General features: G+C 61.8%; 54 protein-coding genes and 1 tRNA gene (2 of these 55 only partly in view). 32 read left to right on the forward strand and 23 right to left on the reverse strand.

Annotated features, from left to right (window positions below; translation table 11 throughout):
* Window positions 1-1184, forward strand: partial view of a TonB-dependent siderophore receptor gene (locus J2887_RS00990; protein ID WP_227173486.1) — the 3' portion only. The gene continues 1030 nt to the left of window position 1, outside the view; only the last 1184 of its 2214 coding nucleotides appear in the window; the start codon falls outside the window, past its left edge; the stop codon is at window positions 1182-1184.
* Window positions 1185-1246: 62 nt separating this feature from the next.
* On the opposite strand, the gene glyA is transcribed toward J2887_RS00990, so the two are convergent.
* Both glyA and metE read right to left on the reverse strand, forming a co-directional pair.
* Complete coding sequence (glyA, locus tag J2887_RS00995; RefSeq protein ID WP_227173488.1) at window positions 1247-2494, reverse strand: serine hydroxymethyltransferase; 1248 nt, start codon at window positions 2492-2494, stop codon at window positions 1247-1249.
* A gap of 73 nt (window positions 2495-2567) precedes the next feature.
* Window positions 2568-4847: a 5-methyltetrahydropteroyltriglutamate--homocysteine S-methyltransferase gene (gene metE, locus J2887_RS01000; RefSeq protein ID WP_227173489.1), complete on the reverse strand. Its 2280-nt coding sequence runs from the start codon at window positions 4845-4847 to the stop codon at window positions 2568-2570.
* Between the two features lie 111 nt (window positions 4848-4958).
* Here metE and J2887_RS01005 point away from each other — a divergent pair, with 111 nt between their 5' ends.
* The 3 genes from J2887_RS01005 (at window position 4959) to ykgO (ending at window position 6914) form a co-directional block, all read left to right on the forward strand.
* Window positions 4959-5867, forward strand: a complete 909-nt coding sequence (locus tag J2887_RS01005; protein WP_227173491.1) for a LysR family transcriptional regulator — start codon at window positions 4959-4961, stop codon at window positions 5865-5867.
* A gap of 652 nt (window positions 5868-6519) precedes the next feature.
* Window positions 6520-6771 carry a type B 50S ribosomal protein L31 gene (locus J2887_RS01010; protein ID WP_227173493.1) on the forward strand — a complete coding sequence of 84 codons (252 nt, stop codon included), beginning with the start codon at window positions 6520-6522 and terminating at the stop codon, window positions 6769-6771.
* Window positions 6771-6914: a type B 50S ribosomal protein L36 gene (ykgO, locus tag J2887_RS01015; protein ID WP_227173495.1), complete on the forward strand. Its 144-nt coding sequence runs from the start codon at window positions 6771-6773 to the stop codon at window positions 6912-6914. Before J2887_RS01010 ends, ykgO begins: the two co-directional genes overlap by 1 nt.
* A gap of 65 nt (window positions 6915-6979) precedes the next feature.
* On the opposite strand, the gene J2887_RS01020 is transcribed toward ykgO, so the two are convergent.
* Window positions 6980-7474 (reverse strand): Lrp/AsnC ligand binding domain-containing protein, encoded by a 495-nt coding sequence (locus tag J2887_RS01020; RefSeq protein WP_227173497.1) that lies wholly within the window; start codon window positions 7472-7474, stop codon window positions 6980-6982.
* 241 nt (window positions 7475-7715) lie between these two features.
* Here J2887_RS01020 and J2887_RS01025 point away from each other — a divergent pair, with 241 nt between their 5' ends.
* The 3 genes from J2887_RS01025 to alr all read left to right on the forward strand — a co-directional run bounded on the left by J2887_RS01025 (window position 7716) and on the right by alr (window position 10878).
* Window positions 7716-8072, forward strand: coding sequence for a RidA family protein (locus J2887_RS01025; RefSeq protein WP_227173498.1), 357 nt, complete (start codon window positions 7716-7718; stop codon window positions 8070-8072).
* 367 nt (window positions 8073-8439) lie between these two features.
* Window positions 8440-9699: a D-amino acid dehydrogenase gene (locus J2887_RS01030; protein WP_227173500.1), complete on the forward strand. Its 1260-nt coding sequence runs from the start codon at window positions 8440-8442 to the stop codon at window positions 9697-9699.
* A gap of 72 nt (window positions 9700-9771) precedes the next feature.
* Complete coding sequence (gene alr / locus J2887_RS01035; RefSeq protein WP_227173502.1) at window positions 9772-10878, forward strand: alanine racemase; 1107 nt, start codon at window positions 9772-9774, stop codon at window positions 10876-10878.
* Between the two features lie 15 nt (window positions 10879-10893).
* On the opposite strand, the gene hisI is transcribed toward alr, so the two are convergent.
* The 7 genes from hisI to J2887_RS01070 form a co-directional block, all read right to left on the reverse strand.
* Window positions 10894-11409: a phosphoribosyl-AMP cyclohydrolase gene (gene hisI / locus J2887_RS01040; RefSeq protein WP_227173504.1), complete on the reverse strand. Its 516-nt coding sequence runs from the start codon at window positions 11407-11409 to the stop codon at window positions 10894-10896.
* 25 nt (window positions 11410-11434) lie between these two features.
* Entirely contained in the window at window positions 11435-12811 is a 1377-nt protein-coding gene (locus tag J2887_RS01045; protein ID WP_227173506.1) for a dihydroorotase, read from the reverse strand.
* Between the two features lie 22 nt (window positions 12812-12833).
* Window positions 12834-13394, reverse strand: a complete 561-nt coding sequence (locus J2887_RS01050) for a hypothetical protein (RefSeq protein WP_227173508.1) — start codon at window positions 13392-13394, stop codon at window positions 12834-12836.
* Window positions 13395-13420: 26 nt separating this feature from the next.
* Window positions 13421-13624, reverse strand: a complete 204-nt coding sequence (locus J2887_RS01055; RefSeq protein WP_227173509.1) for a hypothetical protein — start codon at window positions 13622-13624, stop codon at window positions 13421-13423.
* 94 nt (window positions 13625-13718) lie between these two features.
* On the reverse strand, window positions 13719-14105 hold the full coding sequence (locus tag J2887_RS01060; protein WP_267461608.1) for a DALR domain-containing protein: 387 nt from the start codon (window positions 14103-14105) through the stop codon (window positions 13719-13721).
* A gap of 40 nt (window positions 14106-14145) precedes the next feature.
* Entirely contained in the window at window positions 14146-15060 is a 915-nt protein-coding gene (gene folE2 / locus J2887_RS01065) for a GTP cyclohydrolase FolE2 (RefSeq protein ID WP_227173512.1), read from the reverse strand.
* A 228-nt stretch (window positions 15061-15288) separates the two neighbouring features.
* Window positions 15289-15657 carry a hypothetical protein gene (locus tag J2887_RS01070; protein WP_227173513.1) on the reverse strand — a complete coding sequence of 123 codons (369 nt, stop codon included), beginning with the start codon at window positions 15655-15657 and terminating at the stop codon, window positions 15289-15291.
* Between the two features lie 187 nt (window positions 15658-15844).
* Here J2887_RS01070 and J2887_RS01075 point away from each other — a divergent pair, with 187 nt between their 5' ends.
* From J2887_RS01075 to J2887_RS01090, 4 genes are all read left to right on the forward strand, one after another.
* On the forward strand, window positions 15845-17410 hold the full coding sequence (locus J2887_RS01075) for an MmgE/PrpD family protein (RefSeq protein ID WP_227173515.1): 1566 nt from the start codon (window positions 15845-15847) through the stop codon (window positions 17408-17410).
* 209 nt (window positions 17411-17619) lie between these two features.
* Window positions 17620-18177 carry a sigma-70 family RNA polymerase sigma factor gene (locus J2887_RS01080; RefSeq protein ID WP_227173516.1) on the forward strand — a complete coding sequence of 186 codons (558 nt, stop codon included), beginning with the start codon at window positions 17620-17622 and terminating at the stop codon, window positions 18175-18177.
* The gene (locus J2887_RS01085; protein WP_227173518.1) at window positions 18174-19076 is read left to right on the forward strand and encodes a FecR family protein; all 903 of its coding nucleotides are present in this window, start codon (window positions 18174-18176) and stop codon (window positions 19074-19076) included. Before J2887_RS01080 ends, J2887_RS01085 begins: the two co-directional genes overlap by 4 nt.
* Window positions 19077-19165: 89 nt before the next feature.
* Window positions 19166-21361 carry a TonB-dependent receptor gene (locus J2887_RS01090; RefSeq protein ID WP_227173520.1) on the forward strand — a complete coding sequence of 732 codons (2196 nt, stop codon included), beginning with the start codon at window positions 19166-19168 and terminating at the stop codon, window positions 21359-21361.
* A gap of 285 nt (window positions 21362-21646) precedes the next feature.
* Here the strand turns inward: J2887_RS01090 and J2887_RS01095 are convergent.
* Window positions 21647-21723: transfer RNA gene (locus tag J2887_RS01095), tRNA-Arg, on the reverse strand.
* Between the two features lie 262 nt (window positions 21724-21985).
* A complete protein-coding gene (locus J2887_RS01100) occupies window positions 21986-22528 on the reverse strand; it encodes a YaeQ family protein (protein ID WP_227173522.1) in 543 nt (180 codons plus the stop codon).
* Between the two features lie 278 nt (window positions 22529-22806).
* On the opposite strand from J2887_RS01100, the gene J2887_RS01105 reads away from it, so the two are divergent.
* The 10 genes from J2887_RS01105 to J2887_RS01150 all read left to right on the forward strand — a co-directional run bounded on the left by J2887_RS01105 (window position 22807) and on the right by J2887_RS01150 (window position 33401).
* The gene (locus J2887_RS01105; RefSeq protein ID WP_227173523.1) at window positions 22807-24369 is read left to right on the forward strand and encodes an ABC transporter substrate-binding protein; all 1563 of its coding nucleotides are present in this window, start codon (window positions 22807-22809) and stop codon (window positions 24367-24369) included.
* Between the two features lie 67 nt (window positions 24370-24436).
* Window positions 24437-25486 (forward strand): ABC transporter permease, encoded by a 1050-nt coding sequence (locus tag J2887_RS01110; RefSeq protein ID WP_227173525.1) that lies wholly within the window; start codon window positions 24437-24439, stop codon window positions 25484-25486.
* Window positions 25483-26415: an ABC transporter permease gene (locus J2887_RS01115; RefSeq protein ID WP_227173527.1), complete on the forward strand. Its 933-nt coding sequence runs from the start codon at window positions 25483-25485 to the stop codon at window positions 26413-26415. The genes J2887_RS01110 and J2887_RS01115 overlap by 4 nt, the downstream gene beginning before the upstream one ends.
* A gap of 2 nt (window positions 26416-26417) precedes the next feature.
* A complete protein-coding gene (locus tag J2887_RS01120; RefSeq protein WP_227173529.1) occupies window positions 26418-27416 on the forward strand; it encodes an ABC transporter ATP-binding protein in 999 nt (332 codons plus the stop codon).
* On the forward strand, window positions 27413-28432 hold the full coding sequence (locus tag J2887_RS01125; RefSeq protein WP_227173531.1) for an ABC transporter ATP-binding protein: 1020 nt from the start codon (window positions 27413-27415) through the stop codon (window positions 28430-28432). Before J2887_RS01120 ends, J2887_RS01125 begins: the two co-directional genes overlap by 4 nt.
* Before the next feature lie 99 nt (window positions 28433-28531).
* Entirely contained in the window at window positions 28532-29482 is a 951-nt protein-coding gene (locus J2887_RS01130) for a LysR family transcriptional regulator (RefSeq protein ID WP_227173533.1), read from the forward strand.
* Complete coding sequence (pepQ, locus tag J2887_RS01135) at window positions 29439-30731, forward strand: Xaa-Pro dipeptidase (protein WP_227173535.1); 1293 nt, start codon at window positions 29439-29441, stop codon at window positions 30729-30731. The genes J2887_RS01130 and pepQ overlap by 44 nt, the downstream gene beginning before the upstream one ends.
* Before the next feature lie 204 nt (window positions 30732-30935).
* Window positions 30936-31142, forward strand: coding sequence for a bacterioferritin-associated ferredoxin (locus J2887_RS01140; RefSeq protein ID WP_227173537.1), 207 nt, complete (start codon window positions 30936-30938; stop codon window positions 31140-31142).
* A gap of 173 nt (window positions 31143-31315) precedes the next feature.
* Window positions 31316-31792 (forward strand): bacterioferritin, encoded by a 477-nt coding sequence (bfr, locus tag J2887_RS01145; RefSeq protein ID WP_227173538.1) that lies wholly within the window; start codon window positions 31316-31318, stop codon window positions 31790-31792.
* 241 nt (window positions 31793-32033) lie between these two features.
* Window positions 32034-33401 carry a phosphomannomutase gene (locus tag J2887_RS01150; RefSeq protein WP_227173540.1) on the forward strand — a complete coding sequence of 456 codons (1368 nt, stop codon included), beginning with the start codon at window positions 32034-32036 and terminating at the stop codon, window positions 33399-33401.
* A gap of 73 nt (window positions 33402-33474) precedes the next feature.
* Here the strand turns inward: J2887_RS01150 and J2887_RS01155 are convergent, their stop codons facing one another.
* Window positions 33475-33831 carry a hypothetical protein gene (locus tag J2887_RS01155; protein ID WP_227173542.1) on the reverse strand — a complete coding sequence of 119 codons (357 nt, stop codon included), beginning with the start codon at window positions 33829-33831 and terminating at the stop codon, window positions 33475-33477.
* 104 nt (window positions 33832-33935) lie between these two features.
* Here J2887_RS01155 and J2887_RS01160 point away from each other — a divergent pair, with 104 nt between their 5' ends.
* Window positions 33936-34364, forward strand: coding sequence for a c-type cytochrome (locus tag J2887_RS01160; RefSeq protein ID WP_227173544.1), 429 nt, complete (start codon window positions 33936-33938; stop codon window positions 34362-34364).
* A 120-nt stretch (window positions 34365-34484) separates the two neighbouring features.
* On the opposite strand, the gene rep is transcribed toward J2887_RS01160, so the two are convergent.
* Window positions 34485-36503, reverse strand: coding sequence for a DNA helicase Rep (rep, locus tag J2887_RS01165; RefSeq protein ID WP_227173546.1), 2019 nt, complete (start codon window positions 36501-36503; stop codon window positions 34485-34487).
* A gap of 166 nt (window positions 36504-36669) precedes the next feature.
* Here rep and J2887_RS01170 point away from each other — a divergent pair, with 166 nt between their 5' ends.
* From J2887_RS01170 to rmf, 4 genes are all read left to right on the forward strand, one after another.
* Complete coding sequence (locus J2887_RS01170; protein WP_227173547.1) at window positions 36670-38406, forward strand: GGDEF domain-containing response regulator; 1737 nt, start codon at window positions 36670-36672, stop codon at window positions 38404-38406.
* Between the two features lie 47 nt (window positions 38407-38453).
* Window positions 38454-40784, forward strand: a complete 2331-nt coding sequence (locus tag J2887_RS01175; protein WP_227173548.1) for a Tex family protein — start codon at window positions 38454-38456, stop codon at window positions 40782-40784.
* Between the two features lie 73 nt (window positions 40785-40857).
* Window positions 40858-42414, forward strand: coding sequence for a glutamate--cysteine ligase (gene gshA / locus J2887_RS01180; protein WP_227173550.1), 1557 nt, complete (start codon window positions 40858-40860; stop codon window positions 42412-42414).
* A 203-nt stretch (window positions 42415-42617) separates the two neighbouring features.
* Window positions 42618-42836 (forward strand): ribosome modulation factor, encoded by a 219-nt coding sequence (gene rmf / locus J2887_RS01185; protein WP_227173552.1) that lies wholly within the window; start codon window positions 42618-42620, stop codon window positions 42834-42836.
* Between the two features lie 45 nt (window positions 42837-42881).
* Here the strand turns inward: rmf and J2887_RS01190 are convergent, their stop codons facing one another.
* Entirely contained in the window at window positions 42882-43313 is a 432-nt protein-coding gene (locus J2887_RS01190; protein WP_227173554.1) for a flagellar basal body-associated FliL family protein, read from the reverse strand.
* Between the two features lie 192 nt (window positions 43314-43505).
* Here J2887_RS01190 and J2887_RS01195 point away from each other — a divergent pair, with 192 nt between their 5' ends.
* Together J2887_RS01195 and rsd are read left to right on the forward strand one after the other, a co-directional pair.
* Entirely contained in the window at window positions 43506-44003 is a 498-nt protein-coding gene (locus J2887_RS01195; protein ID WP_227173556.1) for a disulfide bond formation protein B, read from the forward strand.
* 169 nt (window positions 44004-44172) lie between these two features.
* Window positions 44173-44658: a sigma D regulator gene (gene rsd, locus J2887_RS01200; RefSeq protein WP_227173558.1), complete on the forward strand. Its 486-nt coding sequence runs from the start codon at window positions 44173-44175 to the stop codon at window positions 44656-44658.
* 63 nt (window positions 44659-44721) lie between these two features.
* On the opposite strand, the gene J2887_RS01205 is transcribed toward rsd, so the two are convergent.
* The 3 genes from J2887_RS01205 to J2887_RS01215 all read right to left on the reverse strand — a co-directional run bounded on the left by J2887_RS01205 (window position 44722) and on the right by J2887_RS01215 (window position 46483).
* Window positions 44722-45432, reverse strand: coding sequence for an FKBP-type peptidyl-prolyl cis-trans isomerase (locus tag J2887_RS01205; RefSeq protein WP_227173560.1), 711 nt, complete (start codon window positions 45430-45432; stop codon window positions 44722-44724).
* 161 nt (window positions 45433-45593) lie between these two features.
* Window positions 45594-45968 carry a DUF4124 domain-containing protein gene (locus J2887_RS01210; RefSeq protein WP_227173561.1) on the reverse strand — a complete coding sequence of 125 codons (375 nt, stop codon included), beginning with the start codon at window positions 45966-45968 and terminating at the stop codon, window positions 45594-45596.
* Window positions 45965-46483 carry a TIGR02444 family protein gene (locus tag J2887_RS01215; RefSeq protein WP_227173563.1) on the reverse strand — a complete coding sequence of 173 codons (519 nt, stop codon included), beginning with the start codon at window positions 46481-46483 and terminating at the stop codon, window positions 45965-45967. Before J2887_RS01215 ends, J2887_RS01210 begins: the two co-directional genes overlap by 4 nt.
* A 94-nt stretch (window positions 46484-46577) precedes the next feature.
* Here J2887_RS01215 and J2887_RS01220 point away from each other — a divergent pair, with 94 nt between their 5' ends.
* Window positions 46578-48515, forward strand: a complete 1938-nt coding sequence (locus tag J2887_RS01220) for an ATP-binding cassette domain-containing protein (protein WP_227173564.1) — start codon at window positions 46578-46580, stop codon at window positions 48513-48515.
* A gap of 21 nt (window positions 48516-48536) precedes the next feature.
* Here the strand turns inward: J2887_RS01220 and ppx are convergent, their stop codons facing one another.
* Window positions 48537-50042, reverse strand: a complete 1506-nt coding sequence (gene ppx / locus J2887_RS01225) for an exopolyphosphatase (RefSeq protein ID WP_227176022.1) — start codon at window positions 50040-50042, stop codon at window positions 48537-48539.
* A gap of 370 nt (window positions 50043-50412) precedes the next feature.
* Here ppx and trxA point away from each other — a divergent pair, with 370 nt between their 5' ends.
* Both trxA and mobA read left to right on the forward strand, forming a co-directional pair.
* Window positions 50413-50739 (forward strand): thioredoxin TrxA, encoded by a 327-nt coding sequence (gene trxA, locus J2887_RS01230; RefSeq protein WP_227173566.1) that lies wholly within the window; start codon window positions 50413-50415, stop codon window positions 50737-50739.
* 87 nt (window positions 50740-50826) lie between these two features.
* On the forward strand, window positions 50827-51399 hold the full coding sequence (gene mobA, locus J2887_RS01235; protein ID WP_227173568.1) for a molybdenum cofactor guanylyltransferase MobA: 573 nt from the start codon (window positions 50827-50829) through the stop codon (window positions 51397-51399).
* On the opposite strand, the gene J2887_RS01240 is transcribed toward mobA, so the two are convergent.
* From J2887_RS01240 to moaB, 4 genes are read right to left on the reverse strand one after another with little or no spacing between them, the layout of a single operon-like run.
* The gene (locus J2887_RS01240) at window positions 51396-51872 is read right to left on the reverse strand and encodes a molybdenum cofactor biosynthesis protein MoaE (RefSeq protein ID WP_227173570.1); all 477 of its coding nucleotides are present in this window, start codon (window positions 51870-51872) and stop codon (window positions 51396-51398) included. The genes mobA and J2887_RS01240 overlap by 4 nt on opposite strands.
* A 3-nt stretch (window positions 51873-51875) precedes the next feature.
* Complete coding sequence (moaD, locus tag J2887_RS01245) at window positions 51876-52136, reverse strand: molybdopterin converting factor subunit 1 (RefSeq protein WP_227173571.1); 261 nt, start codon at window positions 52134-52136, stop codon at window positions 51876-51878.
* Between the two features lie 4 nt (window positions 52137-52140).
* Window positions 52141-53355, reverse strand: coding sequence for a gephyrin-like molybdotransferase Glp (gene glp / locus J2887_RS01250; protein ID WP_227173573.1), 1215 nt, complete (start codon window positions 53353-53355; stop codon window positions 52141-52143).
* Window positions 53355-53927, reverse strand: a complete 573-nt coding sequence (gene moaB / locus J2887_RS01255; RefSeq protein ID WP_227173575.1) for a molybdenum cofactor biosynthesis protein B — start codon at window positions 53925-53927, stop codon at window positions 53355-53357. The genes glp and moaB overlap by 1 nt, the downstream gene beginning before the upstream one ends.
* Window positions 53928-54274: 347 nt before the next feature.
* Between moaB and rho the strand changes: the two genes are divergently transcribed.
* Window positions 54275-55411, forward strand: partial view of a transcription termination factor Rho gene (gene rho, locus J2887_RS01260; protein ID WP_227173577.1) — the 5' portion only. It continues 126 nt past the right edge of the window; the window shows 1137 of its 1263 coding nt (coding positions 1-1137); the start codon lies at window positions 54275-54277; the stop codon falls past the right edge of the window.

Genomic DNA, 55411 nt, shown 5'->3' on the forward strand with positions numbered 1-55411 from the left:
CCGACGGTGACCAGAAACTGCTGTACCTGGGCGGCGCACCGGACCGGCACACCGGCCTGGGGCTGCGGGCGTCACCCTCGCGCTACGACACCGAGCGGGTGCAGGATACCCTGACCCTGGCGGTGAACGGTCCGTTCGAGTTCGGCGGTCAGCAACACGAGGTGGCGCTGGGCTACATCTACAGCAACATGGATTTTGAGGCTGTGAACTACGCCCGTACCGGTACCGATCCCGGTGATTTCAATCGCTGGGATGGCAGCTACCCCGAGCCGGCCTGGGGCGCGACCAGCGTCAGCGATGCCCGTGAAACCACCGAGCACAGCGTCTACGCGGTGACCCGGCTGTCGCTGTCTGACCGGCTCACCGCCATCCTCGGCGGCCGCTTCGCGAGCTATGACATTGAAGGCATGAACTGGCTGGGGCCGTTCGAGTACAAGCACAGCGACGTGGTGACCCCCTACGGCGGTCTGGTGTTCGACATCAACCGGGACATCTCGGCTTACGCCAGCTACGCCGACATCTTCAACCCCCAGGATGCCACCGACATTAATGGCGATGCCCTCGATCCGAAGAGTGGCGAAACCTACGAGTTGGGGGTGAAAGGCGCGTTCTTTGATGACCGTCTTAACGCCTCGCTGGCGCTGTTCCGGATTGAGCAGGACAATGTGGCGGCGGAAGCCGGCACGCGGGAGAACGACCAGGGCATGCAGGTGCCCTATTACCGCAGCCAGGACGGTGTGGAGAGCGATGGCTACGAGATCGATCTGGCCGGTCAACTGGCACCGGGCTGGGAGGTCAGCGCCGGCCTGTCGGTGTTCTCCGCCCGCGATCAGCAGGGTCAGGAAGCCAATACCGAGTTTCCCCGCCGCTCCTTCAAGCTGTTCACCCGCTACCAGTTCCAGGACGCCCTGGCGCCGCTCACTGTCGGCGGTGGCCTGACCTGGTTCAGCGAGGGCTACAAGGAAACCACCAACCCGGTAACCTCCGAGTCCGAGCGACTGTCCCAGGGCACCTACCGGCTGATCAGCCTGATGGCCCGTTACCAGTTCGCGGCCAACCTGACGGCGCAGGTCAACGTCGACAACCTGATGGACGAGAAGTACTACAGCCAGACCGGCTTCTACAACCAGCACTCCTTTGGCGAGCCGCGCAATGTGACAGCGACGCTGAAGTACCGCTTCTGAAAACGGTTCTGCTGAATCGGGCACCTGCACGCGGCGTTTGCGGCGAGCCGGTGCCCGCCCGCTTATCGGTAGACGGGAAAGTCCCGGGTCAGGGCGGCAACACGGTCCCGGACCCGGGCCACGACCTCGGCGTCTTGTGGCCGGTCCAGCAGGTCGGCGATCAGCTCGCCCACTTGCCGGCTTTCCGCCTCCCCGAACCCCCGGCTGGTGATTGCCGGAGAGCCCAGGCGGATGCCTGACGTCACAAACGGTTTCTCGGGATCATTGGGAATGGCGTTCTTGTTGACGGTGATGTGAGCCTCGCCGAGCAGGCGCTCCGCCTCCTTCCCGGTAATCTGCTTGGCCCGCAGATCCACCAGCATGACGTGACTCTCGGTGTGACCGGAGACGACCCGCAAGCCGCGTTGGACCAGCGTATCAGCCAGCACTGCCGCGTTGCGGAGGACCTGTTGCTGGTACTGTTTGAAATCCTCGGTCATGGCTTCCCTGAACGCCACCGCCTTACCGGCAATCACGTGCATCAGCGGACCACCCTGAATGCCGGGGAAGATGGCGGAGTTGATCTTTTTCTCGAACTCCTCGCGCATCAGGATCACCCCGCCCCGTGGCCCACGCAGACTCTTGTGGGTGGTGGTGGTGACAAAGTCGGCGTGGGGGACCGGGTTGGGATAGACGCCTGCGGCCACCAGGCCGGCGTAGTGGGCCATGTCCACCATATAGTAGGCGCCGACCTCCCTGGCAATGCGGGCGATGCGCTCGAAGTCGATGTGCAGGGCGAAGGCGGAGGCTCCGGCGATGATCAGCTTCGGCTTGCTCTCCCGCGCCTTGCGCTCCAGTTCCTCGTAGTCGATGTCTTCATCGGCGTTGAGGCCGTAGCTCACCACATTGAACCATTTGCCGCTCATGTTCAGCGCCATGCCGTGGGTCAGGTGACCGCCTTCGGCCAGGTTCATTCCCATGATGGTGTCGCCCGGTTCCAGCACGGCGAAGAACACCCCCTGGTTGGCCTGGGAGCCGGAGTTGGGCTGGACATTGGCCGCCTCCGCACCGAACAGGGCTTTTGCCCGGTCAATCGCAAGCTGTTCCACCACGTCCACATGCTCGCAGCCGCCATAGTAGCGCTTGCCCGGATAGCCTTCCGCGTATTTGTTGGTGAGCTGGGAGCCCTGGGCGGCCATCACCGCCGGTGACGTGTAGTTCTCCGACGCGATCAGCTCGATGTGATCTTCCTGGCGCTGGTTTTCTTTTTCGATGGCCCCGAACAGCTCGGGGTCGAGACGATCCAGGCGGTAGTGTTCCCGGTCAAACATAGTCAATCCTCAGAAAAGAATCCCGGCGCAGGGCCGGGATCAAAGCGTGACAGCAAATCTGGTCAACCGGCGATCAGTTCGCCTGTTCGCGCAGGGCCGTGGCGGCGGCAACCATGTGTTCAAGGGCCGGGGTTACCTCCTGCCACTGACGGGTTTTCAGGCCGCAGTCGGGATTTACCCACAGGCGTTCGGCGGGAATCCGCTCGGCGGCCTTGGTCATCAGTTTGACGATCTGCTCCACCGTGGGAATGTTCGGGGAGTGGATATCGTAGACGCCCGGGCCGATTTCATTCGGGTATTCGAACTCCTCGAACACGTCCAGCAACTCCATGTCGGAACGCGAGGTCTCGATGGTGATCACATCCGCGTCCATATGGGCGATGGCCTCGATGATGTCATTGAACTCGGAATAGCACATGTGGGTGTGGATCTGGGTTTCGTCACTGACGCCGTTGGCGGTGATCCGGAACGATTCCACCGCCCAGTCGAGGTAGCCCTGCCATTCGGACTGGCGCAGTGGCAGGCCTTCACGCAGGGCCGCTTCGTCGATCTGGATGATGTTGACCCCGGCGGCCTCCAGGTCCTGGACTTCCTGCCGCACCGCCAGCGCCAACTGCAGGCAGGACTCGCTGCGGGGCTGGTCGTCACGCACGAAGGACCAGTTAAGGATGGTCACCGGACCGGTCAGCATGCCCTTCATGGGCTTGTCGGTGAGGGACTGGGCGTACTTGATCCAGTCGACAGTCATGGCTTTGGGGAGACTGATATCACCAAACAGGATCGGCGGCTTGACGCAGCGTGAACCGTAGGACTGTACCCAGCCAAACTGGCTGAACACATAGCCTTCGAGCTGCTCGCCGAAGTACTCGACCATGTCGTTGCGCTCGGCTTCGCCGTGAACCAGTACGTCCAGGCCCAGCTTTTCCTGCTCACGCACCGCATGCTCGATCTCGGCCTTCATCTGTGCGGTGTAATGGTCGACGCTGATCTCCTGCTTCTTGAACGCCAGACGGGCCTTGCGGATGTCCGGGGTTTGCGGGAAGGAGCCGATGGTGGTGGTCGGGTACAGCGGCAGCTTGAGATGGGTGCGTTGCCTGTCGGCACGCTCGCCGTAGGGGCTCTTGCGCTGGCCCAGTTCGGCGGTGATGTTTTTGACCGCCGCCTTCACGGCCGGGTTATGCACCCGCTCGGAGTTATTGCGGCTCTCAATGGCCGCCTGGTTGGCTGCCAGTTCATCGGCGACGGCGGCGTAACCCTCGTTGAGGGCGCGGGTCAGTACCGTCAGTTCCGCCAGTTTCTGTTTGGCGAAAGCGAGCCAGCTGCGGATGTCGTCATCCAGCCTGGCCTCGCTGTCCAGGTCCACCGGCACATGCAGCAGGGAACAGGACGGGGCCAGCCACAGCCGGTCACCCAGCTTCTCGGCAATCGGCGTCAGCCATTCCAGCGCGGCGTTGAGGTCGGTCTTCCAGATGTTGCGACCATCGATGGCGCCAACGGACAGCACCTTGTGGGATGGCAGCCAATCAACCACTTTCTCGATCTCCTGGCGACCACGGACCGCATCCACGTGCAAACCCGCCACCGGCAGGTTGCAGGCCAGCTGCAGATGATCCTGCAGGGTGCCGAAGTAGGTCGCCAGCAGCAGTTTCGGCTGGGTGGCTTTGAGGGTGTGGTAGGCCGACTCCAGCGCGTGTTTCCAGTCGGCATCCAGCTCGGTCACCAGTGCCGGCTCATCGATCTGTACCCACTCGGCGCCCGCTGCCGCCAGTTTCTCCAGCAGCTCGCTGTAGACCGGCAACAGCTTCGGCAGCAGGTCCAGGCGGTTGGAGCCGTCCTTTTCCTTACTCAGCCACAGGTAGGTCACCGGGCCGATAATCACCGGTTTGGCATTAACGCCGGCGGCCTGGGCTTCCGCCAGTTGGCTCAGCAGGCGTTCCGCATTGAGAGTGAAGGTGGTCTCTGCGGTGACTTCCGGCACGATGTAGTGGTAGTTGGTATCGAACCACTTGGTCATCTCGCCGGCGTGGACGCAGTTGCAACCGCTGTCGTTGGCGGAGCGCCCGCGGGCAACCCGGAAGTAATTGTCCAGCTCGCTGCCTTCAAGGCCCTCAACCCGGGAGGGCAGGTTGCCCAGGGTAAAGCTCATGTCCAGCACCTGGTCGTAGAGCGAGAAATCACCCACCGGCACCAGGTCCAGTGCCGCCTGGGTTTGCCAGTTGCTGGCGCGCAGCTCTTTTGCCAGGGCAAGCAGCTCCGCCTCGGAACTCTGACCTTTCCAGAATGCCTCCTGGGCAAATTTCAGTTCGCGCTTTGCGCCGATGCGCGGAAAGCCCAAATTATGAACCAACGCCATGATCGTCACCTTTTCCATGAATAGTTTGATAGGCGAGAAGCGTAGCGAGGTTTATAAATGAGGAAAAATGGTTTATTTTCACTATTCCATTAATTCTATTCATGGATGATTATGCTCGAACGCAATCACCTCAGGGTCATTCAGGCCGTCGATCATCATGGGTCGGTAACGGCCGCGGCCAAACAGCTGCATCTCACCCAGTCGGCGCTGAGCCATACCATGCGCAAACTGGAGCTCAGCGCCGGTACCGCCATTTGGCTGCGGGAAGGGCGGCGTTTGCGCTTGACCCAGGCGGGGGAATTTCTGCTGGATGTGGCCAACCGTCTGCTGCCGCAGCTTGAGCATGCCGAGGCCAAACTCAGGCAGTTTGCCGAAGGTGAGCGCGGAACCCTGCGTATCGGCATGGAATGCCACCCCTGCTATCAGTGGCTGCTGAAGATCGTCTCGCCGTTTCTGGTGGCCTGGCCGGACGTGGATGTGGATGTGAAGCAGAAATTCCAGTTCGGTGGTCTGGGCGCCTTGCAGGATTTCGAGATTGATCTGCTGGTCACGCCGGACCCCTTCTACCGGCCCGGGCTGGTGTTTGAGCCGGTGTTCGATTACGAACAGGTGCTGGTGGTGCCGGCCGATCATGTGCTGGCGACCCGGGAGCATGTCACCGCGCAGGATCTGCGCACCGAAACCCTGCTCACCTATCCGGTGGCGCTTGATCGGCTCGATGTCTACACCCGTTTTCTGAACCCCGCTGCCGTCGCCCCCAGGAGTCATAAGTCCATTGAGACAACGGACATCATGTTACAGATGGTGGCCGGTGGCCGGGGCGTGGCGGCACTGCCCCGTTGGCTGGCGGAGGAGTACTGCCAGAAGCTGCCGCTGGTTGCCCTGCGCATGGGACCGCAGGGGGTCGATAAACAGATCTTCCTGGGGTCCCGCGAAAGCGACGGTGACACCGAATACCTGCAGGCCTTTATCCGCCTGGCTCGCAGTTTTGATCTGACCGACGCCAACGGCCCTGTCTGAGTTTGATAACGCCCGGTGACAGGCACTCATGCTGCGCTTGTCAGTATTCTGGGTGTGATTGGCAGTCAGAAGCTTGGGATGTCTGCTGTCTTGTGCCCTTTTTGTAGGACTCGTTGATGGCGAATGCCATGGTTAGGGCAAATACAAAAACGGTCAGAGTATCCAGATGCCTGCTCTCAAGAAATTCGTGCGAGAGAAAGTTGGCCAAAAAGAGCAGCAAGAAGGATATCGCGATGTACTTTATGAAAATCAGCAGCGTTGTTCGGTTCTCAGTGGTCATACTCTGCGTGCTCGGGGAGAGTGGCTGAACGTTGCCCCAACGTTAGTGTCCGGAGCGGTTAATTCGACGCAGCAGGTCAGCGAATTAACCGCTCGGGACACTAGCAAATGGTTGCTCTGACTGCCTACCTGTCAGTTCCTACAGTGGCATCAGCGCTATTGAGCGTTTGGTAAGCATCAATCGGCAGTTCGAACGTCGCCTTCACCTTTTCCTGACTGCTCTTTTGAGGAGAGCCTGCCGGTGCGTTCGCGATCAGCAGGCCCGGGAGCCCCCAGACGGCAACCAGCAATCGCAATTGGTAATCATTATTGATTGTGTTTGTGTAATGTTATAACGTTGTTTTTCAGCGAGCATGCAGATGAGGACTGTTCAATGAAACCGAATATTCACCCCAAATACCGCGACGTCCTGTTCCACGACACGTCGTCGGATACCTACATCGTGATTGGCTCGACGCTGCAAACCGAGCGCACGGCGGAGTACCAAGGAAAAACCTACCCCTATATGACGATCGACGTCTCCAGCGCATCGCACCCGTTCTATACCGGGAAACAGAGGGAAGCTCAGTCCGAGGGCCGTATTGCCCGGTTCAGGAACCGCTACAAGCGCAGGGAGATGCAATAATGCAAGTACTCAGTTCATTGAAAAGTGCCAAACTACGGCACCCGGACTGCCAGGTTGTTAAGCGTAGGGGGCGCCTGTACGTGATCTGCAAGTCCACCCCCCGCTTTAAAGCTGTTCAGGGAAAAACCCGGAAGAAACGCTGACAGTTTTCATGCCAATGCTGATACGCCGCTCCGGGCCGTTTGCCAACCGGTCGCCGCCAGGCGTTTCAGTACGCATCAATCGGCAGTTCGAACGTTTCCTTCACCTCTTCCATGACGATATAGCTTTTCGAGTTCTTGACCCCGGGCAGCTTGAGCAGCATGTCGCCCAGCAGGGCGCGGTATTCGGAGATGTCGGTGATCCTGGCCTTGATCAGGTAGTCGGCATCACCGGACACCAGGTGGCACTCCAGCATGAACGGCAGGCTCTCGACCGCCTCGTTGAACTTCTCGAAGGCGTCGCGGGACTGGTAGGACAGCGAGATCTCGACGAACACCAGCATGGAGTACCCCATTAGCTGCGGGTTCAGGCGGGCGTAGTAGCCTTCGATGTAGCCGTCGTTCTCAAGCCGTCGAACCCTCTCCACGCAGGGGGTGGCGCTGAGTCCGACCCGCTCCGCCAGTTCCACGTAGCTCAGGCGGCCATGCTTCTGCAGTTCCAGCAGGATTTTCCGATCCAGGCGGTCCAGGCCTTTCTTGCGGCGACCTTCCGATATCGGCATAACGTCATCCTCGGTAGTGAGTGGCTAGTGACTGCAGGGGACGCTGGCAGACAGTGATTACCACTAAATTTGTATTGGATTGCAGCTTTTATCGCTGAATACGTCCGTAATAAAACAAACAGCCATGGCGTGGGCAAGCTAGAATTGGGGCCAGAAGATCGATCCGTGCCATCACGGCGCACTGATCCATCCACCGCTGATCCATCCACCGCTGACCCATCCACCAAAGAAAGAGAGCGACATGTCAGAGATTCAACGCGTGCATTCCACCGACAGAATGAGCCGCATCGTCAAACACAACGGTACGGTCTATCTGTGCGGGCAAACCGCCGGCGACGCATCCTGGGACATCGAGAAACAGACCGAAGAATGCCTGAAGAAGGTGAAGGGCCTGCTGGAAGAGGCCGGCAGCGGGATGGACCGGATGCTCTCCGTCACCATCTATATCCGCGACATGAAGGACTTTGCCGCCATGAACTCGGTGTGGGATGCATGGGTTCGTGAGCTGCCCAAGCCCGCCCGTGCCTGTGTCGAGGCCCGCATGGCGCGTCCGGAAATCCTTGTCGAACTGACGGTGGTTGCCGCTGCCAACGACTGAGCCGGTGCCGGACCGCGACGTCACCCGCCGTCGCGGTCCGGGCCCCTGAATCTCCTGCGACTTCCTTTCTACCTTTCTCTCTTTCTTCCTGTCTTCCACCCCGTCCTGACCGGTTCTGTCCTGCCAAAGGTTGCCTACCGTCGAACGAAGCCTCACGCCTGCCTGGGCGATACGGCCGTGACTGGAGACGGCTGGCTATTGGTCATTATCTGGCAAAGTGGTTAAAGCTTTCTTTTTTTAATTTCTCAGGATTTATCCCTGTTTTTTGTCAAATAAAGCAGATTTTTGCTGGTCGATTTTCATTACCATCAGCTGATAACGAGGTTTGATGTTGCAGTGCCCGCTGGGGCGGAAGGAGAGAGCAGCTATGAAGATCGTTGTATTGGGCGGCGGCGTCGCCGGAGTCTCGACGGCCTGGTACCTGGCCCGGTCCGGGCATGAGGTGTCGGTGATTGAACGACGCTCGGAGGTGGCGGATGAGACCAGCTATGGCAACGCGGGCATGCTTTCCTACGGCTACACCAGTCCCTGGGCCGCACCGGGCGTGCCTTTCAAGGCGATCAAATGGGCGATGCAGGACATGGCGCCGATTCTGATCAGCTCGTCATCGTTCAACCTGCGGACCGCCCGCTGGATGACCAAGATGCTCGGCCAGTGCACCGAGCAGGCTTACCGCATCAACAAGGAGCGAATGCTGCGGATTTCCCAATACAGTCGCACCTGCCTGAACGAACTGATCCGTGAGCTGCCGCTGGCGTTCGATCATCGTGCCAAAGGCACCATCGAGCTGTTCCGCGACCAGGCGAAGATGGACGCCATTGGCGCGGACCTTGAGTCGCTGAAACAGTGCGGTGTCCGCCATGAGGTAATTGGCCCGGCGGACTGCATTCAGCATGAGCCGGCACTTGCCAATGTGCGGGAGAAGTTCGTGGGCGGGCTGCGCTTTCCGGAAGACGAGACCGGGGACTGCAACCGTTTTACCGCCGCCCTCGCTGAGCAGTGCCGGGCCATCGGCGTCGAAGTTGTGTTGGACACCACGGTCGAACGGCTCAACCGGGATTCGAACCGCATTGCCAGTGTTCATACCTCCCGTGGGGAGGTTACCGCCGACGCCTTTGTGGTGGCGCTCGGCAGCTATTCCTCCGCACTGCTGAATCCGGTGGGGTTCGATCTGCCGATCTATCCGATCAAGGGCTACTCCCTGACCCTGCCCATTGTTGATCCTGCCAGGGCGCCCCAGTCCACGGTAATGGATGAGTCGTTCAAAGTAGCGGTTACCCGTTTCGATGACCGCATCCGGGTGGGGGGAACGGCGGAAATAGCCGGGTTTGACCTGAGTCTGGACCAGAAGCGCCGGAAGCCGACGGAGTTTGTGATTCAGGATCTGTTCCCGGGCGCCGGTGACCTCAGCAGGGCCGAGTTCTGGTGTGGCCTGCGACCGATGACGCCGGACAGTGTGCCGGTGGTGGGGGCGACGCCGATCGCCAATCTGTTCACCAACACCGGCCATGGCACCCTGGGCTGGACCATGTCCCAGGGCTCCGCGCGGCTGCTGTGTGACGTGGTGAACGGGCGGCAGACCGAGATCGATACTGACGGCCTGTCCATTCACCGGTATGTGAACTGAGGCTTGTAGCGCGGAATCTCCCAATACCCTGACCGATTGGTCAGGCTCCCGGAACAACAAAAGGTGTATCCCATGGCCAGGCCCGTAACGGCGAACATTGACCTCGGCAGCATTCGGCACAACTTCCAGTGTGCGACGTCGTTACGTCCTCAGGGGCGGACCCTGGCGGTGGTCAAGGCGGATGCCTATGGCCATGGGGTGGCGGAGGTGACCGGTGCGCTGGCAGATCTGACCACCGCGTTTGCCACCGCCTCGATCGAAGAGGCGCTGGCGATCCGGGCCACCGGACTGCCGCATCCGGTGTTGCTGCTGGAGGGCTTTTTCGACGCCGAGGAATTGCCGGAGATCTCCCGCCAGGGCTTCTGGAGCGCCATCCACCACGAATGGCAGCTGCAACAGCTGGAGCGGGCGGTGCTACCCGCGCCGATTTCGGTCTGGCTGAAAGTGGACACCGGCATGCATCGCCTCGGGTTTACCCCGGCGCAGGCGCTGGATGCCTTTCGCCGCCTGCAGGCGCTGCCTCAAGTGAACCACATTGTGGTGATGAGCCACCTGGCCAACGCCGACGTACCCGACTCGCCAGGCATCTCCGTGGCCGCGCAGCTCGCCAGGCTGCCGCGTGAGTTTACCGAAGCGGGCGTCGAGCTGAGCCTGGCCAATTCCGCCGGTGTGTTGGCTCATGAGCTGGCGTGCCGGCACTGGCAGCGGCCCGGCATCCTGCTGTACGGCGCTTCGCCGCTGGCGCAGCAGAATCCCCACAGCCGGCAACTGCAGCCGGCAATGACACTGACAAGCCGGATCATTGCCACCCGTTGGGTGGAGCCGGGGGAGCAGGTGGGTTACGGCGGCCGCTTCATCGCCAGCCGCCGCTGCCGGGTTGGCACCGTGGCCATCGGCTATGCGGATGGCTACCCGCGCCAGGCGGTCGAGGGCACGCCAGTGCTGGTGGGTGGCCAGCGCACCGGCATTGTGGGGCGGGTCTCCATGGACATGCTGACGGTGGATCTGACCGACCTTGCCGATTTCACTAAAGCCGATGTGGGGACCGAGGTGGAGCTGTGGGGCAAGAACCTGCTGGCCACGGAAGTAGCCAGCGGCTGCGATACCATTCCCTATCACCTGTTTACCGGGGTGACGGCGCGGGTGCCGCGGGTTTACACCGGGAACCGATGCCCATAGGCGGCCGCTTCCGCCTCAAAGCTTGGTGGGGTTGGGAGCATCACCATACACCGCAACAGGGTCGAAGCGTTTCTCACGTTCAACGAATACCAGCTTGTCTCCGTGTGTTCTGTCTCCTGCAACCGGCACTTTCCGGTAGAAACAGGAGTGGTAACCAACATGACAGCTGGCACCCGAACCCGCCACGCTGACTTTCAGCCACACCGCATCCTGATCGTCGTCAATCCGCATTTCAACAACCCGCTGTACCAGACCGCTGGTTGCACCTTTGTGCCAGAGCACTTCTCGGCTGCGGCTCCAGTAGTGGGCCTCGCCGGTAGCAATGGTTTTCTGCAGAGCCTCTTCATTCATGTATCCCAGCATAAGCACTTCGCCAGTGTCGGCTTCAGTTGTTACGCAGGTAATGAGGCCATTGGCGTCGAACCTGGGGGCCAGTTCCGCCCCTTCCTCGACCTGTTCGATGGAGCGTCTGGTCGCAAACGTTACCGTATCCGGTGTCGGTGCCTGAGCGGCAGTTGGGGCGGTCTTCATGGTGGCGTCTCTCAAAATGGTGTTGTTAACAGGGAGCGGAAGGCCCTTCCGGGGTTTCAAGAAATTCAATGGCCTGACCTGACGGGCTGCCGACAAGTTGTTCATCGCGCACAACCGCCTGGCCGCGGACGACGGTATGGATGGGCCAGCCTGTGATGGTTTTGCCATGGTAAGGTGTCCAGCCACTGCGACTGGCAATCCAGCGGTTCTCAATCGTTCGTTGTGCGGCCAGATCGATCAGCGTCAGATCGGCATCGTACCCAACCGCGATGCGTCCTTTACCCTCGATCCCGAATACGCGCGCCGGACCGGCACTGGTCAGATCGACCAGTCGCCGCAGGCTGAGGCGACCGGCATGAACGTGATCCAGCATCACCGGTAACAGGGTCTGGACGCCCGTCATGCCGCTGGGGGATTGCGGATAGGGTTGCGCCTTTTCCGCCAGGGTGTGAGGCGCATGATCACTGCCAATCACATCCACGATGCCCTCGCGAATCGCCTGCCATAACGCCTCCTGGTGGCGCTGTTGCCGAACCGGTGGGTTCATCTGCGCCAGGCTTCCGAGGCGCTGGTAGCACTCGGGTGCGGTCAGGGTCAGGTGGTGCGGTGTCACTTCCACCGTTACCCGGCGTTTGTGCCGTGCCAGGTATCGCAATTCCTCGGCGGTGGAGATATGCAGAACATGCAGGCGACGCCCTGCCTCCTCGGCCATGGCGACGATGCGTTTCGTCGCCAGCAGCGCAGAGTCGACGTCTCGCCATTGCGGGTGCTGGCAGACATCGCCGCTGGCTTCGACAATCGATTTGCGCTGCCGCAGCCGGGCCTCGTCTTCGGCATGCACAGCCAGACGCCGGCGTCCGTGTCGCAGAATGCGGCGCAACACCGTGTCGTCGTCCGCCAGCAGGTCGCCAAACGAACTGCCCATGAACACTTTGACACCGGCACACCCGGGCAGGGCCTCCAGTCGCTCAAGCTGGCCGGCGTTGACTCCGGAACCGCCGATGTAGAATGCGTAATCACACCAGCTCCGATCCTTGGCTGCGTCCAGCTTGGCCTGCAGATCCGCCTGTCCCAGCGTCAGCGGGTTGGTATTCGGCATCTCGAAAACTGCGGTGACACCGCCCAGTACCGCCCCCCGGGTTCCGGCTTCAAGATCTTCCTTGTAGGTCAGGCCCGGCTCGCGGAAATGGACCTGGCTGTCAATCACGCCCGGCAAAATGTGCAGCCCCTGTGCCTCAATCGTCGACCTGGCGGTCCATCGGTGCCGCAGTGATCCAATGGCCACAATGCGGCCGTCGCGGCTGGCGATGTCTGCCGTTTCGGCGCCATTGGGCGTTATGACCGTGCCGCCGACAACCAGAAGGTCGGCGTGCTGTTGCAGGGGCTGTGTCGCTGTGCTCATGGTGACGGTTCCCGGTCCCGACTCAGAATTCGTTCTGGATAAGCTTGTAACCACGCACCAGGTCGTTATTGGTTCGTGCGACATCTTCGGAAAACTCGCTGGCGGACACGGAAACCTGGGGCAGGGAGGTTAGATCGGTGCTTTTGCCGATCTGCGTCGTGGAACGGACATAGAACCCCGGGGGCAGGTGGCAGCCATCCACCACGGCGTTATGACGCACCACACAGCGGTCCTCCACCGTACAGTTGAAGAGCACGCTGTTGAATCCGATAAAGACGCCGTTGCCGACCGTGCAGGGGCCATGCACGATGGCCCGGTGGGCGATGGAGGTGTGTTGCCCGATGGTCACTCTGGCGCCGGACTTGGAATGAATGACCACGCCATCCTGGATGTTGGAGTGTGCTCCGATCACAATCGGGTCGATGTGCCCATTGCCATCCATTTCATCCGCACGTATCACGGCATAGGGCCCAATAAAGACATTGGCCTCAACGATGACCAATCCACACAGGATAGCGGTGGGATCGACGAAGGCATCGGGGTGAACCTGAGGCAGGTCGCCGCGAGGGTTCTTGCGAATCATCCGGGGTTTCCTTGATCGTGTGATTTTCAGAGTTCACGTCTGGCGCGCTCGAACCAGTCGAGCGTCCTCGCACGCTGTTCATCGCCATACAGCTGGACGAACTTGGCCGTCATGTGATCCGTTGGCGTATTCAGCGCCCTGATTCGCGCTTCGATAAAGGGGCGTGTGAGTGGCTGGTCACAGATCACCGTGATGCAGTGTCGCCATTCTTCGTAACTTTGAGGAATCATCAGGCGTTCTCCTTATGGGTGGGCTGCGATGGCATTTGTCACGTCTCGGCGTTGCCCGCGCCGACTATGGCCACATCCTGACGCTCAGGACGGTTCATCCCTGCAGATCCCCGGCCCGATGCCAACGCGCGCCTTCGGGGGTGTCTTCAATCAGCACGCCGTTCTGGTCCAGCATCGTTCTCAGCGCATCTGCACGGGCGAAGTCACGCTGATCACGGGCCTCCTGCCGCTGGCGGAGCATCGTTTCAATACGCTCGGGAGACAGTTGGTCGGCGTCGGGTTCGGCGTGTTTTCCACGTAACTCACGGACCGCCTGGTGTGCGGGGCGCTGCAGCAAACCGAGCATGGCTGCCGACGACCGGAATGTGCGCGCCGCCGCTTGTGCCAGCTCATCCGTTTTGGCGGCTTCCAGCCGATGGCAAAGTTCATGCAGCCGTTTCAGGGCCCGGGAAACGTTCAGGTCATCCCGCAGGGCGGCCACAACCTCTGGGTCGGGCAGAGCTGGACCCTGTCCGTTGCCATCAGCGGCTCCCCTGATACTCAGCACTGGCGGCGGCAACGGCGTCATGAGAGTGCAGGCTTTCCAGGTGGCGAACGTGGGTGCGGAGGTTGTCGTAACGGCCGGACAGTGCGCTCTGGATGCGCCGTGCGGCATCCTCCACATACATCAGGTTCTGGCCATTGAGCGAGGCAAAGGCCTGCTCATCCACTCTTTTGACTGCGGTCTGGACCGGCGTAGCCAGGATGGCCTCGATCTGATCAATGAGTGCCATCAAGCCGAAGTCCCGGGCCGAAGCGGGAATGTTCACGCTCACGCAGGCTTCGCTGCGCTGGCTGTGGGGCGTGGCAAGCGTGGCATGCTGTTCCAGCCATACCGCCACATCCTCACTCTTGAGCCCGGTGTCTTCAGGAAAGGCGCTTCTGAAACCATCGGCGATCAGCTGCCGGGACAAGGCCGCCGAGCAGGGGCAGGTTGAGGAGTACTCCACCTGAACGGATGCGCTCAGTGAAAACGAACCCCGTTCCAGCGTTGCTTCAAGCTGAACCGGATACGCTTTCCAGCCCGCCAGATCCGATGAACGCAGTGCCGGGCGTCGGCTCAGGAGACTGAATTCCAGGACTACCCGCGCGCCATCGGTATGGCAGTCCTGATGGCTATCAATCATCCGTTCCAGCAGCGTCCTGAGATCTCCGGGAGCCACGGTCTCCAGACGCGATGCTTCATCAAGCATGCTATAGATGCGTGACATGTGGATGCCTTTTACGGTCACCCCAGGCAAGTTGACCAGCGCGTCCACAACGGCGTGAACCGGTCCCGGGCAGCCAGGTTCAGACAGCTGCAGGGGCAGATCAATCCGGCTCATCCCGACCCACTCCAGCGGGGTGCGGATTGCTGACGTTTCGTTGCTGGCAACATCGGGCAGGTCTTTGTTCATGCTAAAGCTGTTGCGATCTCGTGGAGGTAAATGGCTGTTCAGTGTCCGCGGGGCAGAGCGGAAGAGGGCCGCAGGTGACGCTGCTTGCTGCCGAGTCTCGACCGCCCTGTGCTGATCTGATGTCAGGCTAGAAGTGTTATGTTATAACATTGTATTGTGTTTGGAAACCCACCGTCCTTTATTGGCGCTCCCTTAGTCGGTCAGCGAATCCGCCGGGCCAGACAGCCGTTACTCCAGAATCGTCAGTCCGCCTTGGCTGATCGTTACGCTGGCGGTTGCAATCTCGCGTTCCACGTTGCTGGCTTCCCGCAGGCACTGAGCACGGAACAGCTCCGCTTTCTCGGGATTTTTCGCTTCCTGGTTCAGGCGACGACGCAACCACAACAGAACGTCGAGTGGCCGCTCGGGTGCGCTGTTGTGGTGGCAGGCATCGCGCAGCGCCAGAGCCGCGGCGATAAAGTGCCTCAGTTGCCTGATCGTGGTATCCCTGAAGACCAGCGGCAGGCTTGCGATCGCCAGTTCCGAACGTGCATTCTCATAGCGCTGGGTGATTGACTCCGGGGCGGAATCTGATCGCCCGCAGCGTTTGGCATCCATGGTTTGATCCCTGTTACTGAAGAGAAAATTTTGGCAGCCTCGGCGCACTACTTTTTGAGAATAGTAATGTACATGAAAATCATTAACATCAATGCTGTGGCAGCCTCGCTTCGGCAACCGCTGTCGGCGCTCCAGCCAAAATGAGCGCTATGGCGTTATTGTTCAATTCAACAGAGGAGAGATTTCCATGGCGACGACGGTTCACAGTGTCAGAGCAGAAAATCAGAGCGGCGATCTTGCGCGTCATGATCAACTGGCATGGAAGCTGGCCGAGCTGGCCACTCAGGCCAAGTCACAACCGCTTGATGCGGCGTCCGTCGAAATGGCGAAAAACCGCATCATTGACAATGCCGCTATTGCCCTCGGTGCCGCCAATGAGCGAGCCGTGGTGGTGGCTCGTGGCGAAGGGCGGTTGGTTGCTGGTGCCGGCAAGGCCACAATCTGGGGGCTGAAAGGGGGCTTCCATCCGTTGGCGGCGGCGTTTGCCAATGCCGTGGCGGTCCGCTTTCTGGACAATGATGACACGTATCTGGCGGCGGAATACTCCCATCCAGACGACAACATCTCGCCCGTTATTGCGGCGGCTCAGCAAGCGGGTGTGTCCGGCGAGGATCTACTTCGTGGCATCATCGTGGCGTATGAGGTGCACGTTGCCCTTGTTGGTACCGGTAACGGCACCGGCATCTGTCTGCACAAGCACAAGGTCGATCACATGACCCATATTGCGGCGGGCACTGCGGCGGGCATTTCATCCATGCTGGGGCTGTCCACGGAGCAGGCGTATCACGCCATCAACTTCGCTGTGCACAACGCCATTTCCTCACGCCAGTCGCGTAAGGGGGATATCGGTGCTCAGAAAGAGTTCGTTCCGGGCTTTTCCGCTGAAATCGCACTCAAAGCCGTGCATCATGCGATGCACAATCTGAAAGGACCGAATCCGGTGTATGAGGGGGTGGACAGCATCATCCGGCGCTTCCTGGATGGCCGGGACAACCCCGAGGCGGTGTACAGGGTTGAGCTGAACGATCCCGCCCAGGCACCGATGCGCAATATCCTCAAAACCTACCCTAAACAGCACGCCTTCGAATACCAGGGACAGGCGATCATTGACCTGGCGCTGCAAATGCGTGAGCAACTGCCACGGGATGCCAGCGGCAACGTCGACATGGCGCAAATCGCAAACATCGTGCTTCAAACCAGCCACCATACCCATCATGTGATTGGTACAGACGCGAATGATCCACAGAAGATCGATCCCGATTCGCCGCGTGGCACGCTCGACCACAGCATAATGTTCGCGATTGCACGGTGTATCCAGACCGGAGAATTCCACAAGGACCGCGCCTACCAGATGACAGCGGATGAGAAGGTCGCTCTACGCAGCCTGATGATGAAGATCGAGACCCGGTTTGATCAGCACTGGGAAGATCTCTATCACGATCAGGACCCCAATGTTCAGGCATACGGCGGCCGCATGACGATCACGACCAAAGACGGCGAGACGATCACCGACGAAAAAACCCGTGCCAATGCCCACCCTGGTGGCGATACCCCATGGCAGCGCCCGGACTACATCGCCAAGCTTGAGGATTACACGGCAGGCCTTGTAAGCGATGCCGAGCGCAACCGGTTCCTGGCACAGGTCGATCGACTGGAGCAGCTGTCAGGCGAGCAACTGATGGAGGTGAACCTGGTCGCCGATCAAGCCAGCCTGATTGTCCCTGAGACCATCGGAATTCTTGACCCGCAGTAGTGCTGCGCGGAGTTACCACCGCTACCCGGCCAAGTCCCGCAAACTGGGCGGATGACCGCTCAGTTGCGGGCAGCGTGGCCTGACATCGCCATATCTGCGCAGTCAATCCGCCGGCAGGCCTGAGAAAATCATTGTTAATCGAACTCACTTGTTAGTTTAAATGCTAAAAGTTATCATTACCATCTCGTCATAACGATGTGGTAGTCCCCATGGTCCCTGGCCACCCCAATTCCCACGACAGCTGTGCTCTGAATCCAGGCCGAGAGATAGAAACCCTTTATCGGGAGCACCAGCCCTGGTTGCGGAACTGGCTCAGGGGCAAGCTTGGCTGCCCCGCCGATGCCAGCGACCTGAGCCAGGACAGCTTCCTCCGCCTGTTGACCGTGGACCTGTCGTTGTTGCAGGAGCCCAGGGCCTACCTGCTGGTCATCGCCAACCGGTTGATGATCAATCGCCATCGGCGCCGGCAGCTTGAGGCAGACGTTCTGCGCCAGGTCGCCCACACCGTTGAGACCCAGAATCAGCAGGGGCCGGCAGAAATCGTCGCAGCGCGGGATCTGCTGCACCAGGTGCTGATGATGCTTACCGAGGAACTGCCGGACAAACCCCGTAAGGCTTTTCTTTGGGCCCGCACCGAGGGCATGAGCTACCGCGAGATAGCCGAACGCCTCGACGTATCCCAGAGCAGTGTCAAACAGTACATTGCCAGGGCCCTGGTCCACTGCCACGCCCGCCTCTACGATGACTTCCGGGATCACGGCCAATGAGTGAGATGAATACCATCCGGGAGCAGGCCGCCGAGTGGCTGATCTATCTCGATGCGGGCGGCCCCGGCGATCTCAACCGGGACCCGGGATTCCGCGAGTGGCTCGAGCAGGACCCCAGACATCCGCGCGTGTTCCAGCAAATGCAGCAATTGTGGTCGGGGGCCAGCCCCGTGCCTTCACCATCTCGCCTTGGGCGGGCGTTTGGCACTGTGGGTCTTTGCCTGCTGCTGGCTGTCTGTGGCGTGCAACTTCCCTGGCAAACCTGGCGGGCGGATTACCGCAGCGACGTTGGTGAAGTGGTCAGCTATCAGCTTGCCGATGGCAGTCGACTCACGCTGAATACCAACAGCGCCGTCAACGTGGACTTCGAGCAGGGCCGGCGCCACATCGAGCTGATCCGGGGCGAGGTGTTGGCGGATGTGGAATCGGACCCCGAGCGCCCGTTTGTCGTTGCCACCAGCAACGTGTCGGCGGAAGCCCTTGGGACGCTTTATAGTGTGCAGCACCACGACGACCACAGCCGGGTCACCGTGTACGAATCACGGGTGCGGGTGACCCGCCCGGGCACCAACGAATCACTGCAGCTGTCGGCTGGACAGTGGGCCAGGGTGGGCGCCGACATCCAGTCCGGCACTGGAACCCTGCCCGCCACTCCGGACTGGAGTCGTCGTCAGTTGATCTTCAACGGCGCATCCCTCAAGAGCGTGGTTGAGCGGCTGGGGCATTATCATCCCGGCGTGCTGATGTTGAGTGACGCTCTGGCCTCTGGCTCCCGACGCTTCACCGGGGCGCTGCCCACCGATGACAGTGAGGCGGCACTGGCGCTGCTCGCCGCGTCACTGAAGATCGACATCGGCGGCTTGCCGCCCTATGTCGTGTACCTGGACGAAGCCCCCTGAAAAAAATTGTGGGTCGTGACTGCCCGATTCTCTGCCCCGATTGTCATTACCGGTAAAAACATCACTGAATGACAATCAGGAGCATTCCGATGCACAAAGCCAGACCCCTCCATGCCGCACTATTGGCCCTTGGTCTTGGCATGGCGACACCCGCCATGACTCAGGCCCAGGATGCCACGGTCCCGGTCAACATCACCGCCCAGCCCCTGGATCAGGCAATCACCCGCCTGGCCGAGCAGACCGGCCTCAATATCGGCGGCGACGCATTCCTACTGGAGGGGCGGACCGCGGCCCCCCTGAGAGGCGACTACACCCCTGAGCAGGCGTTACAGAATCTGCTTCAGGGCACGGGTGTGACCTATGAGCGAACCGGCAGCAACTCGGTTCTGCTGAAGCCGCAGGTGCAGGGCAGTGACGAGGTGTCTTCGCTGCCACCGGTGCAGATCTCCGCGGCCACTGACGTCAATCCCACCGACACCCTGGACTACGGCCGGGCCGAACTGGAAACACTGCAGCCCCAGGACATGAAGGATCTGTTCAGCGAAGAATCATCGGTGTCCGTTGGTGGCCCGATCGCCATGAACCAGAAGGTGTACGTGCGCGGTGTTGAGGAAACCGCTATGGCGGTGTCCGTGGACGGCGCCCGCCAGAACAACAAGGTGTTCCACCACAACGCCACCAACCTGATTGATCCGGCACTGCTCAAGGCGGTGCGGGCTTCCGCTGGCGTGGCCCCGGCCGACGACGGCCCCGGCGCCATTGGTGGCAGCCTGGTGTACGAAACCATTGACGTGGATGACGTACTGGCGCCGGACCGCACCGTTGGCGGTTTCGTGGATGGACGATACGCCAGCAACGGCGAGGTACTGACCACCTCCGGCTCTGTTTATGGTCGGGCCGGCGATGTGGAGCTTCTGGGCTATGTGAAGCATATGGACGGCGATGACTACGAGGACGGCAACGGCGACACCGTCAACTACTCCACGCCGGCCCTGCTCAGCGGCCTGGTAAAAATCGCCTACGAGAACGACAGGGTCGGCCGTTTTGAACTCAGCCATGAACAGGTGAACGACGACTCTGAACGACCCTACCGCGCCAACTTTGGGGGCCTGACGGCCGGCCGCCCGGTACCGGAGTCCCGGGCGTACGACCTGACCCGCACCAACACCGTGTTCAACTACAGCCGTGATCGCGGGGAAGGCCTCTGGAACCCGAAGTTCACCCTGGCACAGAACGAAACCGACCTGGAAACCCGGGAAGTCCCCCTCACCGCGCCTGACGTCACCCTCGTCTACAACGGCATCACCGGGAGTGATTCCGCCAGTGTCGAGAACCTGTTCCATACTCCGTTCGCCACGATCTCCACCGGTGTCGATTATTACGACGATTCTGCCATTTTCCGTTTTGCCGGAGACCCTGATCTGGAGGAAAGCGCCGAGAATGTCGGCGCCTTTGTTCAGCTTCGCCAGCCCGTGGGTGACTGGCTGTTCCTGTCCTATGGTGTGCGATACGATCGCCAGCAATTTACCGGTGTCGATGGCTCCGACCATGACGATTCCGGCGTCAGCGCCAACCTCTCCGGTGAGGTCTTCCTGAACGAGTACGTTTCCATCAACGCGGGCTACTCCGATGTCTGGGGTGGTGTGGCGCTGGCGGAAAACTTCATCCTCAACGGCGCCTGGGCCTACGGCGACGTCAAGCCCGTGGAGTCCAGCAACTACACCGTTGGCCTGCGAGCCCAGGCAGACGGCTTCTTCGGCGAGCTCAATGTCTATGAGACCCGCATCGAGAACGGTCGTACACCCAGCTGGGGTGGTGGCCCCGATCAGTTCGCCGACTTCGACATCGAAGGCTTTGACGTGGCCGCCGGCTACCAGCACGGGCGGGGAGCGCTGTCCGTCAAATACTCCGACATCCGGTCAGAGAAGGATGGTCAGGAAGCTACTTCCTATGACGGCAACTACTTCACCGTGCCGCTGGGCAAGATCATTACGGTGAATGGCTCTCTCGCCTTGCCGTCAGCCAAGGCCAGCCTTGGTATGAGCGCCGAGGTTGCGCTGGAAAACGAGGTGGCCGGCGGCGACGCCAAGCAGCAAAGCTACCAGGTAGTGGATATCTACGCCGACTACCGTCCTGTCGAGGCGCTGACCCTGCGGCTGTCCGTCGACAACCTCACCGACGAGGCCTACACCGACCGGGCCAGCTACGGGCATGAATTTCCCACCGTGGTAACGCTTCTGGAGCCGGGCCGTTCGTTCGCCCTGAGTGCACGGTATACGTTCTAGCGCAAAGCCAGACCGCAAAGCGGCGCCTTGCGGGGCGCCGTTTTTCATTGGGGCTTACTTACGGCAAGCAGACGTTTTGGGGTGGAGTGCAGGGTTTTTCATTGTCGGAGAATCTAGCTGCGGGGTCGAGTTCTTGGCCCGACAGTGGCAGTGGGCAGGAAGAAAGCGGGATTGGTTTGTCGGTAGAGGTGTGATTCGTTGCGTGCCGTAAGCTGGCACTGAAGAATCCATGGCTTTCGCTGGCGAGGGGCGTTTTGCTGGAGGTCTGGGAAAACATGGTAAGAATGGCCCGCCCGAGAGGATTCGAACCTCTGACCTCTGCCTCCGGAGGGCAGCGCTCTATCCAGCTGAGCTACGGGCGGTTATCTGGATCATTCAAGCTTCGAATGTTGGCAGCTTGGCTCAGCTTGCGGCGCACTGGATAGAGCGCTTGGCGCTCCCCCTTCGGGGTCCAGTCCCTTGCGCTGCATCGCAAGGGCCGCTCCAGCGGACGAAAGCTGCGCTTTCGTTGATTCCGCTTCCGCCCAGCTGAGCTACGGGCGGAAGAAACACCGTGGTTGGACGGCGATTTCGAGTGCGCAATCATACGTGCGTGAGCGGGGTCTGTCCAGCCCCTGCGGTGGGTTATCGCAGCGGCAGTTCTTCCGGGTCGAGCTGAACGTGGCGTTCGCCGTCGCTGATGCCGATGCTGCCATCCTGGATGGTGATCTGCAGGTGCATGGAGCGGGCGGCGAGGGCGGCCAGTTCGGTGCTGGTGTCCTGGGGGAAGTTGTAGAGCGCCAGGTTGTCGAAGCGGGTGAGCTTGCCGTGGATCTTGTCCCACCACAGCGGCACGGCGCGACCGCCGTAGGTGTAGAGAATCACCCGGTCGGAGCGGCCGCAGGCCTTGCGGATGCGGCTTTCGTCGGGCAGACCCAGATCGACCCAGAGCTCGATCTCGTCACTCAGGCTTTTCTGCCACAGGTCCGGTTCGTCGTCGGTGCTGATGCCCTTGGTGAATTCCAGGGTGTCGCTGGCGTTGAGGGCAAAGGCCACCAGGCGCAGCATCATCCGTTCTTCGGTTTCGGACGGATGCAGGGCGATGGTGAGCTGGTGATCGGCGTAGTGCGATCGGTCCATGTCGGCAATGTTGAGTTCTGCCTTATAGATGGTGGCCTTCAGTGCCATGGTCGGTTCCTTTCCTCAATGTTGGCCCCAAACGGGACTCCAGTGTACACCTGATAACGGTTTTTGCGGATGTTCGTGCCTGATCGGCGCGAGATGTCCGCCGGGTCGATGCCCTTCAAGCCCTTGCGGGGCAAGGGTCATTCGCCTCGCGTATGGGGCTGTGTCGTTATTTCGATTGCCCGTATGGGTAAGAGCTGACTAACTTCGTGTGCATCGCATCCGCCGCTGAAGCGCGGATGTACCGTTTTTAAAACTCAATAACAGCGACGGAACACGCGATGAAAAAACTGATGACTGCTGTGCTCGGGAGTGTCGCCCTGGCGGCTGCCCCGATGGCCGTATCGGCCGAAACGACCCACGAAATCAAGCTTGCCTACGATGCCGACCCGGTCACGCTCGATATCCACGAGCAGCTCTCCGGCGGCATGCTGCAACTGTCCCACATGACCTTCGATCCGCTGATTCGCTGGACCCAGGAGTTTGAGTTTGAGCCTCGCCTGGCAGAGAGCTGGGAGCGGGTGGACGATCTTACCATGCGCTTTACCCTGCGGGACGGCGTGCAGTTCCATTCCGGCAACGAACTGACCACGGAAGACGTCAAGTTCACTTTCGATCGCCTCAAGGTCAGCCCGGATTACAAGGCCATCTTCCGGCCGTTCAGCGAGCTGCGGGTGATCGACGAGCACACCTTTGAGCTGGTCACCGACGAACCCTATCCGCTGGTGCTCAATGCCGCAACGTACATCTTCCCGCTGGACAGCGAGTTCTACACCGGTGAAGACGCCAACGGCAACGACAAGGCCGCGGTGATCAAGCACGGCAATTCCTTTGCCTCCCGCAACATATCCGGCACCGGTCCCTACCAGGTGGTGGAGCGCCAGCAGGGCGTGAAAGTGGTGTTTGAGCGTTTCGACAACTACTGGGACACCGAGTCACCGGGCAACGTTGACCGGGTGGTGCTGACGCCGATCAAGGAAAACAACACCCGGGTTTCTGCCCTGCTGTCCGGTGGTGTGGACTTCATCGCCCCGGTACCGCCGACCGATCTGGAGCGTATCCGTCGCGACAGCAATACGGATCTGGTGACCATGAGCGGTACCCGCATCATCCTGTTCCACCTCAACCAGTCCCGTGTTGAGGCGTTCCAGGACCCCCGCGTGCGTCAGGCCATTGCCTATGCCATCAATCAGGAAGGCATTGCCGCCCGCATCATGAAGGGCTTCGCCACTCCAGCGGCGCAGATGTCACCGGAAGGTTACCAGGGTCATAACCCCAACCTGCAGCCTCGCTATGACGTTGAGCGGGCCAAGGAGCTGATGGCCGAAGCCGGCTATGAGGATGGCTTTACCGTCACCATGATGTCGCCCAACAACCGCTATGTGAACGATGACAAGATCGCTCAGGCGGCAGCGGCCATGCTGGCGCGGATCAACATCAAAGTGGATCTCAAGACCCTGCCGAAAGCCCAGTACTGGCCGGAGTACGATGCCCGTGCTGCCGACATCATGCTGATTGGCTGGCACGCCGATACCGAGGACAGTGCCAACTTCTTCGAATTCCTCACCATGTGCCCCGATGCCGACTCCGGTCGCGGTCAGTACAACGCCGGCAACTACTGCAACGAAGAGATCGACGCCCTGGTGGAACAGGCCAACGTCGAAACCGATCTCGATAAGCGCACCGCGCTGCTGCAGGAAGTGGAACAGCGTCTGTACGACGATGCCGCCTTTGTGCCGCTGCACTGGCAGGATCTGGCCTGGGCTGCACGCAAGAACGTGCGCATCGAGCCGATTCTCAACGTCATGAACTTCCCCTACCTGGGCGACCTGGTCGTCGAGTAACGGGAACCACCCGACCCGCCGGCCCGTTGGGGCTGGCGGGTGAGTCCACTGCCGGAATTTCAGATCCATGCTAGCGTTTTTGGTTCAGCGCATTTCCCAGGCGATCCTGGTGATGTTCGTGATCAGTGTGATCAGCTTCACCATTCAGGACGGCCTGGGCGATCCGCTTCAGGAACTCGTGGGTATGTCCGTCTCCGATGAGGAACGCGACGCCCTGCGGGAAGAGATGGGGTTGAACGATCCCATGGTTACCCAGTACCTCCGGTTCGCCGGCAATGCCCTGCAGGGCGACCTGGGGGTCTCGTATTTCTATGGTGAGCCCACCATGGATGTGATCCTGCGTCACCTGCCGGCCACCCTGGAGCTGGTGATTGCCGCCAGTCTGATGATCATCTTCCTGTCGGTACCGATTGGGGTCTACGCTGCCATCCGGCCCAAGGCGTGGCTGTCGAAATTCTTTATGGGGGTGAGCACCGTCGGGATCTCGATTCCGGTGTTCCTGACCGCCATCGTGCTGATCCAGCTATTCTCCATCGGGGTGCAGGTGACGGTGTTCCCGGCCGATTCCGACTGGGGCCAGTGGCTCAACGAGTTTTTCTCCACCGAGGGCGGAATGCCGTCCTACGGTCGTGGCGATGACCTGGCCCATCTGTTCGGCACCTGGGAATCCAATTTCTTCAGCCAGACCGGCTGGGCCCACATTCTGCTACCGGCGGTGTCGCTGGCGTCGATCATGCTGCCGTTGTTCATCCGTCTGATCCGCGCAGAGATGATGGAAGTGCTGCAGAGCGACTACATCCGCTTTGCCCAGGCCAAGGGCATTGCCCCGGCGCGGATCAACTTCCTTCACGCGCTGAAGAACACCATGCTGCCGGTCATCACCGTCGGCGGGGTGCAGATCGGCATCATGGTGGCCTACACCATTCTCACCGAGACCGTGTTCCAGTGGCCGGGTGTGGGCTTGATGTTCCTGGAGGCCATCACCCGCAGTGACATTCCGCTGATCGTTGCCTACCTGATGGTGGTGGGGCTGATCTTCGTGATCACCAACACCCTGGTGGACCTGATCTATGGCCTGGTGAACCCCACCGTGAAACTGACAGGTAAGAAGGCATGAGTGCAGTAACCGCGTCCCGCTGGGAACGCTTCCGTGACTCCTATCTCTGGTACAGCTTCCGTCGCGACAAGGTCGCCATCGTCAGTCTGGTGGTGTTCGTGGCGATGGTGGCGGCGGCCTTCCTGGCCCCGGTGCTGGCGCCCACCGATCCCTACGACCTGGCGCAGATCGACATCATGAACTCGGAGCTGCCGCCGGCGGGGCTGGCCGGCAGTGATCCGGCGTTCCCACTGGGCACCGACGCCCAGGGCCGGGACCTGATGTCCACCATTCTCTACGGCACCCGGGTGTCGCTACTGATCGGCTTCGGCGCCGTGGTGCTGCAATCGCTGCTGGGCATTCTGTTCGGGCTGCTGGCGGGCTACCTCGGTGGTCGGGTTGACGCCATCCTGATGCGCATCGCCGACGTTCAGCTATCGTTCTCCACATTGATGGTGGCGATCATTGTCGGCGCCATCTTCAAGGCCAGCTTCGGCAACCTGATGTTTGGCGAAATCGCCATCTATCTGCTGATCCTGATCATCGGCATCGCCGAGTGGCCGCAGATCGCCCGCACCGTGCGTGCCTCGGTGCTGGCGGAGAAGAAAAAGGAATATGTCGATGCCGCCAAGGTGATGGGCTTCGGCACGCCGCGGATCATGTTCCGTCATATTCTGCCCAACACCCTGTCGCCGATCTTCGTCATCGCCACGGTGCAGATCGCCAATGCCATCATTTCCGAGGCGGCGCTGTCGTTCCTCGGTCTGGGCATGCCGGAGACCCAGCCGTCGCTGGGCTCGCTGATCAAATCCGGCTTTGACTACATCCAGAGCGGGTCCTGGTGGATCACCCTGATCCCCGGTCTGGTGCTGGTGGTGCTCGTGCTGGTCATCAACCTGTTGGGTGACTGGTTGCGGGATGTGTTGAACCCACGGCTGTACAAGGGGTAACCATGGCACTGCTGGATGTAAAAGACCTCGATGTCCGCTTCGCAGTGCGCGGCGGCGACCTGCAGGCGCTGCGCAAAATCAGCTTCTCCCTCGACAAGGGGGAGCGGCTGGGCCTGGTGGGGGAATCCGGTGCCGGCAAATCGGTGGCGGCGTTCTCCATCCTCAACCTGATTGCCAAGCCCGGCTACATTGCCGGGGGGCAGATCCTGTTTGAAGGGCAGGACCTGGCGGCGATGAGCGACAAACAGCTGCGCAAGATCCGTGGCAATCGCATCGCCATGATCTTCCAGGACCCGATGATGACACTGAACCCGGTACTGACCATCGGGACCCAGATGGTGGAGGCGCTCAAGGCCCACCGTCGCATCAGTACCCGGGATGCCCGCGCCATCGCCCTGAAGAAACTGCAGATGGTGCAGATCCCGTCGCCGGACAAACGCCTGGACCAGTACCCCCACGAGCTGTCCGGGGGCATGCGCCAGCGGGTGATCATCGCGATTGCGCTGCTGCTGGACCCGGAGATCATCATTGCCGATGAGCCCACCACGGCGCTGGATGTGACCATTCAGGCCGAGATCATGGCCTTGCTGCTGGAACTGTGTGAGCAGGAAAACGTGGCGCTGATGCTGATCACCCATGACCTCGGGGTGGTGTCCCAGGTGACCCAGCGCATGCTGGTGATGTATTCCGGCCGTATCATCGAACAGGGGCCGACCCGGGAGATCATCAACGATCCCCAGCACCCGTACACCCAGGGCCTGATCAACGCCCTGCCGCAGATGGGTGAACCCGGGGCCCGGCTGTACCAGATTCCCGGCTCGATGCCGTCACTGAGTCGGGTGCCGTCCGGGTGTCCCTTCAATCCCCGCTGTCCGTTTGCGACCGATCAGTGTCGTACGTCAATGCCGAACTATGTCCATTCCGGTAACGTCGACGTCGCCTGTTATGAGGTGGCCAAGCTGATTGAACAGGAGCAGTCCCTGCAGGAGGAAGACCGGTGAGTACGGCCCAGGAAACACTTGTTGATATTCGCGGGCTGGAGAAGCGCTTCGACCTGTCCGGTGGGCTGCTTGATCAGCTCCGGTTCCGCAATGGCCGCATTGAGCGGCACCAGGAACACGTTCATGCCATTAACGGCGTGGACTTGAGCGTCACCCGGGGCGAGGCCCTGTGTGTGGTGGGGGAGTCCGGCTGCGGTAAGTCCACCGTGGCGCGGACGGTGATGGGGCTGCTGTCGCCGTCGGCGGGGGAGATCCATTACGATGGCAAGCGCATCGACGATCTGGATCACAAGGCGGTACTGCCGTATCGCCGCAAGATGCAGATGATCTTCCAGAACCCCTATGCCTCGCTGAATCCACGCATGACCATTCGCCAGACCCTGGAAGAGCCGATCCGCTTCCACCAGCCCGAGCTGTCAGCCAGTGGGGTGGAAGACAAGGTGGCCGAGGTGATGCAGTCGGTGGGCATTGATCCGGACTGGGGCAAACGCTTTGCCCATGAGTTTTCCGGCGGTCAGCGCCAACGCATCTCCATTGCCCGCGCGCTGGCGGTGGACCCGGAATTCATCGTGGCCGATGAGCCGATCTCCGCGCTTGATGTGTCTATCCAGGCCCAGGTGCTGAACCTGATGATGGATGCCCAGGAATCGCGGGGGCTCACCTATCTGTTCATTACCCACGATCTGGCGGTGGTGGAGCACTTCGGAACCCGGGTGGCGGTGATGTACCTAGGACGGGTCTGTGAGCTGGCGGACACCGCCACGCTGTTCAGCTCGCCCCGGCATCCCTATACCCAGGCGCTGCTGTCGGCGATCCCGCGGCTGGAAGACGATCGCCCCAACCATATCCGCCTGCACGGCGAGGTGCCAACGCCGGTGGAGTTGCCCAGTGGCTGTGTCTTCCATGGCCGCTGTCCGTACGCCAATGACCGCTGTCGTCAGGAGATACCGCAGTTGATCGCCACCGACGGTGGTGGTCAGGTAGCCTGTCACGCCGTTGAAGAGGGCCGCCTTTAGCCCCGCGCTCGGCAGTGAACTATGCTGCTGAGAAGCTCGTAGGGTGGGTGCTCAGAGGCGTCCCTATCGGGCGCAGGTCTTGATTGGTTAGAGGACATCATGGAAGTACGCTGGTTGGAGGATTTCCTGGCGCTGGCCAGGACGCGCCATTTCTCCCGTGCAGCCGAGCTGCAGCATGTAACCCAGCCGACGTTCAGCCGACGGATCAAGCTGCTGGAAGAAACCATGGGCACAACCCTGGTGGACCGCCAGACCCTGCCGTTGTCGCTGACGCCGGCTGGCGAAGTGTTTCGTGAGATGTGCGAGCGGGTTACCCGCGATGTGCGGGACACCCGGGAGCGCATCGCCCAGTTGGAGTCTGAGGCCTCCAATCGCTTCAGTGTGGGCGCGACCCAGGCGCTGTTTTCCCATTTCTTCGCCGGCTGGCTGGCGGAAACCGGTCTGGAAGAGCGCCTGCAGTTCAACCTCAAGGCCACCAACTGGCTGGGGGAGGACTTCTTTGATGCCCTCGACAGCGGCGACTGCGACCTGGTGCTGTGCTACTGGCACGATCAGCTGCCCTGGCAGGAACGCTGGGACAGCGACTATTACCAGTGGCTGTCCCTGGCCAGCGAGTGCGCGGTGCCGTTGTCGGTGGCGGATGACCAGGGCCAGCCCCGGTTCACCCTGCCGGGCACCGAAGACCAGCCGGTGCCGGTGATTGCCTACCATCCCCGGGGCTTCATCGCGCCGGCGGTGGCCGCCCGGACTGCCGCCAGTCGCCCGCCGGCCCATCTGTTGCCACTGAACGAGAGCGCCCACTCTTCCAGCGTGAAGACCCTGGTGGCCCAGGGCTTTGGCATGGGCTGGCTGCCGCATCGGGTGACCGAAAAGAGTGAACACTATGGCCGGCTGGTGCGCGCCGGCGACGAACGCTGGGACATCGCCCTGGAAATCCGCCTGGTGCGGCTGAGAACGCCCCGCAGCGACGGCCTCGCCACCCTTTGGAACGAACTGGAAGACCACTATGCCCGAACAGGAACGCCACGCCCGACAATGCCTGCATCTTGAGACGCTGCAACAGCGCTACAGCGACGCCCTTGAGTCTCATGGCTACGACGCCCTGCTGATCGCCTCCGGCGCTGCGCCCATGCGCTACGCCGACGATCACGGTTATGCCTTTCAGGGGTTTGGGCCGTTCGTGCACTGGACCGGCCTGACCGATGTGGAGCACAGCTGGCTGCTGATTCGCCCCGGCCGCCAGGCGCTGTTGCAGCTGTATACCCCGGTGGATTTCTGGCACGCCACGGCCTCGCTGCCGGACGAACCCTGGGCCCGGGAGCTGGAGCTGACCGCCTCACCGGAGCGCCGGCCACCGGCACTGGACGGCCTTGGCCGACTGGCGGTAATCGGCGATCCGGCAGCGCTGACGGATCTGCCGGGGACGCACAATCCTGCCGACCTGCTGGCGGATCTGGAAGCCACCCGGATCCTCAAGACCGGTTACGAAATCGAATGTCTGGACCTGGCCAATGCCCGTGCCGCCGACGGTCACCGGGCGGCACGCGAGGCCTTCCTGGCCGGAGCCAGTGAGTTTGAAATCAGCCTGGCCTACCAGCAGGCCACCGCGCAGCGGGAAGTCGAGGCGCCGTATCACAGCATCATCGGCCTCAACGACCATGCCGGTATCCTGCATTACCAGTATTACGACACCGTGCGCCCGCAGCAGCCGCGCAGTCTGCTGATCGATGCCGGCTACCGTTTCCGTGGCTATGGTTCTGACATTACCCGAACCACCGCGGCGCCGGGGGAGGGCATGTTCCAGGCTCTGGTGGCGGGGGTGGAATCCCTGCAGAAACGCCTGTGCGATGCGGTGGTGCCGGGCATGGACTTTGTTGAGCTGCACCGCAAAACCCATCTGGGGCTGGCGGCGCTGTTGTCTTCCGCCGGTCTGGTGCGAGGGCTGGATGAGGAAACCCAGGTCGCCGAGGGCATTACCCGGGCCTTCTTCCCCCACGGCCTGGGCCACCTGCTGGGGGTGCAGGTGCACGATGTGGGTGGTCGGCCGGTGCCGCCGCCGGAGGACGCGCCGTTCCTGCGTCTGACCCGCCGGCTGGAGCCGGGCATGGTGGTGACCGTCGAACCGGGATTGTACTTCATCCCATCGCTGCTGAAACCGGTGATGCAGGGACGGCTGGGGAGCCAGCTCGACCACGGCCTGATCGATGAACTCTGGGGCTGCGGTGGTATCCGCATCGAGGACAATGTGGAGGTGACAGACAATGGCGCGTGCAACCTGACCCGCCGCCATCTGCCCTGATTCTACCTTGCTTGCCCTGTCCTGCGGCCAGAGGGGGCGCTCGCTGTCTGCCCGACACCGCAGGGCGATTTGAAAAAAACAGTCAGGGCAAGGGGTTATAGAGGCGCTGAAAAACGTTCATTTTTCGGGCAGAAAAAGCTTGCATTCGGGCATGTGAATAACAATAATTATCACTAAGTTTGATCATCCCGAGAGTTTTAGACTATGTACGTTTGCCTCTGCCACGGTGTGACCGACCGCGACATTCGCGAAGCTGCTGAGAACGGTGTCAGTTCCATGCGCCAGTTGGGCAAGGAGCTCGGGGTCGGTCGTCAATGTGGTCGCTGTGCCTGCCACGCCCGGGAAATTCTCCGCGAAATCAATACGCCGGACTACCTCGCCCTCGCCGGTATGCTGGCCCAGCCTGCCTGAGTCCGGTTACCCCCGCCGCAGCTTGCCTGGCTGGGGCACTTGCCTTTCCGGCGCCTTCCTAAGTTGCTGAAACCTCTCTGATTGAGACGTATTTTCTGCTGCGATTTTTTATTGCGGTGGTTCGGTCTATCCTGAGTGTTCAGGCCGATCATGAGAGAGAGGAGACCCCGGCAATGAAAGGTGACAAGAAGGTCATCCAGCATCTGAACAAGGTGCTTTGCAACGAACTGACTGCAATCAACCAGTACTTCCTCCATTCCCGGATGTATAAGGACTGGGGCATCACCAAGCTGGCGGCAAAGGAATACGAAGAATCCATCGACGAGATGAAGCACGCCGATGCGCTGATCGAGCGGATTCTGTTCCTCGAAGGCCTGCCCAACCTGCAGGACCTCAACAAGCTGCTGATCGGTGAGAACGTCGAGGAAATGTTGGCGTGTGACCTCAAGCTGGAGCAGACTGCCCACGAGGATCTGATCGAAGCGATCACTTACTGTGAGCAGGTGAAAGACTACACCAGCCGTCAGCTGTTCCGCTCCATTCTCGACAGTGAAGAAGAGCACATCGACTGGCTGGAAACCCAGATGGAGCTGATCAGCCAGATGGGCATCCAGAACTACGTCCAGCTCCAGTCCAGCGCGGCGGAGTAAGGATCGAGGGGCCGTTTACTGCCCCTTCACGCCCGGGCCGACACTGTCAGCCCGGGCGTTTTCGTTTCAGATGGCGGCTTGCTCCCGGTCACATCGTTTCTTCGAGTGCTTTCTGTTCGAACGCTCCTTGTTCGAGCACTTCCTGTTCGACACTTCCTGCCCTGCACGGCCCGGCAAATACCGCTAGAATGGCGGCTCCGATCACCCATGCCCTTCCGGGCAAGCCTGGAGACCTGCTGAAATGGATCTGTCCTGTTTCAAAGCCTACGACCTGCGTGGTCGTGTGCCCGAGCAACTGAACCCCGAACTGGCGGAACGTATCGGCCGAGCCTATGTGGACGTCACCGGCGCCCGTCGGGTGATCGTTGGTTACGATATCCGGCTGTCCAGTCCGGCCATTGCCGAGGCCCTCACCGCGGGCCTGGTGGCGGCCGGCGCCGATGTCTATGACATCGGTCTGGGCGGCACCGAGCAGGTGTACTTCGCCACCAGCCACTATGGTATGGACGGCGGCATCATGGTCACCGCCAGTCACAACCCCAAAGATCACAACGGCATGAAACTGGTGGCCTCAGAGTCCCGGCCTATCAGCTCCGACACTGGCCTCAATGACATCCGTGACCGGGTAGCGGGCGATTTCGAGGATGCGGCGGAGCGGGGCAAGGTGCAGTCGCTGGCGGTGATGGCGGACTACGTTGCCCATCTACTGGGGTACATCGACACCAGCTCACTGGCGCCGATGAAGATTGTGGTCAACGCCGGTAACGGCGGTGCCGGGCTGGTGATCGACGCGCTGGAAGCGAGCCTGCCGTTTGAGTTCATCAAGGTACACCACCAGCCGGACGGCGCCTTCCCCAACGGCGTGCCCAACCCGATCCTGGAAGACAATCGCGCCGCCACCGCCGAAGCGGTGATCGCCCACGGCGCGGCCATGGGCATTGCCTGGGATGGCGACTACGACCGCTGCTTCTTCTTCGACGAGAACGGCCGCTTCATCGAGGGCTACTACATCGTTGGCCTGCTGGCGGACCAGTTCCTGCGCAAGACCGGCGGCGGCAAGGTGATCCACGATCCGCGGCTGACCTGGAACACCCTCGACCTGGTGGCCAGCGCCGGCGGCGAGGCCATCGAGAGCAAGACCGGCCACGCCTTCATCAAACAGCGGATGCGGGATGAGGATGCGGTTTACGGCGGCGAAATGAGCGCCCACCATTACTTCCGCGATTTTGCCTACTGCGACAGTGGCATGATCCCCTGGTTGTTGGTGGCGGAGCGGCTGTGCCAGTCCGGCCAGACCCTGTCGTCACTGATTGATGCCCGCATTGAGGCCTACCCGGCCAGTGGTGAAATCAATCGCACCATCGACAACCCGCCGGCGGTGATTGCTGCGATTGAGCAGCAGTATGGCGCCGACGCGCTGTCTGTCAGCCACGTCGATGGGCTGAGTGTGGAATTTGATCGCTGGCGCTTCAATCTGCGTATGTCCAACACCGAACCGGTGGTACGGCTGAACGTGGAGGCCCGTGCCGATCGCGGGTTGATGCAGGCCAAGACCGACGAACTGCTGGCCGCCATGGAACGACTGAACGGCGAAATCGGTCAGGCCTGAGTCATCGGCGAGAGTGGCCTGAGCCGTCGGTGAGCATGGCCTGTCCCCCGGTGAGTCTGGGTGGCGCCCTGGTTCAGCCCTGGATGCTGAACCAGGTCTGGGCGATGCCATAGCCCCAGACGCCGAGCAGGGTGAGGGCCAGCAGGCCGAACACCAGCTGGTGGCGGCCGCGCCGCTCGGGACTGGCGCTGGCCACCCAGCGCAGGTACATCAGCCCGATGAAGCTGGCGAATACCGCCAGACTGGCGGCCGCAGGGATCAGCAGCCAGCCCGGATGGACCGGGTCGTTGGCCTGGCCCTGCTGACCGAGCAGGGCCATTGAGCCCACCAGCAGCGCCAGTGCGCCGAACTCAACCAGCAGCAGGCGTTTACGCCAGGGCGATGGCTGGGGCGGGGACGTGGCCTGATGCCGGGAACTGATCTGGGACATGGTTGGCTCCATATTTCCGTGACTGTTGGTTTTTTTGCCAGCCCGCAATCGCTATAATGCGCGGCAGAATATTATAACGCTCTGATGCGAGGTGCATTGTGAAGATGAAGAACGTTCTGGCGAGCGCACTGGCTGTCGTGCTGCTCAGTCTGGGTCTGTCAGCTGGTACCGCCCTGGCAAGTGTCGAAGACGATATCCGTGCGCGTATCGCGCCGGTGGGCGAAATCTGCCTGCAGGGTGATGATGAGTGTGGGGCGGCTCCCGCACCCGCGGCGTCTGCCAGCTCTGGCCCACGTTCCGGTGATGCAGTTTACAATGCTGTGTGCACGGCCTGCCATGCCACGGGTGCCGCCGGTGCTCCGGTTGTGGGTGACGCTGGTGCCTGGGGACCTCGCATCGACAAGGGTCTGGATACCCTGATTGGTCACGCCATCAACGGCTTCAATGCCATGCCGGCCAAGGGCGGCTGCGCCAGCTGCCCGGATGAAGAAATCCAGGCTGCCGTTGAGTACATGGTCGAGCAGAGCAAGTAACAACGGCTCAATCGGCCTGCCCGGTGCGGGCCGAAGTTAGCTGGACAAAAAAGGGGTCGGAACCAACGTTCCGACCCCTTTTTTGTTGTTTTGGTTTTCACGTTCCGGCCCTTTTTCGTTTTACCCTTCAAGATCCCCGAGCAGTGCGCTCAGGGTGGCTTTGCCCTTCTTCTGGTTGGCTTCCTGATCCAGGTCGCCGGTGCCTTCCCAGATCACGTCCTCTTCCGGCAACTCATCGAGGAAGCGACTGGGGATGGTCTCGATCTTTTCGCCGTATTGCTTGCGCTGGGCGGCGTAGGTCAGGCTCAGGGTTTCCCGGGCGCGGGTGATACCGACGTACATCAGCCGGCGCTCTTCCTCAATGTTTCCTTCTTCGATGCTGGCGCGGTGGGGCAGGATTTCTTCCTCCAGGCCCATGATGTAGACGTGGGGGAACTCCAGACCCTTGGAGGCGTGCAGGGTCAGCAACTGGACCTTGTCGCTGTCGTCCTCTTCCTCGCGTTGTTCCATCATATCCCGCAGGATCAGTTTGCTGATGGCATCTTCGATGCCGAGTTCATCCGCCGTGCCCTTACCGTCGTCCAGCATGCGCTGGATCGAGTCCACCAGGTACCAGATGTTGGCCATCCGCCGTTCCGCCTGCTTGGGGGTGTTGGCGTGTTGATGCAGCCACTCCTCGTACTCGATGTCGGTGAACAGCTGCTTGATCACCGGAATCGGGTCTTCCTCGTGGATGCGGCGGCAGATGGTGTCGACCCAGTGGGCGAAGCGCCGCAGCCGGTCCAGGCCCTTTTCGGTGACGTGGGTCTCCGCCCCCATGTCGCCCAGTGCGCGGAACAGGCTGACATTGCGGCTTCGGGCGTAGTGGCTCAGCTGCTCGAGCGTGCGTGGGCCGATTTCCCGGCGGGGGACGTTCACCACCCGCAGGAAGGCGGCGTCGTCGTCCGGGTTGACCAGCAGTCGCAGGTAGGACATGGCGTCCTTGATCTCGTTCTTGGAGAAGAACGACTGGCCGCCGGAAATGCGGTAGGGAATCTGGTAGGCCTGCAGTTTCATCTCCAGCAACCGGGCCTGGTGGTTGCCCCGATAGAGCACCGCGAAATCCCGCCACTCAAGGCCCTGCTTGAGTTTCTGGTCGATGATCTCGGTGGCCACCCGCTCCACCTCGGCATCCTCGTTGCGACAGCGCAGTACGCGGATTTCCTCGCCAATGGTGTGGTCACTCCACAGCGCTTTCTCAAACTCGTGGGGGTTGTTGGCGATGACGGTGTTGGCGCAGCGCAGGATACGGCTGGTGGAGCGGTAGTTCTGCTCCAGTTTGACGATCTTCAGGCTGGGAAAGTCCACCTTGAGCTGCGCCAGGTTTTCCGGCCGGGCGCCGCGCCAGGCGTAGATGGACTGATCGTCATCGCCCACCACGGTAAAGGCGGCGCGGTCGGCTACTAGCAGCTTGACCAGCTCGTATTGGCAGATGTTGGTGTCCTGGTATTCGTCCACCAGCATGTAGCGGATCTTGCGCTGCCACTTGGCGAGAATGTCCGGGTACTCGCGAAACAGTTGCACCGGCAGCAGGATCAGGTCGTCAAAGTCCACCGCGTTGTAGGCCTTGAGGTACTCGGTGTACTTGCCGTAAATCAGGGCGATCCGCTGTTCGCGCTCATCCGCCGCCCGGCTCAGCGCGTCGCCGGGGCGGCGCATGGCGTTCTTCCAGTTGGAGATGGTCATCTGAACCTCGCCCACCTCGTCTCCGGCCTCAGCGCTGCCGTCGCTCATCATCAGGTCCTGCAGCAGGGCCTTGGCATCTTCGGCGTCGAACAGGGAAAATCCGGGGTGATAACCCAGGTGGGCATGCTCCTCGCGGATCATGTTCAGTCCCAGGTTATGGAAGGTCGAGACGGTTAGCCCCCGGGCCAGCTTGCGGTCTACCAGCCGGGTGACCCGCTCCTTCATTTCCCGAGCGGCCTTGTTGGTGAAGGTGACCGCAGCGATGTGGCGTCCGGGAATGCCCACTTCCTCAATCAGGTAGGCCATCTTGCGGGTGATCACGCTGGTCTTGCCACTGCCTGCGCCGGCCAGAACCAGCAGGGGGCCGTCGACGTAGTGAACCGCTTCGCGCTGACGGGGGTTGAGCTTGGACACAGGGCACCTGGGGAGTGAAAACGGGATCGGGTATTCTACACCAGCCTGGGTTGCTGTACCTTGTTCGGCTTTCAGCTATTCTAGATAGGGAGTTTCCGAAGGTCCTGGCTGTTGCTGTCCCGCGCCTGTCGGAGCATTGAACTGCCATGGGAACGGATCATCCGGTATGACACCGCCACAAGAATCTGCCAGCGCCAGCCAGGTACGCATTCTGGTGCTCACCCCCGAGCACGTAGAGTTTCGTTGGTACAGCGCCCTGCTGGATCGCGAGCCGGAACTGGAGGTGGACCTCACCTGGTGTCCCGATCTGGTGGACTGCGAGGACCTGCTACGCAACGCCCAGTTTGACATCATTCTCTGGGATTGCGTGTTCCATGGTGGGTCCGGCGAGGCCTTCCTGCAGTATCTGGCCGTCTCCGGCCACGACCGTCCGGTGCTGGCCATCAGCGCCGACCACGCCGCCGACCGAGCCCCCGAACTGTTGCGCCATGGTGCCGCCGACTACCTCTGCAAGAGTGAGCTGAACCAGTGGTCCCTGGGTAGGGCGGTACGCTGTCTGTGGTATCGCAGCCAGCTTGGCCGGGCGGAACAGGGCCAGCTGCGGCGGGAAGTGGCCAGCGGCTTCATCAACCGGGATCTATTTTTCGATCGCCTGCAGCAGGCGTTGCTGCGGGCCGAGCGGGGCCGCCACCGGCTGGCGCTGTTGCACATCAATCTTGACGACTTCCGCACCCTGAACGAGTCCTTCGGCTACCAGAAGAGTGACCAGTTGATGCTGAAACTGGCGGAACGCCTGCGCAGCAGCCTGCGGCGGGTGGATTCGCTGATGCGTATCGGCGGTGACGAGTTCGCCATCATCATCGAAAAGGTGGAGGATTCGCTGGATGTGACCCAGGTTATCCGCAAGGTGGTCAGCAGCCTGGATGAACCGCTGACCGTCGCCGGCCAGACCGTGATGGTCAGTGCCAGCGTCGGCGTCGCCACCTACCCGGAAGCCGGGGAAACGCCGGAGAACCTGCTGCGCCGGGCCAATCGGGCGATGTTCGAGGCCAAGCGTGATCCCGGCACCAGTTACCGCTTCTACGACCAGCAGCTGCACATCAGCGCCGGCTACCAGTTGCGGCTGGAAGCGGACCTGCGCAATGCCTTGCGGGGCCAGGAGCTGGAGCTGTACTACCAGCCCCGTATCGACCTGGCCACGGAAGAGGTGCGGGGAGTTGAGTGCCTGATCCGCTGGAATCACCCGGAGCGGGGGCTGGTACGGCCGGATGAGTTTATTCCTGCCGCAGAGCGCAGTGGCCTGATCGTACCGATCGGCTATTGGGTGATTGAGCAGGCCTGCGAACGGCTGAAACAGGCGGCGGACCTCGGCCACCCGGGGCTGGTGTTTGCGGTTAACCTGTCGTTCCGCCAGTTCCATGACCGCAAGATGACCGAAACCATCTTCCGCATCATCTACAACGCCAACGTCGACACCAGCCTGCTGGAACTGGAGCTAACCGAAAGCGCGATGATGCATGACCTGGACTACGCCCGCCGTTGCCTGCGGGAGCTGAACCAGCTGGGTGTCAGCTTTGCCCTCGATGATTTCGGCACCGGTTTTTCCTCCCTCAGCAACCTCCAGCACCTACCCATCTCGCTGCTCAAGATCGATAAATCCTTCGTCCAGGATCTGGGCCACACCGCCGATGCCGAGCACATCATCCGTGCCATCATCAGCCTGGCCCACAGCCTCCAGATAAGCGTGGTGGCGGAGGGTGTGGAGACCGAAGGACAGCTTGAATTCCTGCGTCAGCAGCACTGTGATGAGATCCAGGGTTACTATTTCGCCCGCCCGATGCCGTGGGACGACCTGGTCAAATTCCTGCAGAACCAGAGCCAAGCGGCTTGCCTGCAATCATAACGCCCTGTATTTTTGCGCTTTGGTTTTGACGCATCAGTAGAGGTGGCATGAACAGTATTTCCCAGCGCATTGCCGACGAACTCGGAGTCCGTGAACAGCAGGTCGACGCCACGGTGGCCATGCTGGACGAGGGCGCAACCGTGCCTTTCATCGCCCGTTACCGAAAAGAGGTGACCGGCTCTCTCGACGACGGCCAGTTGCGAACCCTGGAAGAACGGCTGCGCTACCTGCGGGAGCTGGAAGACCGCCGCGGTGCCATCCTCAAGAGCATCGACGAGCAGGGCAAGCTCACGGACGAACTCAAGGCGGCGATCGGCAGTGCCGACACCAAGAACCGCCTGGAAGACCTCTACCTGCCCTACAAGCCCAAACGCCGTACCAAGGCCCAGATTGCCCGGGAAGCGGGCCTGGAGCCGCTGGCGGACGCTCTCTATGACGATCCTGCCAACGAGCCCGAGGCCCTGGCGGCAGATTACGTCAACGCCGAGGCCGGCGTGGCCGATACCAAGGCAGCCCTCGACGGTGCCCGCTATATCCTGATGGAGCGCTTTGCCGAGGACGCCGAACTGCTGGGACAACTGCGGGACTTTATCTGGCAGCAGGGCCAGCTCAAGGTGACGGTGGTGGAAGGCAAGGAAACCGAGGGTGCCAAGTTCCGCGATTACTTTGACCATGTCGAACCGCTGAAGAAGGTGCCGTCCCACCGGGCCCTGGCGATCCTGCGCGGGCGTAACGAGGGCATCCTGACCTACAGCATTGTGGTGGGTGAGGGCGAAGACGACCGCCGTCAGTCGCATCCGGCCGAGCAGCGTATCGCTGGCCACTGGAACATCCGTGACAACGGCCGTGCTGCCGACAAGTGGCTGTCGGACGTGGTGCGCTGGACCTGGCGGGTGAAGCTGTCGACCCAGATTGAAACCGACCTGATGGCGCAGGTGCGTGAAACCGCCGAAGCCGAGGCCATCAACGTCTTTGCCGCCAACCTCAAGGATCTGTTGCTGCTGGCACCGGCTGGTCCCCGTGCCACCCTGGGCCTGGACCCGGGACTGCGTACCGGGGTCAAGGTGGCGATCATCGATGGTACCGGTGAGGTGGCCGGTCACGGCGCGATCTTCCCCCATGCCCCGAAGAACCAGTGGGACCGCTCCATCGAGCAACTGGCCGCCTGGTGCAAGCAGTACAGGATCGAACTGGTGGCCATCGGCAACGGCACCGCCTCGCGGGAAACCGAGAAGCTGGTGGCTGACCTGATCAAGCGTTACCCGGACCTCAACCTGGCCCGCATTGTGGTGAACGAGTCCGGCGCCTCCATCTACTCCGCATCCGAGTTCGCCGCCCGCGAGCTGCCGGACCTGGACGTCACCATCCGTGGTGCGGTGTCCATCGCCCGCCGCCTGCAGGACCCGCTGGCGGAGCTGGTGAAGATCGAACCCAAGTCCATCGGCGTGGGCCAGTACCAGCACGACGTATCCCAGGTGCAGCTCGCCCGCAGCCTGGATGCGGTGGTGGAGGACTGTGTTAACGGCGTTGGCGTGGACCTCAACACCGCCTCGGTACCGCTGCTGGCGCGGGTGTCCGGTCTGAATCAGACCATTGCCCAGAACATCGTCGATTTCCGCAGTCGCAACGGTGTGTTCCGCAATCGCAAACAGCTGATGGAGGTCAGTCGCCTGGGCGCACGTACCTTCGAGCAGGCCGCCGGCTTCCTGCGCATCGCCACCGGCGATAACCCGCTGGACCGTTCGTCGGTGCACCCGGAGGCCTACGGTGTGGTGGAGGCGATTGCCGCCAAGAGCGGCCGCGACGTCGCCAGCATCGTCGGCGACTCGGCGTTCCTGCGCAGCCTCAAGCCGGAAGAGTTTGTCACCGAGCAGTTTGGTCTGCCGACGGTGAAGGACATCCTTGCCGAGCTGGAGAAGCCCGGACGTGACCCACGGCCGGAGTTCCGCTTCGCCAGCTTTGAAGAAGGGGTGGAAACCCTCAAGGACCTCAAGGCCGGGATGGTGCTGGAAGGCACAGTCACCAACGTCACCAATTTCGGTGCCTTTGTTGATATCGGCGTACACCAGGACGGTCTGGTGCACATCTCCGCGCTGTCGCACCAGTTCGTCAACGACCCTCGTGAGGTGGTGAAGGCGGGGGATATCGTCAAGGTCAAGGTGATGGACGTGGACATTCCCCGCAAGCGTATCGCGCTGTCCATGCGGATGGATGACCAGCCCGGAGAGAAGAGCCAAAGCGACAGCCGTGGTGGCCGCAACGCCGGTCGTGGTGCCCAGCCGCGGCAGGGTAAGGGCGGCCGGGACCAGAAAGCGCCCCAGGGGGCGATGGCCGGTGCGCTGGCCCAGGCCCTGGCGTCGGCCCGCAAAGGCAGCTAACTTAGGGAGCCGGTGCGGCCGGCTCCAACGTATTCCACCCCGGTCTGCGGTCCGGGGTCAGCAGGAGTGATTCATGGGGGATTCCCGGCACCAGCTTTTCCGCCAGTTCACCGCCGGCCAGTGGCACGGCTTCCGTAAAGGGGTTGAAAAGGAGGGATTGCGGGCGGACGCCCGGGGCTTCATCGCCCAGACTCCCCACCCGCGGGCGCTGGGGTCCACCCTGACTCACCCGCGGATTACCACTGACTACTCCGAGTCCCTGCTGGAGCTGATCACCCCGGTCTGTGACAGTACCGAGGCGCTGCTGGAATCGCTGTGGGAGACCCATCATTTTGTCCACCAGCACCTGGGGGACGAGGTGTTCTGGGCCGCCAGCATGCCCTGCGAGCTTGACGGCGACCCCAGCATTCCGATTGCCGAGTACGGCAGCTCCAACGTTGGTCAGCTCAAGCACGTCTATCGCCAGGGGCTGGCGGTACGCTATGGCCGGATGATGCAGAGCATCGCCGGTGCCCACTACAACCTGTCGTTCCCGGACAGCTTCTGGCAGCAGTGGCAGCAGGCCCTGGGCGACGGGCGCTCGCTGCAGGACTTCAAGTCAGACCAGTATTTCTGGCTGGTGCGCAACTTCCGCCGGCGCAGCTGGCTGCTGATGCTGTTGTTCGGCGCCTCACCGGCATTGGATGCCAGCTTCGTGGACGGCGTCAGCCATCACCTGGAGCGGTTTGATGACCACACCTGGTTTGGGGCTGCTGCCACCTCTCTGCGAATGGGAGATCTGGGCTACCACAACAACGCCCAGGCATCCCTCAACATCTGTTTCAACGAGCTGAAGACCTACACCAACACCCTGGCCCAGGCCATCCGTACTCCCTGGCCGGCCTATGAGAAGATCGGTACCCGCGACGGCGACCGATTCATCCAGATCAACACCAGCATCCTGCAGATCGAGAACGAGTACTACAGCGCCATTCGTCCCAAACGCACCACCGAGCGCGAGGAAAAGCCAATACAGGCGCTGGATGCTCGTGGCGTGGAGTATGTGGAGGTGCGCTGCCTCGATCTGGACCCGTTCTCGCCGTTGGGGGTCAGCGCCGGTCAGTTGGACTTCCTGGATCTGTTCCTGCTGGATTGCCTGCTGTCCGACAGTGGCTGGATCGATGACGACGAGTGCGTTCACCTCGACGACAATTACAAAGACGTGGTCAGCCGTGGCCGCGACCAGAACCTCAACCTGGCCTGCCGTAACCAGCCGATGCCACTGATGGATGCCGCCCGGCGTCTGGTGGACGGTCTGGCGCCTTTGGCTGAACAACTGGATCAGTGGCAGGGCGGCGACCGGTACCGTCGGGCCCTGGCGGAGCAGGCGGACAAGCTGACCGATACCGGCCGGTTGCCGTCGGCCCGGGTGCTGGCGGCCATGCGTGAAGAGGGCCTGGGGCACCGTGACTGGGTGATGGCGATGTCGCAGCGACACCAGGCGGCTTTCCGTTCGCAAGCTCTGGCGCCGGCGACCCAGCAGGCCTATGAGCGGATGACCGAGGCGTCGCTGGCGGAGCAGGCGGCAATCGAGGCGGCGGAGACGCAGTCGTTCGAGGACTACCTGGCGGAATACCTGTCAGATCGGTAATGCACTGATTTTGAAGTACTTTTAAGAGCGTCTCTGATGCCGTTCGGTACCCCGGTCACGGTTGCAGCGGACCTGGTACACAAAAAATGAACAGCTGTTTGTCAACGACCGTAACCACTGTTAGCTTTTGTTACATCGTGTAGTGAGTCTTTCCCAGCCCAAACCCCATGTGCGGCTGGCTCAGGCGATGACAGGAGGCAGACATGGCAAGGGACATCAAGCTGGGTTGGGACGTTGAGTCCCTCAACAAGGCGTATCGTCAGGGCAGCATGGCGGCGGAAATGGGCATGCCGCGGGAGCGTTGCCCTTACCGGGGTGAGGTGGTGATCGCGGCCTGGGAAGCCGGCTGGGAAGACGCCACCGAGGCCGCGGCTGAAGCGGCGGCGGCCAGACAGGACGATTTCTTCTCCCGCATCGCCTGATCCACCGCGCTCATCCAGGCGCGGAACCGGCCTCTCAGAGGCTCTCTAGCGCTGAACCACGAACGTGGTGAAGATAACGTCGTCAATCCGGGTTCCCGTCTGCTGCTCGTCCAGCACCGCGTTGATGCGGCTCAGGGCTTCCGCCCGCAGGCTGTCCTTGCCTTCGGCCGAGGTCAGCTGATCCAGATCTGACTGCTCTCCAAACAGCATCACCAGTTCGTGCCGCAGCCTTGGCATGTGGGTTTCCACGGCCGGCCGGGTGTTGGCGCTGGATGCCCGCAGGGTGATCTCCGTTTTCAGGTACTTCAGTTTCCGGTCCGGTGTACCCACGTTGGTGACGAACGCCGGCTCCATGGCAATGTAGTCGGTGACCTGGGCGGCTTCCTCGCCTTCCTCTTCATCGTCGGCGGCCCAGGCCGGCGTCAGAGCCGTCGCCATCAGGCTGAATGCAAGCAGGGTAAAGCGAAGAAATGACATAACGTTCATAGGCTTGATGTTCTGTAGCGGTTGCGGTTAAGTGGCCAGCACAACGGGTGCGGACAGCATAGCAGGCTGCCGGTTTGCTTGCAGCAGCGTGTCTGGGCGAAGTTTGGGCGGTTGTGGATCTTATCAGCGGGTTGCCGGTCATACCGGCTCGCGCCCCCGTGGTCTGACAGTTACTTCGAGAGGATGGAACGTTTGAATCGTCGATTGGTGTTTTTCCTGGTCTTTGTGGTGTGTGCCGGTCTGCTGGCGACCGCTTTCTACATGGAACACGTGCAGGGACTGGAACCCTGTCCGCTGTGCTGGATGCAGCGCTTTGCGTTTATGGCGGTCGGGCTGGTGAGCCTGGTGGCTGCACTGCATAACCCGGGCCCTCTGGGTGGCCGCATCTATGGCCTGTCGCTGGCTGTCGTCGCCGGTGGTGGTCTGGGGCTGGCAGGGCGCCAGCTGTGGCTGCAGAGCCTGCCGGCGGATCAGGTGCCTGCCTGTGGCCCCTCGGTGGATTACATGCTGGAGGTGTTCCCGCTGGGAGAGGTGCTGGCGATGGCGATCCGCGGTACCGGCGACTGTGCCGAGGTGGTGTGGCGCTTTCTGGGCCTGAGCATTCCGGGCTGGACGGCACTGTTCTTTGGGGTGCTGGTCATCGTTGGTCTGGTGATGCTGGTGCGTCCCGGACAGCGCTGATCTGGCTCCGCCAACAAGGTCGTTTGCTATCCAAATTTTGCAGTTGCTACCCCGGCGCGGCTTGGGGTAACTTGATTTGCACGGGCCACCGTTATTGGCGGCTCGGCCCGTCTGTGCTGAAAACAACAATCAATTGCAGCAGCAACGGAAGAAGTCACCGGGAGGCGTCATGTTAGAGAATTGCCGCAATGCCAAGGAGCGTTGGGGAGGGGTCAGCGAGCTGATCGACCGTTGGCTCAAGGAGCGACAGGAGTTGATCGTCCATTACTGCGAGCTGTCCGGAGCAGACAGTGACGCGCCTACCGAGGCGGTAGTGGCCAAGTTTGTGCGGCTTTGCGAGATCCTGGTGGACTATGTGTCGGCCGGCCACTTTGAGGTCTATGAGCAGTTGATCCACGAGGCCAAGGAGTTTAACGACGGCGGCCTGGAGCTGGCGGCCAAGCTCTATCCCAGACTGGAGCAGACCACTGAGGTGGCACTGAATTTCAATGATCGCCTGGATGGCGGTGAACTGACGGACACCGAGGTGCGGGAGCTGTTCAGCGAACTGTCCCAACTGGGTGAGACTCTGGAAAGCCGGTTTGAAATGGAAGACGTGCTGATCGAGCAGTTGCACAACGTTCATGCCGATCAGGTGATGTCTTCGTCCGCCTGAGGCGGGAGTGGCCGGCAGCCAGGGACTGACTGCCGGTGAGATAGGCTGGAGTGCGGGTCCGGATCAGGACTCCGGATTGATTTCCAGCAGTTCCACGTCAAAGATCAGGGTTTCGTTGGGACCGATGGCGCGGTTGCCGCCCGGGCCGTACGCCAGATCTGACGGGATATACAGCTTGTAGCGGCTGCCTTCCGGCATCAGCTGCAGGCCTTCGGTCCAGCCCGGGATAACCTGGTTCAGACCGAAGGTGACCGGCTCGCCGCGCTCGCGGGAGCTGTCGAACACTTCGCCTGAGATCAGTTCACCGGTGTAGTGCACCTTGACCTTATCGTCGGCGGTGGGCATGTCGCCTTCAGCGGCTTCAACCACTTCGTACTGCAGGCCGGATTCGGTGGTCATCACACCGTCACGCTCGGCGTTTTCCTTGAGGAACGTTTCGCCGGCGGTCTTGTTGTCTTCCGCCAGTTGTTCCATCTGCGCAACCTGCTCTTCCTGCATCTGCTTCTGGTAGTCCATCAGCGCCTGCTGGATCTCTTCGCGGGTCATCCGGTTGACGTTTTCATCGCCGGCGTGGCCGTGCTGGATACCCTGTAGGAACTGATCCATCTGCAGGTCCGGCAGATCATTGCGCATGCGCTCGCCCAGCACCAGACCCATGCCGTAGCTGACTTTCTGGTGGTTGTCGTTCAGCTCGGGCTCCGGTGCCGGCTGGTTGGCGGCGGTACAACCGCCGAGGATGCCAGCGGTCGCTACGGCGATTAGCGTCTTCTTCATTGGATCGTCCTTAGTGTTGATGCATCGATGATGAATGATGACGGAAAAGGTAACCGGTTCAGCACTCAGATGCCACTGAACGGACGTTAATCGTTTGCCGTGGTCAACAAAGCTGAGAAGTGAGGGCGAGCCTCCCTGAACCTGTTAGCCATCCTTGGCCGTCAGCTATCCTTGCCCGGGCTCAGGGCGAAGGGGGCGTGATAGGGGGATTGCCAGTCGGTTTCCGGGTCGCCGGACGACAGGTTGGGCAGCCCCTGGTTGGGTTCGACCGCGAGGGCATTCCAGGGCCCTTTCTCCGGTGGAGTGTCGGCGTAATGCCAGCCACCGTCGCTGTCCTGCCATTTGAAGATCACATCCGGGCCGTCCAGTGGTACCGGAGATGGCACCAATCCTTCGAAGGCGGGGATCTTTTCGTCGGGGGATTCGGTTGCATCCGTGCTGGCGACGGTCTCCGGGTCGGTGATGCCGAAAAAAATCAGCAGCAACAGCAGCCCAAGAGCCGGAAACGCCAGTCTGATCAGCCATCGCATTATCATGGCCTGCTTGCTCCGTTGGGGGAGAGCCGGAAAAAGTGCCGGCTCAGTTCCGCCAGCCGTCGCTCGGTCTCCGTATCCTGTGGTTCCGGGGGCGCCGCCTTGCGGAGATTGTCCCGGATCAGTTGTTCTGTTGGCGCGGCGCTGGCGGTGGTGGCGAGGGTATGGTGAAACACCAGGGCCAGTTCCATTCGTTCCGCCTCCAGCTCGGCGCTGGCCACTTTGCTGCGCAGGCTGGCGATTGTGCTGTGCTCCCTGGGCAGCTGTTTTCGCAGCTGTCGCAGGGGGGCGGTCACTTCGGTGCGCCACTGCAACACCACTGCTGACTCGCTGGTGAAGGCCTGGCCCAGAGACGCTTGCCACGCCGCGGTCAGCAGCCGGGTGACACTCCAGCCTCGGCCCTGGAGCGCCAGGCAGTGCTGTTCAACCGCCGGAATTGTCCAGGCCGCCAGCGCAAACCGCCATAGGGGATTGTCCGGTTCCAGGGTTGCCGGCAATGGCGTCCATTGTGCGGTCATGCGGTGCCCACGGCGTTGGTGCGATGGCTGCCGGCTGGGACCTTGATGATCGCCAGTGTTCTGGCATTCAGCGGGTTCCTGATAGAATGCCGGCATGCTTACGATAACAGATCTCAGTTTACAACGCGGCGGCGTCTGGTTGCTAGAGAGCGCCAATCTGACCGTTCAACCTGGCGACCGGGTCGCCATTGTGGGTGCCAATGGTGCCGGAAAGTCCAGCTTGTTCAAGCTGTTGCTGGGCCAATTGAGTCAGGAGCAGGGGGATGTGTCGCTGCCTGGCGGCTGCCGCATTGCTCACATGGCCCAGGAATTTGAGGCCAGCGAGCGCTCGGCCCGGGACTTTGTCCTCGATGGCGATCTGGAGCTGCGGCGTATGGAAGCGGAGTTGGCGGCTGCCGAAGCTGCCAGTGACGACCATGCCATCGCCCGGCTACACGGTGAGCTGGATCTCTATCAGGCCTGGGATGCTCCCCGGCGCGCCGAAAGCCTGATCCGTGGCCTGGGCTTTGCCGACAGTGATATCGAGCGCCCGGTGTCGGCGTTCAGTGGCGGCTGGCGGATTCGCCTCAACCTGGCTCAGGCGCTGATGCGGCCGTCCGACCTTTTGCTGCTCGACGAGCCCACCAACCACCTCGATCTGGATGCCTGCCTGTGGCTGGAGGGGTGGTTGCGTCGTTACCCCGGTACCCTGCTGTTCATCTCCCACGACCGGGATTTCATGGATCGGGTGGCAACCCATGTCGTGCACTTTGAGCGCAAGGGGCTGAACGCCTACACCGGCAACTACTCAGCGTTTGAGCGACAGCGCAGCGAACGCCTGGCGCAACAGCAGGCCAACTACGAACGCCAGCAGTCTGAGATTGCCCAGATTGAGCGCTTTATCAGCCGCTTCAAGGCCAAGGCCAGCAAGGCCCGTCAGGCCCAGAGCCGGGTCAAGGCGCTGGAGCGGATGGAGAAGATCGCGCCGGCCCACGTCGATTCGCCGTTCAGTTTCCAGTTCCCGGTAGCGGACAAGGTGTCCAGCCCGTTGCTGTCGATCCGACAGGGCGAAGCCGGCCATGGCGATCGGGTGGTGTTGTCCGGTCTCAATCTGTCCCTGCTGCCTGGGACCCGGGTGGGCCTGCTGGGCCCCAATGGCGCCGGCAAGTCGACGTTGATTGATGCATTGCGCGGCGAAGCGACCCTGCTGGCCGGGGAGCGCAACCCTGGCGAGAACTTGGCGGTGGGCTACTTTGCCCAGCACCAACTGGAGGCGCTGGATCTGGACGCCAGCCCGTTCCTGCATCTGCAGCGGCTGGCGCCAACCGCCTCCGAGCAACGCATCCGCAATTTCCTGGGCGGCTTCAATTTCCATGGCGATGAGGCGTTGTCGCCGATCCGGTCGTTTTCCGGGGGTGAGAAAGCGCGGGTTGCCCTGGCGACCATCGCCTGGCAGAAGCCCAACCTGCTGTTGCTGGACGAGCCGACCAACCATTTGGACCTGGAAATGCGTCAGGCCCTGACCATGGCATTGCAGGACTTCGATGGCGCCATTGTGGTGGTCTCCCATGACCGCCATCTGCTGCGGAACACGGTGGATGAGTTCTGGCTGGTCAACGACGGCGGCGTAACGGAATACGACGGTGATCTGGAGGATTACGAGCGCTGGCTGGCCGAGCGCCGCAAGGACGATGGCGAGCCACCCAGGCGTCAGGCCGAGCCGGACCAGGCCGATGCATCGCCCGTGCCTGCCGGCCTAAGTGCCGACGAGCGCAAGGCCAAGAAGCGGGCAGAGGCGGCACTGCGACAACAGATCAGCCCTTTCCGCAAGCGCCAGACGGCGCTGGAAAAGCAGATGGAAAAACTGCAGCAGACCCTTGCCGAACTGGAAGCGGCCCTGTCCCGGCCCGAGGTGTATGAGGCCGAGAACAAGGATCGGCTGAAAACCCTGCTGGCAGAACAGGCCAGTTGCAAGGTCGAGTTGGACGAGGCCGAAGCGGAATGGCTGGACGTCAGCGAGACCGTCGAGACAATGGAAGCCGGGTTGGTGTAACCCGGCAATCTGCTCTGGTGCTCACGCCAGAATGAGCTGCAGGTCCTGACGGGTCAGGTAGTCCCGTTCATTTTCCAGGTCCGCCCGGGTCAGTGGCCGGTCTGCCAGCCAGTTGTCCGGCAGCGTCAGGGTCAGGCTATTGGCGTTGGCACTGAGCCTGAAATCCGGTGGCGGTTCCTGGTTGCGGGGGTGCTGGATCAACACTGCCAGCCGGATCAGCACGCACAGATAGCGCAGACGGCCATGGTCATCCGGGTCGGCGTTTTCGAACACCGCCGACGAGAACTTGCGGCGGTGACCCCGTACCAGGGTGGCCAGTTCACGCTGGAACTGCTGGGTAAAGCCCGGCAGGTCGGAATACTGCAGCAGATAGGCACCGTGCTTGTGGTACTGACTGTGGGAGATGGTCAGGCCAATCTCGTGCAGACGACAGGCCCAGCGCAGCACGTCTTCGTCGTTGTCGCTGTTGATCTGCCAACTGTCGGCAACCTGGCGCCAGGCGGCGATGGCGGTCTCCTCGACAGCGCGGCCATGGTCCTGATCAACGTGGTAGCGTTCCTGCAGCGCCTGAATGGTGCGCTCGCGAACGTCCTCGTGCTGGATACGGCCGACAATGTCATACAGCAGGCCTTCCCGCAGCGCGCCCTCGGCAAAGCGCATTTCCTCGATCCCCAGCGATTCGAACGCCGCGTAGAGAATGGCGAAACCGGCCGGGAACACGCTGTGGCGTTCCGTTCGCACGCCCAGTTCTGACAGCCGTTCCACCCGGCCCATGTCCACCAGCCGCTTGCGCAGCTCCCGCATGGCCTTGAAGGTGATGGTGCCGTCGGTGATGCGCAGCGCTGCCAGGGCATTGGCAATGGCCTTGATGGAGCCGGAGGAGCCGACCGCGCTGCTCCAGCCCAGGCGCCGGTATTGGCTGCGGATGTGCAGCAGCTCCTGGGCGGCGTGGGTGATGGCGCGATCCATCTGCCGGCGACTGATGCGGCCGTCGGCGAAGTGGCGGTTGCGGAAAGACACGCAGCCCATGTGGAGGCTTTCCAGCTCCCGGGTTTCAAAGCGTTCACCGATGATGAACTCGGTGCTGCCGCCGCCAATGTCGATCACCAGCCGTCGGCCGGCATCATCGGACAGGGTGTGGGACACCCCCAGGTAGATCAGACGGGCCTCTTCGCGGCCGGCGATGATCTCGACCGGAAAGCCCAGTACCTGCTCGGCGCGTTGGATGAAACCGGCGGCGTTGCGGGCCACCCGCAGGGCGTTGGTGCCAACGATCTGCACCGCTGAGGCGGGCATGCCGCTGAGTCGCTGGGCAAAGCGGCTGAGGCAGTCGAGGGCCCTTTGCTGGGCGGCTTCGGTGAGGTTGTTGTCGGCATCCAGGCCGGCCCCGAGCTGGACCTTCTCACCCATCTTCTCAAGGGTTCGGATTTCGCCGTGCACCAGGCGGGCCACGACCATGTGGAAACTGTTCGACCCCATGTCGATGGCGGCAATGACATCGGGTTCGGTGGCGGTATCGACGGCCATCACGGCTGACTACTTCCTCTTGCCGGCTTGGAAAGGCGTGGGACCAGGGCGGCCCCGGGGCAGCGGGATACCGGAAGGTTCCCCTAGCGACATCGAATGCTGCGACAACTATAAGGCAATGCCCGGTGGCTGTCAGTAGTCGCTTTCCATGATCCGGCGATAGTCGGCCCCTTCACATCCGGTCGAGCAATCGCGTAAAGTAATGACTAATCTCGTCGGTGGTGCTGGCCGTATTGGTCTGGTGTTCACCGCAGGTAAGCCGGGGTCGTGGCAAGGCCATGCAACCCCGTCCAAATCAGTCCATAGCGTAGCCCCAGGCTGGCCGACGTCGGCTTCATGGGGACAGATGCGCCGTAATCAGGAAAAGGCAATGAGCGGAAATATCGTAAATGTGACCGATGCGTCTTTCGAGCAGGAAGTACTGCAGGCCGATACGCCGGTACTGGTGGATTACTGGGCCGAATGGTGCGGTCCCTGCAAGATGATCGCGCCGGTGCTGGAAGAGATTGCCGATGAGTACGACGGCAAGCTCAAGATCTGCAAGCTCAACATTGATGAGAACGAGCAGACTCCGCCCAAGTTCAACATTCGCGGTATCCCGACCCTGATGCTGTTCAAGAACGGCAACGTCGATGCCACCAAGGTGGGCGCCCTGTCCAAGTCACAGCTGGCAGCCTTCCTCGACAGCAACCTCTGATCGGTCTGTCGAACCCAACAAAGCCGCCCCTGAGTTGCTCACGGGCGGCTTTGTTGTGTCTTGGCAGCGGCCAATGCGGGAGTGAATATGACCATTGCCGGACTGTTGCTGGCCGGGGGGGAATCCCGGCGCATGGGCGGTGACGACAAGGGCCGCCTGGTCTGGCAGGGGACGCCCATGGCAAGCCGGGTGGCAGCCACGATGACGGCGGTGGTGCCGGCGCTGATTGTCAGCGCCAACCGGCATCCGGCGTTCTATAGGCCGCTGGGGCAGTGGCTGGTCTCCGACCCACCCGGCCTGCGCTGGCAGGGACCGCTCGCCGGGCTGTTGGCTGGGCTGGAATGTGCCCGTCAGGAGGGCTTTGCGGCGGTGCTGGTCTGTCCCTGCGATACGCCCGCGGTGACGCCATCGCTGCTGGCCCATGTGCTGGCGGCCTACCACGAGGCCCCCGAGCGGCCGCTGATGGCGGAGGTGGACGGCCGCGTTCACCCCCTGCACGGGGTGGTGCCGGTGGCTCTGGTGGACGATCTGGCGGCGTACCTGGCAACGGGCGAACGCCGGGTGTTCCGCTTCTTCCGCCAGCACGGCGGGTGGCAGGTGAACTGTGACGTCTTTGCGTCCCAGTTCACCAATCGCAATACACCGGATGACTTATGCTAGTCGTCGCCAGGATCGCTCTGGTGCCAGCGGGCACCGCGTTCGCGGTCGCTGTCTTTCTGCTCCACCCAGTGCTCGCCATCGCGGGTGAGCTCCTTCTTCCAGAACGGCGCTGACGTCTTCAGCGCATCCATTAGGAATTCACAGGCCGCGAAGGCGTCTGCCCGGTGGCTGCTGCTGACTCCCACGAACACGATCTGCTCGCCCAGCGTCAGGGTGCCAACCCGGTGGATCACCCGGGCGCTCTGGATGTCCCAGCGTTCCCGGGCGTCGCCAATCAGCCCGTGGATCACCTGTTCGGTCATACCGGGGTAGTGTTCCAGAAACAATCCGGTGACGTCGCTGCGGTCGCCGTAGTCCCGCACCAATCCGGTAAAGGTGGCGATTGCACCTGTGGCGTTGCTGGTCTGGCGCAGTTGTTGGAGCTGTTCTGCGGCGTCGAAGTCGGCGGGTGCTACCAGGACATGATCGGTCATTGCTCAGCCTCCGGTTACCGGTGGAAAAAACGCCACCTCGTCCCGGTCCTGCAGGGACGTGGAGTTCTTGGCCATGGCCTGGTTGACGGCCGCCAGTACCGGCCGCTCGCCGGTCAGCAACTGCCACGGCGCTCCCCGCTCCGCCAGGCGCTGTTTCAGTTCCGCCAAGGTCAGGTTGGCGGGGACGGTCACGGTTTCCTGTTCGGTCCCCAGCTGTTCTCTGAGGCGGGCAAAGTAGTGCACGGTGATGGTGACGTCGGTCATCGGTTCACTCCAGCAGGTCGGCAAAGCTGTAGTAGGTGATCAGGTCGCCCTCCGCCACCGTGGTGTGCTCGGGCACCACCGCCAGGCCCTCAGCCCAGCAGGCGGAACTGAGCATGCCGGAACTCTGGTTGGGGTAGACCACCACCTGCGGCTGACCGTCCTTGAGTTCCTTGCGGGCCCGCAGGAATTCGCGGCGGATGGACGGCACGTCGACGGCAAAGCCGGCCGGTAGTGACTGCGCAGAGATCGGATCACCGCTGCGTCCCTGGCGCCGATGCAGGTAAGGCAGGGCCAGCACCAGGCCCGTCACCAGCACGGCGGCCGGGTTGCCGGGCAGCCCCAGCACCGGTGTGCCGGCCAGGTGGCCATAGGCCAGCGGTTTGCCGGGTTTGATGGCCAGTCGCCACAGCGACAGTTCGCCCTGATCCTCGAGAACCGCGCGAATGTGGTCTTCCTCGCCGACCGACACACCGCCGCTGGTGATGATCAGGTCGGCCTCCGCCGCCGCCTCGGTGAGGGCCTGCTCGGAAAAGACCCGATCGTCCGGCAGGGTCTCGCAGCGCACGACGTTACAGCCGGTGCGCGCCATCAGGCCCAGCAGGGTGAAGCGGTTGGAGTTGTAGATCTGTCCCGGGGCCAGCGCCTGGCCGGGCTCCACCAGCTCGTCGCCGGTGGTGAACACCGCCACTTTCAGGCGCCGATACACGGTGACTTCGGCAATGCCCATGGAGGCCAGCAGCCCCAGCTCCTGGGGACGCAGGCGTACGCCGGCCGCCAGGGCGGTATCGCCCTCGCGCAGATCCTGGCCGCGGCGACGGATGTTCTGTCCCGGCTCCAGATCGGCCAGCAGGTAGACCTGGCCATCGACCCGTTCGGTGCGCTCCTGCATGATCACTGCATCGGCGCCCTCCGGGACCTCCGAGCCGGTGAAAATGCGCGCGGCGGCCCCTTCCGGCAGCGATTCCGGAGCCTGGCCGGCGGCAATGCGGCCACGCACCGGCAGCGCGCGACCGGCCACCAGGTCGGCGGTGCGCACCGCGTAACCATCCACCGCACTGTTGTCGGCGGGCGGGACGTCGGCTGGCACCTGCTGCGCCTCGGCCAGTACCCGCCCGAGGGCGTCGGCCAGGGGCAGGGTTTCGGTGTCTGTTACCACTCCGGCGTCGGCAAACAAGTGCGCCAGGGCGTCGTCAACGGAGGTCAGGTTACCGACGGCCATCAGCGCACCGCCTTGTCGCCGATGACTTCCTGCAGCCGCTGCACCGGGCGGTCCGGTTTGCGCTGCAGCAGGCCGACGAAGTTGCAGGGTTTGTGGGTGGCGGTGAGCTGATCCCGCAGGATGCCCTCCCAGCCGGTACGGCAGGCGCCGGTGGAGCCGGGCAGGCAGAAAATCACGGTGTGGTTGGCAAGGCCACCAAAGGCCCGGGACTGTACCGTGGAACTGCCGATGTCGGTCTGGGACAGCCGGCGGAACTCTTCGCCGAAGCCGTCGATGGTCTTGTCCAGCAGCGGCATCACCGCCTCTGGCGTGCTGTCACGCTCGTGGAAGCCGGTGCCGCCAGTGATGATCACGGCGTGAATATCCGGCGCCGCGACCCATTGGGAGATCAACGCCCGCACCAGATAGATGTCGTCTGGCAGGATGCGACGGGCGATGAGCTGGTGGCCTGCGGTCAGTACGCTGTCTTCCAGGTACTGGCCGGAGGTGTCCTGCTCGACGCCGCGGCTGTCGGACACGGTGAGTAGGGCGATGTTAAGGGCATGGTTGCCGGCCTGGGTATGACTGGTCATCCGTCACATTGCTCCGAAAGTTGGTTGAGTTCCCGGCCTATTGGCCTTGTCGTAACCGTTGGCTTGCCTTAAGCTCTCAGTATCCCGATCACAGGGCGGGATTGGAAGGGCTGGTATTGACCCCGGTTGTTGCTATAATGATCAACGATTTGAGGCCGCCAGTACTTGACATTGCACAACGACCTGGTGAAAGATCGCTCAGTCTGACGGGCTGACATCTCTCTCAGCCTCTGGCCTTTAGCTCCATTTTCTTTATTTTTGGCCCCTGACATGGCCGGGACGGCCAGTTTCGTACCCCCTGTCCCCTCTAACCCTGATTATTTCCATTCTTGAATGCCTAACAACTTATGAATCTTACTGAACTCAAGCAGAAATCCGTGCCCGAACTGCTCGATATTGCGCAGGAAATGGGTCTCGACAACCTGGCTCGCTCCCGCAAGCAGGATGTCATTTTTTCCATCCTGAAGAAGCACGCCAAAAGCGGCGAAGACATCTACGGTGATGGCGTACTGGAGATTCTGCAGGACGGTTTCGGCTTTCTGCGCTCGGCGGACGCCTCCTACCTGGCGGGCCCGGACGACATCTACGTCTCTCCCAGCCAGATCCGTCGATTCAACCTTCGCACCGGTGACACCATTGCGGGCAAGATCCGGCCGCCGAAGGATGGCGAGCGTTACTTCGCGCTGCTGAAAGTCAGCGAAATCAATTTCGACAAGCCGGACAACGCCCGCAACAAGATTCTGTTCGAGAACCTGACGCCGCTGTTCCCGGAAGAGCGTCTGGCGCTGGAAGCGGGTAACGGCAGCACCGAGGACCTGTCATCGCGGGTTCTGGATCTGGTGTCGCCCATCGGCAAGGGCCAGCGGGGGCTGATCGTATCGCCACCCAAGGCCGGTAAGACCCTGCTGATGCAGAACATCGCCCAGTCCATCACCCGCAACAACCCTGAATGCCATGTGATGGTACTGCTGATCGATGAGCGTCCGGAGGAAGTCACCGAAATGCAGCGCACTGTGCGCGGCGAGGTGATCGCGTCCACCTTTGACGAACCGCCGGCGCGTCACGTTCAGGTCGCCGAGATGGTGATCGAGAAGGCCAAGCGGCTCGTAGAGCACAAGAAGGACGTGGTGATCCTGCTGGATTCCATTACCCGTCTGGCCCGTGCCTACAACACCGTGATTCCGTCGTCTGGCAAGGTGCTGACCGGTGGTGTGGATGCCCACGCCCTGGAAAAACCCAAGCGCTTCTTCGGTGCTGCCCGTAACGTCGAAGAAGGTGGCAGCCTGACCATCCTGGCCACGGCGCTGGTGGATACCGGTTCCAAGATGGATGAGGTGATCTACGAGGAGTTCAAAGGCACCGGTAACATGGAAGTGCACCTGGACCGTCGCATCGCCGAGAAGCGAGTTTACCCGGCGATGAACATCCGTCGCTCCGGTACCCGTCGTGAGGACCTGCTGATGGCCGAAGCCGATATTCAGCGG

The organism is Marinobacter sp. CA1 (genome assembly GCF_020546665.1).
Lineage (GTDB): Bacteria > Pseudomonadota > Gammaproteobacteria > Pseudomonadales > Oleiphilaceae > Marinobacter > Marinobacter xestospongiae.

What these genes read in the sequence shown, in the direction of transcription:
- glyA (WP_227173488.1), bottom strand. Translation starts at nt 2,494, where the DNA reads ATGTTTGACCGGGAACACTACCGCCTGGATCGTCTCGACCCCGAGCTG.
- metE (WP_227173489.1), bottom strand. Translation starts at nt 4,847, where the DNA reads ATGGCGTTGGTTCATAATTTGGGCTTTCCGCGCATCGGCGCAAAGCGC.
- J2887_RS01005 (WP_227173491.1), top strand. Translation starts at nt 4,959, where the DNA reads ATGCTCGAACGCAATCACCTCAGGGTCATTCAGGCCGTCGATCATCAT.
- J2887_RS01010 (WP_227173493.1), top strand. Translation starts at nt 6,520, where the DNA reads ATGAAACCGAATATTCACCCCAAATACCGCGACGTCCTGTTCCACGAC.
- ykgO (WP_227173495.1), top strand. Translation starts at nt 6,771, where the DNA reads ATGCAAGTACTCAGTTCATTGAAAAGTGCCAAACTACGGCACCCGGAC.
- J2887_RS01020 (WP_227173497.1), bottom strand. Translation starts at nt 7,474, where the DNA reads ATGCCGATATCGGAAGGTCGCCGCAAGAAAGGCCTGGACCGCCTGGAT.
- J2887_RS01025 (WP_227173498.1), top strand. Translation starts at nt 7,716, where the DNA reads ATGTCAGAGATTCAACGCGTGCATTCCACCGACAGAATGAGCCGCATC.
- J2887_RS01030 (WP_227173500.1), top strand. Translation starts at nt 8,440, where the DNA reads ATGAAGATCGTTGTATTGGGCGGCGGCGTCGCCGGAGTCTCGACGGCC.
- alr (WP_227173502.1), top strand. Translation starts at nt 9,772, where the DNA reads ATGGCCAGGCCCGTAACGGCGAACATTGACCTCGGCAGCATTCGGCAC.
- hisI (WP_227173504.1), bottom strand. Translation starts at nt 11,409, where the DNA reads ATGAAGACCGCCCCAACTGCCGCTCAGGCACCGACACCGGATACGGTA.
- J2887_RS01045 (WP_227173506.1), bottom strand. Translation starts at nt 12,811, where the DNA reads ATGAGCACAGCGACACAGCCCCTGCAACAGCACGCCGACCTTCTGGTT.
- J2887_RS01050 (WP_227173508.1), bottom strand. Translation starts at nt 13,394, where the DNA reads ATGATTCGCAAGAACCCTCGCGGCGACCTGCCTCAGGTTCACCCCGAT.
- J2887_RS01055 (WP_227173509.1), bottom strand. Translation starts at nt 13,624, where the DNA reads ATGATTCCTCAAAGTTACGAAGAATGGCGACACTGCATCACGGTGATC.
- folE2 (WP_227173512.1), bottom strand. Translation starts at nt 15,060, where the DNA reads ATGAACAAAGACCTGCCCGATGTTGCCAGCAACGAAACGTCAGCAATC.
- J2887_RS01070 (WP_227173513.1), bottom strand. Translation starts at nt 15,657, where the DNA reads ATGGATGCCAAACGCTGCGGGCGATCAGATTCCGCCCCGGAGTCAATC.
- J2887_RS01075 (WP_227173515.1), top strand. Translation starts at nt 15,845, where the DNA reads ATGGCGACGACGGTTCACAGTGTCAGAGCAGAAAATCAGAGCGGCGAT.
- J2887_RS01080 (WP_227173516.1), top strand. Translation starts at nt 17,620, where the DNA reads ATGGTCCCTGGCCACCCCAATTCCCACGACAGCTGTGCTCTGAATCCA.
- J2887_RS01085 (WP_227173518.1), top strand. Translation starts at nt 18,174, where the DNA reads ATGAGTGAGATGAATACCATCCGGGAGCAGGCCGCCGAGTGGCTGATC.
- J2887_RS01090 (WP_227173520.1), top strand. Translation starts at nt 19,166, where the DNA reads ATGCACAAAGCCAGACCCCTCCATGCCGCACTATTGGCCCTTGGTCTT.
- J2887_RS01100 (WP_227173522.1), bottom strand. Translation starts at nt 22,528, where the DNA reads ATGGCACTGAAGGCCACCATCTATAAGGCAGAACTCAACATTGCCGAC.
- J2887_RS01105 (WP_227173523.1), top strand. Translation starts at nt 22,807, where the DNA reads ATGAAAAAACTGATGACTGCTGTGCTCGGGAGTGTCGCCCTGGCGGCT.
- J2887_RS01110 (WP_227173525.1), top strand. Translation starts at nt 24,437, where the DNA reads ATGCTAGCGTTTTTGGTTCAGCGCATTTCCCAGGCGATCCTGGTGATG.
- J2887_RS01115 (WP_227173527.1), top strand. Translation starts at nt 25,483, where the DNA reads ATGAGTGCAGTAACCGCGTCCCGCTGGGAACGCTTCCGTGACTCCTAT.
- J2887_RS01120 (WP_227173529.1), top strand. Translation starts at nt 26,418, where the DNA reads ATGGCACTGCTGGATGTAAAAGACCTCGATGTCCGCTTCGCAGTGCGC.
- J2887_RS01130 (WP_227173533.1), top strand. Translation starts at nt 28,532, where the DNA reads ATGGAAGTACGCTGGTTGGAGGATTTCCTGGCGCTGGCCAGGACGCGC.
- pepQ (WP_227173535.1), top strand. Translation starts at nt 29,439, where the DNA reads ATGCCCGAACAGGAACGCCACGCCCGACAATGCCTGCATCTTGAGACG.
- J2887_RS01140 (WP_227173537.1), top strand. Translation starts at nt 30,936, where the DNA reads ATGTACGTTTGCCTCTGCCACGGTGTGACCGACCGCGACATTCGCGAA.
- bfr (WP_227173538.1), top strand. Translation starts at nt 31,316, where the DNA reads ATGAAAGGTGACAAGAAGGTCATCCAGCATCTGAACAAGGTGCTTTGC.
- J2887_RS01150 (WP_227173540.1), top strand. Translation starts at nt 32,034, where the DNA reads ATGGATCTGTCCTGTTTCAAAGCCTACGACCTGCGTGGTCGTGTGCCC.
- J2887_RS01155 (WP_227173542.1), bottom strand. Translation starts at nt 33,831, where the DNA reads ATGTCCCAGATCAGTTCCCGGCATCAGGCCACGTCCCCGCCCCAGCCA.
- J2887_RS01160 (WP_227173544.1), top strand. Translation starts at nt 33,936, where the DNA reads ATGAAGAACGTTCTGGCGAGCGCACTGGCTGTCGTGCTGCTCAGTCTG.
- J2887_RS01170 (WP_227173547.1), top strand. Translation starts at nt 36,670, where the DNA reads ATGACACCGCCACAAGAATCTGCCAGCGCCAGCCAGGTACGCATTCTG.
- J2887_RS01175 (WP_227173548.1), top strand. Translation starts at nt 38,454, where the DNA reads ATGAACAGTATTTCCCAGCGCATTGCCGACGAACTCGGAGTCCGTGAA.
- gshA (WP_227173550.1), top strand. Translation starts at nt 40,858, where the DNA reads ATGGGGGATTCCCGGCACCAGCTTTTCCGCCAGTTCACCGCCGGCCAG.
- rmf (WP_227173552.1), top strand. Translation starts at nt 42,618, where the DNA reads ATGGCAAGGGACATCAAGCTGGGTTGGGACGTTGAGTCCCTCAACAAG.
- J2887_RS01190 (WP_227173554.1), bottom strand. Translation starts at nt 43,313, where the DNA reads ATGTCATTTCTTCGCTTTACCCTGCTTGCATTCAGCCTGATGGCGACG.
- J2887_RS01195 (WP_227173556.1), top strand. Translation starts at nt 43,506, where the DNA reads ATGGAACGTTTGAATCGTCGATTGGTGTTTTTCCTGGTCTTTGTGGTG.
- rsd (WP_227173558.1), top strand. Translation starts at nt 44,173, where the DNA reads ATGTTAGAGAATTGCCGCAATGCCAAGGAGCGTTGGGGAGGGGTCAGC.
- J2887_RS01205 (WP_227173560.1), bottom strand. Translation starts at nt 45,432, where the DNA reads ATGAAGAAGACGCTAATCGCCGTAGCGACCGCTGGCATCCTCGGCGGT.
- J2887_RS01210 (WP_227173561.1), bottom strand. Translation starts at nt 45,968, where the DNA reads ATGATAATGCGATGGCTGATCAGACTGGCGTTTCCGGCTCTTGGGCTG.
- J2887_RS01215 (WP_227173563.1), bottom strand. Translation starts at nt 46,483, where the DNA reads ATGACCGCACAATGGACGCCATTGCCGGCAACCCTGGAACCGGACAAT.
- J2887_RS01220 (WP_227173564.1), top strand. Translation starts at nt 46,578, where the DNA reads ATGCTTACGATAACAGATCTCAGTTTACAACGCGGCGGCGTCTGGTTG.
- ppx (WP_227176022.1), bottom strand. Translation starts at nt 50,042, where the DNA reads ATGGCCGTCGATACCGCCACCGAACCCGATGTCATTGCCGCCATCGAC.
- trxA (WP_227173566.1), top strand. Translation starts at nt 50,413, where the DNA reads ATGAGCGGAAATATCGTAAATGTGACCGATGCGTCTTTCGAGCAGGAA.
- mobA (WP_227173568.1), top strand. Translation starts at nt 50,827, where the DNA reads ATGACCATTGCCGGACTGTTGCTGGCCGGGGGGGAATCCCGGCGCATG.
- J2887_RS01240 (WP_227173570.1), bottom strand. Translation starts at nt 51,872, where the DNA reads ATGACCGATCATGTCCTGGTAGCACCCGCCGACTTCGACGCCGCAGAA.
- moaD (WP_227173571.1), bottom strand. Translation starts at nt 52,136, where the DNA reads ATGACCGACGTCACCATCACCGTGCACTACTTTGCCCGCCTCAGAGAA.
- glp (WP_227173573.1), bottom strand. Translation starts at nt 53,355, where the DNA reads ATGGCCGTCGGTAACCTGACCTCCGTTGACGACGCCCTGGCGCACTTG.
- moaB (WP_227173575.1), bottom strand. Translation starts at nt 53,927, where the DNA reads ATGACCAGTCATACCCAGGCCGGCAACCATGCCCTTAACATCGCCCTA.